Below are 57,427 nucleotides of genomic sequence, written 5' to 3'. Positions count from 1 at the left end.
CGGCGTCCATCGGCTGGTCGCGTTCGCGTGACGAGATCGCGCTCGGCCAGTACCGCGCGCTGGCGCCGCTGCCGCCGTTGGCCAGCTATCTGGACTGGCACGGGCCGGGCACGCCGGAGCCGACGTGGGCCAGCAGCAAGACCCAGGCCGATGACCTGGACAACCATCAGAGCGGTGCCTACGCGGTGGCGCGCTTGTCGCTGGCCGATCCGCTGCACGTGATCGTCGGTGCCCGCCTGAGCAACTGGGAGACCGATCAGGTCTACTTCGGCGCCAAGCGGAAGTACCGCTACCGCAACGAGTTCGTACCGTATGCAGGCGTGGTCTGGGACCTCAACGGCTACAGCAGCGTGTACGCCAGCTACACCGGCATCTTCAAGCCGCAGAACAACCGCAATGAATCCGGACAGATCCTCGACCCGGTCAGCGGCCGCAGCTACGAGCTGGGCCTCAAGGGCAGCTGGCTGCAGGAACGCTTGAATGCGTCGGCGGCATTGTTCCGCACCCAACAGGACAACCTGGCCGAAGCCACCGGTGGGTTGGTTGAAGGCAGCACACAAGCGGCCTACCGCGCGGTGAAGGGCGCAACCGTGGACGGCCTGGAGCTGGAACTGGCCGGCGAGCCGCTGCCGGGCTGGAGCCTGGGCACCAGCTTCACCACCTTCATCGCGCAGGACGCGCAGGGCCGTGCGATCAACACTGCCAAGCCGCGCAGCCTGTTCAAGCTGTTCACCACCTGGCGGCTGCCGGGTGCCTGGGACCGGCTGACGATCGGCGGTGGCGTGGACTGGCAGAACCGCATGTACCAGACCGCCACCGCGCCCGGGAATCGCCGGGTGCCGGTGGAGCAGCCCGCCTACGCGCTGGTCAACCTGATGGCGCGCTACCAGTTCAGTTCCAATGTGTCGGCGGCGGTCAACATCAACAACCTGTTTGACCGCCACTACTACTCGCAGATCGGCTTCTACAACCAGGGCTGGTACGGCGCGCCGCGAAACGTGATGTTCACGCTGAAGGTCGGCTATTGAGGCGGCAGTGGCGAGGTTCAGGGATCCAGTGGATCCATCGGGTCGATGCGAAGTGATTCGGGCGCTGGCACGAAGGTGATCGCGTACGCTGAAATGCGTGAACCGACCTTGCCGGGAACGTAGCCCAGCTCACGGCGGTTGCGGTCACTGAACCCGCTGCTGGCGACCGAATCGATATGCGACGGACTGCTCACCACCAGTGCCGGTTGCCGCGGCGGTGCCTGCAGGGCCGCCAGCAGCCGGGCTGCATTGCGCAGGTTGGTGGTGGTGTGGCGGGCATACGGTTCGATGATGATCGCATCTGCGGGAATGCCGAAGCGCGCGATCAGCGCTTCGCGCATCTGCACCGCTTCGACGCTGCGGGTGCCGCGTGGATGCACGGCGCCACCGGAGACGATGATGAAAGGTGCATCGCCCGCCGCATAGCGCTGCGCAGCGGCCTTCAGGCGCAGCTTGCTGCCAGCGCTGAGCGGGGTGGTCAGCTCGTCCGGGCCCTGCCCAAGCACGATGATCGATGTGTACGGATGCGCGGACCAATCGAGCTGCCGCGCGCGCGCGAATGGCGCGGCGTTCATTCCCGCGTTGATGGGCTCGAAGCGGATCGCGTCGAGGCGATCATTGGCATCGAGCAGGCCCACCGCCACCGCGATGCTGCGATCGAATGCGGTGTAGGCCGCGCTGGCGTCCACTTCGCTCATCTGCATGGCAATGGCAACATCGCCGGCCAGTCGCGTGCTGCCCGCCGCACCGACCGGGCCGTCGATGGCGTCGTAGCGGGGCGGCTGGCCGTGGCCGTAGACGGAGAGGATGTTGTTGAGGCCCGCAAGCTCTCTTTCGATGGCATCGGCGCGTGCCGGAACCGCGGTGGTCAGCAGGCCTGCCTGCGCCGGCGTCCAGTGTGCCGCCTCGAGTGTGCAGGCCGCCGTCCGGCAGCCAGTCATGCGCTGGGTGCGTTCGACCATGAGGGCGCGCGCAGGGGCGGGCAGTGCGTCGTGCTTCAGCTGCACCAGGGTTGGAAACAAGCGCCCGGCCAGTGCCGTGCTGTCGTGGTCGTCGGCTGCCGCCGCAAGCGGCAGCGCTGCCGTGGCAAGCAGGGCGAGGGACAAGCTCAATCGTCGATGCATCACCAGCTCCTGCTGACCATCAGGCGGACGTTGCGGCCGAACAGCGGCCGTCCATAGATTGCCTCGGCCGAACCCTGTCCGGCCAGGGCGTCGGTGCGGGTGTTGCCCTCGGTGAGCCCCTTTTCATTGGTCAGGTTGTCGCCCACCAGCTGTGCGCCCCAGTTGCCGCGCTTCCATGAAACGCCCAGGCCCAGGGTCTGGTAGGCAGGCAGCGCTGTCTGGTTGAACAGATCGACGTAGGACTTGCCGACTACGTCATAGCGCAGCCAGGTCTCGAACTGGTCCTGGCCGTGCTGGAAACTGAAAGTCGGTCGCAGGTTGCCGTAGAGCTTGGGTTCGCGAACGATCTGCTTGCCATTGACCGCCGCCGGATCGGCACCGGAATCGTTCTGCAGGCTGTCGTACTGCGGATCGCTGACCGTGATCGAACCGGCGATGCTGAACCAGTCCAGCGGTCGGAACAGGCCATCCAGTTCGATGCCCTTGGAGACGGCGGTACCGATGAAGGGCACCGACTGGTCATTGCGGCCGGTCGTCGGATTGAAGGCAACGAAGGACGCGTTGAGTGGATCGAACTTCGTATAGAACGCGGTCAGGTACAGGTAGGACCGGCCAAAAGCCGCCTTCAGGCCCAGCTCGTACTGGTCCAGCTGGGTCTGCACGATGGTCGGATCGATCGAGCGCGCCACCGACGAATTGGGAACGATCTCCATGTGCGACACGCGGGCGTAGGCGCCCACTGCAGGGGTGAAGTCGAAGTTCGCACCGACCGTCCAGTTGGTGGCGGACGGATTCAGGCGATGGTTCTGGACGACGCCGGTGAACCGGCGTGTGGTGTTGTCGGCCAGTGTGCTGCGATCGCCGAGGTCGACCTGGGCGGTCTGCTCCGCATAGCCTTCATAGCGGTAGCGTTCATGGCGGATACCGGCATCAAGCTTGAAGCGGTCCGTCAGTGCCCACGTGTCATTGGCGTAGACCGCGAACATGCGGGCATCGACCTTGCCGCGATTGAGGGTGGTGGTATAGCGCAGCGTGCCCTTGTCGGTGACATATCCCAGCGGCGTGCCATCGTTGCCGTAGGCGACCAGATCCAGCAGGCGTGGCTTGCCGCGCATCTCCATCAGCATGTCCTGGTACAGGCTGAAGGACGTGGTGCCGAAGAAGGCGGTGTACGCACCGATGTTCAGGTCGTGGCTGCCCCAGGCCGTTTCAAACAGCCGTGTCGCACTGAAGTCGGCCTGGCCGGAGTAGAAGTCCGAATCTGCGGCGCGGTACTGGGCCGAGATCACCAGGCCGGAGTCGGCGTAGGGATCGTAGGCGCTGGTGCCATTGCTGCCGGCCAGTGCGTAGCCCATCCGCGCGACGCCGGCACCGAAGGCGCTGCGGGCCGCGCCCAGATAGCCGTTGGCGAAAGTGCGTGCGTCGACCGGGTTGGTGGTCGAGTACAGCGCGTCGAAGGTATTGCGGCCCTTGGTGTAGCCGGTTTTCAGCGAGATCGTCCAATCGCTGGCGGTGTTCTCGTACTGGAAGCCGATGTTGCCGAAGCGCATGTGGCGGCCATCGGCCAGGTCGCGGTTCATGCCCTGCAGGACACCGCCGCCATCGAGGTACTTCAGGTTGACGCTGCGCAGCGACGGCGAGTTCAGCGTACCGTCGAAGTAGTCGATGTACGGATCCAGCGACACGCTGGGATTGCGAGGGTCGGCGACCGGGATCGGCAGGTAGAACGTATTGTGGTCGTCAACGAAGGTGCCGCTGACCTTGAACCAGCTGGTGTCGTCGAAGTAGTGCTTGATGTTGCCGCGGATCTGCCCGCCCTTGTCGTTCGGGAAGCCGTTGTCGCGGTAGCCATCGTGCTGGCGCAGGAAGCCACCGACGGCGTAGAAGGTGTCCTTGCCCAGCGCGCCGGACTGGTACATCTCGCCGCGGTACAGCCCGGTATCGCCGATGGTCAGCTGCGCCTTGCCGTGGGTCTCTTCCGAGCCTTCGGCCAGGATGTTGTTGACGATGGCGCCGCCGCTGCTCGCGTAGATGGGCGCCGGGCCCCCACGTACGATCTCCACCCGTTGGTTCATCACGTCGAACCGGTTCATGCCGTCGCCGGAATTGAAGAAGTGGCCATCCAGCTCCTGGTAGAGCGGCAGGCCGTCCTGCTGGAAGGCGATGAAGCCACGATCGGTGGGAATGCCGCGCAGCCGGGTGATGTTCTGCACCTCGCCGCCGGTGGCCTCGACATGGATGCCGGGAACCGAGCCGAGCAGGTCGGCGTAGCTTTTCGGTGCGAGCTTCTGCACGTCTTCGCGGCTGAGTGAATTGACGGCGAAGGACGCATCGAAGCGACGCTGGGTGCGTGCCGCACCGGTGACCACCACCGCATCCAGCGTTGCAGCGTCGGCGCTGTCCTTGTTCTGGACGGGGGCGTCCTGCGCAGACGCGCTGCCGTGCAGGGAGATCAGGGCCAGGGAGATGCCCAGGACCAGGGGGCTGATGTTCATCGGAGGGCGGCCATGCAGGGAAGGGGGACCGCTGCACGGTAGGTCCGGGCGATGACGGAATTGTTTACTTCGGCGGAAATAAACAATTAAGCGATGGCGTCGGCGCCCAGCTGATGGATCGGCAGCAGCGCCGCGCCCACCGATACCGCGGATCCTCCCAGCCGTGACACATGCACCTGCGGCAGGCGCAGGCTGTCAAGCGCACTGCTCCAGCGTGCCGGTTGCTGCAGGTGTTGCCCCAACACTTCCAGCACCTGCCTCGGCAGTGAGCCGGACAGGATCACGGCGCCAGGATCGAGCCATGCCACACCGGTATTGGCCGCCACGCCCAGCTGGTTGCCCGCGCGTTCTGCCCAGGCATTGATGATGCCGGCATGGGTGTGCAGGCAGGCCTCCAGTTCGAACAGCGATGGAATCCCAGCGCCGGCGTCGCGCAACGTGGCCAGCAGGTCGATGCCCGAGGGGCGCGGCGCGTCCATGCGGAACAGGCGACCGATATCCCCGGCATTGCCGAATTCACCGCGCATCACATCACGTCGATGGATCACGCCACCGCCCACGCCGTGGCCGACATACAGCAGCAGCGCCGACGCGCAGTCGCGGATCAGTCCGCTGTCGTAGTACTCCGCCAGCGCCGCCAGGGTCGCATCGTTCTCCACCCAGACCGGGAAGCCGAAGTAGTCTTCGAAGAACTGGTCGTTGTCGATATCGCGCCAGCCACGCAGCCAGTCCACTGCGTGCCGGCGTGCCGGACCGGTTTCGACCACGGGCCCGGGGACCGCCACGCCGAGGCCGAGGAAACGGGCGCGCATGAGCCCGGTGCGGCTGGTGAGGCTGCGCAGGCGCTGGTCCACCGCGTGCACGAAGTCGCGTGGATCCGCGCTGTCGAAGGCGGTTGCATCGCGGGCGATGACCTGGCCGGCAAAATCCACCAGCGCGATCTCCAGCCAACCGGGGTGCACCGTGGCACCGGCGGCATAGCCACCCCGCCCGGACAGTGCCAGTGGCACCGATGGACGCCCCCGTTGGCCATCGGACAGTTGTCCCTGTTCCTCGATCACTTCCAGCATCAACAGTTCACGCGCCAGGCGGGTCAATGCGCCGTTGTGCATGCCCAGCTGGTGGGCGATGGTGATGCGGGGAATCGCACCCATCGTGCGCAGCAGCCAGATGATGCGTTTGTGGTCGGCATCCAGGGCGATCAGTGGTTTGCGGCGCAGCCGCGACGTCGGGGCCAGGCTCACGGGCGCAGGCCCTCGGTGCGTGCCGCTGGCATGGGCCACGCCAATGCGGCCAGCGAAAGCAGGCTGCCGACGGCGACCAGCGAAACCAGCGCGACCGAGGTGTCCAGATCGCCTGCCTGTATGCCGGGTAGCACCTCGCCCAGCAGCAATGAAGAAGCCGCGATGGACAGTTTCATGGTTCCAGTGAGCAGCGCAAAACAACTGAGGTCATCCTCGCGCCCGCTGCGGGCGGCATGACGACGGGCGATCAGCGCGGTGCGCCGCCACAGCACCAGGCCGACACTGGCCACCGCCGCCCCATGGACAGCGGCACACGCAATCGCTACAGGCAGGGAGGGCTTGGCCTGGTAGACGCAGACGGCAGCGATGGCCAGCACCGACATCAGCGCGATCAGGCCTGTCTCGCTGCACAGCGGGGGGCGCAGGCGCAGATGGAGCCAAGGCGCGACCACCATGCCCGCGACCATGGCGAAGGTCAGCGCTGCGCCCTGGTCGGCAAAGGGAAACAGGCGCCCGGCCAGGCCCACCAGCGCCGTCTCTGCCGCTGCGGCCAGCAGAACCGGCAGCAGTGCCGTCAGCGGCAGGGCGCCGGCAACGGGCCTGCTGGTTGTGGCGGGCTGTGCGGGCGTGGCGACGCAGGTCAGGGGAAGCGCGGCGGCCGCGATCAGGATGCCGATGATCATGCAGATCAGCAGTGCGCTGCCACTGCCTGCAGATTCAGGTGCACCGACCACGCCGAACAGTGCTGCAGCGATGCACAGCTTGGAGATCGGTACCACTACCGCGCGAGCGGAAACGTAGCGCATGGCCTCGTTCTCGTCGCGGGGCAACAGCGAAGTCAATGCATTCTGGGCCACGTCGTAAACCGCGTAGCAGGTACGGAACAACAGCGAGGCGGCCAGCAGCGGCAGGAAGGCGGGCTCGGTCGCGGTGCTCGGACTGAACAGCAGGCAGGCGCTGGCCGCGGTACCGAGGCCGCCGACCAGCTGCAGGCGCAAGGCGAGGCGACGCTGGTCGTGCAGGCGGGTGAATACGGCGGCCAGCAGCAGGTCGAGAACGCTGCTGTAGGCCAGGGAGATCGCCAGCAGCTGGCCGGTGTGGGCAGCCGACAGTCCCAGCCGCGCGTGCAGGTAGAAGCCGAGTGCCAGGTCCACGAACGACCAGACCAGAGTGCGGGCGAAGTGGCCGGCGGCATAGAGGTGCCGTGGCGAGGGCTGCGCGTTCAACGCCGTGTATGGGAAGGATTGCCGGAGATCCGGCATCGTTCTACTACCCCTGTGTGACAGCGGCCTGACATGGTGCGAGGTCGGCCATTCAGCGAGTGGCTTGCAGCACACGCCGTGGGCGAGCAGCATTGACCGTGCTGCGCCCCACAACGCCTCACGCAGAGCCTTCTTCGCCGAATGGAGCAACGTATGAAGCTGTTGTCCGCTGTGTTGTTGTCTGCGCTTTCACTCCCCGCCGTTACGGCGCTGGCAGAGGAGGGGGCGCCCTCACCGCTGCTGGGGCGCTGGTCGCTGGATATCGCTACGTCTGCGTTGCCCGAGGCGCAGCGCCCGAAGCAGGTGGTGCTGGAGTTCAAGGACGCCGGTGCGGGGCGTTGGAGTTCACATGTGGACATCGTCCTGCACGACGGCAAGACCATGAAATCCGACGGCACGCTGGCCCTGGATGGCACGCCGGGCGCCCTGTCCGGCACCTATGGCGCGGACAAGGCCAACCTGAAACTGCCGGCGCCGAACACCCTGGTGATGCAGCTGGTGGACCACGGCACGCCGGCCTCCACCCGTATCTATACCGTGGCGGCTGACCGCTCGACGATGACCGAGACCAAGGCGTTCTACAGCCACGACGGTACGCCGATCCTGCAGACCAATCTGTTCAAGCGGATGCCGTAGCGATGCTGCGTTCACCACGCCCGCAGAACGGGCGTGGTGAATGCTGCAGCCTTACACCGCGGCCGGGTCGCGCTTGCCGGTGTCGATGCCGTACTTGTCGATGGCCTCCTGCACCCGCGAGCGCTCGATGCGCCCTTCGTCGGCCAGCGACTTCAGGGCGGCCAGCACGATGAAGTGACGATCCACTTCGAAGAACGTGCGCAGCGACTCACGCGTGTCGGAGCGGCCGAAGCCATCGGTACCGAGTGCGGTGAAGCGGCGGTCGTTGATGAAGGGACGGATCTGGTCGCCGACGATCTTCATGTAGTCGGTGGCCACCACCACCGGGCCTTCATGGCCCTGCAGGCACTGCTGCACGTAGGGCACGCGGGGCTCCTCGGCCGGATGCAGCAGGTTCCAGCGCTCGGCGGCCAGGCCATCGCGACGCAGTTCGATCAGGCTGGTCGCGCTCCATACATCGCTGGCGATGCCGAAGTCCTGCTGCAGCAGTTCTGCCGCGGCTTCCACTTCGCGCAGGATCGAACCGCTGCCCATCAGCTGCACGCGTGGCTGCGAGTCGCTGTCGGCGGCCGCCGGGTGCAGCAGGTACAGGCCCTTCAGGATGCCGGCCTCGGCGCCCTCGGGCAGTGCCGGCTGCGGGTAGTTCTCATTGAGTACGGTGATGTAGTAGTAGATGTCTTCCTGCTCGACGTACATGCGTCGCAGGCCGTCGTGGATGATCACCGCCAGCTCGTAGTTGTAGGTCGGGTCGTAGGACACACAGCTTGGGATCACCGATGACAGCACGTGGCTGTGGCCGTCGTCATGCTGCAGGCCTTCGCCCATCAGCGTGGTGCGGCCGGAGGTGGCACCCAGCAGGAAGCCACGGGTGCGCGCATCGGCGGCGGCCCAGGCCAGGTCACCGACGCGCTGCAGGCCGAACATCGAGTAGAAGATGTAGAACGGGATCGTCGCCAGGCCGTGGTTGCTGTAGGCGGTGCCGGCGGCGATCCACGAGCAGATCGCGCCGGATTCGTTGATGCCTTCCTGCAGGATCTGGCCGTCCTTGGCTTCCTTGTAGTAGCTCAGCTGGCCGGCATCCTGCGGGGTATACAGCTGGCCGAGGTACGAATGGATGCCGATCTGGCGGAACAGGCCTTCCATGCCGAAGGTGCGCGATTCATCGGGCACGATCGGAATGACCAGTTTTCCCAGCTCTGCGTCCTTCAGCAGGCTGGTGAGGATGCGCACGAAACCCATGGTGGTGGATTGGCCGCGGTCGCCGCTGCCCTGCAGCTGGGTGTTGAAGATCGACAGCGGCGGCAGCGGCAGCGGATCGACCTTGGCCAGGCGCGCGGGCAGTTGCCCGCCCTGGATGCGGCGGCGCTCGGCGAAGTAGATGGCTTCGGCGCTGCCCGGTTCCGGGCGCAGGTACGGCATGTCCTCCAGCTGGTCGTCGCTGACCGGCAGGTTGAAGCGGTCACGGAAGGCGCGCACCGCGTCGGCGCTCATCTTCTTCAGCTGGTGGTTGATGTTCTGGCCTTCACCGGCTTCACCCATGCCGAAACCCTTGACCGTTTTGGCCAGGATCACGGTGGGCCGGCCGCTGGTGTTCACTGCCTGCTGATAGGCAGCGAACACCTTCTGCGGATCATGGCCACCACGCGCCAGTGCCCAGATATCGTCGTCGCTCATGTGCGCGACCAGCTCCAGCAGTTCGGGGTAACGGCCGAAGAAGTGCTCGCGCACGTAGGCACCGTTCTGCGACTTGAAGGTCTGGTAGTCGCCGTCCACGCATTCCATCATGCGCTGGCGCAGCAGGCCGCTGTGGTCGCGGGCCAGCAGGTCGTCCCAGCCGCTGCCCCAGATCAGCTTGATCACGTTCCAGCCGGCCGCGCGGAAGGTGCCTTCCAGTTCCTGGATGACCTTGGCGTTGCCGCGCACCGGACCGTCCAGGCGCTGCAGGTTGCAGTTGACCACGAACACGATGTTGTCCAGCCGCTCGCGGCCGGCCAGCGAGATCGCCGCCAGCGACTCGGGCTGGTCCATCTCGCCGTCGCCGAGGAAGGCCCAGACCTTGCGGCCCTGGTGTTCTTTCAGGCCGCGGTATTCCAGGTAACGCATGTAGCGCGCCTGGTAGGCGGCGGTCAGCGGGCCCAGCCCCATCGACACGGTGGGGAACTGCCAGAACTCCGGCATCAATCGCGGGTGTGGATACGAGGACAGGCCTTCGCGACCGGCTTCGCGGCGGAAGTTGTCCATGCGCGCCGGATCGATGCGGCCTTCCACGTACGCGCGGCCATAGATGCCCGGCGCGGAGTGGCCCTGGATGTAGATCATGTCGCCGTCGAAGGTGTCGGTACGGCCACGGAAGAAATGATCGAAGCCCACGTCGTACAGCACTGCCGCCGACTGGTAGGTGGCGATGTGGCCGCCGACGTTGGAATGCTTGCCGGCACGCAGCACCATCACCATCGCGTTCCAGCGGATCATCGCATTCAGGCGGCGCTCGATGGCCAGGTCACCCGGGTAGACCGGCTGGCGCTCGGGCGGGATGGTGTTGACGTAAGCGGTCCATGCACGGGTATGCAGGTCGCCGTGCTGCTGCGCATCCAGCTCGCTGAGCTGGTCGATCAGGTAGTGCGCCCGCGGCCGGCCACCGGTCTGCATCACCGCTTCCAGTGATTCACGCCACTCGCGGGTTTCCAGGGGATCGGTATCGAAGGGAATGAGCGCTTGGTTCATGACTGTCTCCAGAGGGCGCCGGTCGGACGTCTGCCTGGGCGACAACACCGGCAGGGCGCACAGCACTGGAGCGGGGTCGCAACGGCGGGGCCGTGACGCGAAGGGCGACCGTCGCGGTCACCGAGAAGACAAGCGTAGGCCCGGCCCCCCGGCTTCGATAGGCGGGCCCGGCTTGGGTCTCTGGCAAGCAAGGGTTGGCACGGCGCGCCGTATCATGGGCGGGCGTGCTGGGTGCGGCCGCTGATCAGGCCGGTGACAGGCCCGGGAAGAACATCGGGATGACCGCCACACCAATGCCCAGCAGGCACCAGGCCACGATCGGCAGCCAGCCCGAGAGCTGCTGGCAGCGTTCCGGCAAGCGGCGTCCTCCGATCCACAGCAACAGGGTGAGCAGGCCCAGCGCGTAGGCGAGGGAGACGACCACCGGATGCACGTGGACGACCCGGCTGGGCGGCCACATCTGCTGCTGGTAGGCGGTGGTGTGTGCGACCAGCAGCAGGAACAGCAGGCTGCTGAGGGTGTTGATGGCGGTGCGTGCGTTCATTGCGGGGCACTCCTTGTGCCGGCTGCTGGAAACTGCAGGGGCGGCATTCTAGCGGCTGCGTGCCGGCAGTTGAAACGCCACTGTCATCGATGACCGTCACCCTGCGGTGCTTTCCAGCCTTGGGGTGGTTGGCCGGCCGTGAACAGCGTGAGGATCTGGGAGAAGAGCTATGCGCTGCGGCGGCGGCTGCTGCGCGGCTTCTTCCTGCGCCGGGGTTCTGCCAGCGAAGATGCCGAGGATCTGGCGCAGGAGGTTTATCTGCGGCTGCTGCGCAGCACCGGTGAGCATGCCGACGCGGTCGAGAACCCGGAAGCCTACCTGTTCACCGTGGCGGCCAACCTGGCGCGCGAGCACGCGCGCGCGCGTTCGTCGCTGCCGCCGCTGGAGGACGTCGACCTCCTGGCCGAAGTGCTGAAGAGCGAAGAAGACGTCGAAGGCGAATTCGAGCGCGCGCAGCGCTGGAACGATATCCGCACTACCATCGCACGGCTGCCGGCCACCACGCGGCGGGTGATGGAGCTGCATTACCGCGACGGGCTGGACTGCCCGGCAATCAGCCAACAGTTGCAGGTGTCGGTGCACATGGTGCGCAAGCATATCGGCAAGGGGCTGGAAGCCTGCAGGAAGGCGCTGGGCGCCAGGGAGCTCACATGAAACGGAATCCATCGGGTGCGGCCGACGACGCGATCGCCAGCGAGGCCATGGACTGGTTCCAGCGCAATCGCGAGGGCGTGCTGGGCGAAGCCGAGCGGGTTGCGTTGCTGGACTGGATGAAGCGCTCGCCGGAGCATGTGCGCGCCTATATGCACGCCCTCGCACTGCACCGGCAGGTTGGTGAGGCGCTGCAATCGGCATTGGCTGAAGAGGCGCCGGTGCCGCCACAGCAGGCCGCTGCCAAGGTCGTGCCGCTGTTCGGACACGCACAGGCCCCGCTGCGCAGTGCGCCGCACAGCCGTCGCACGCGTTGGTGGGGGGCGGCTGCCGCAGCCTGTATCGCCCTGCTCGGCGTGGGCCTGGTACCGCAACTGATGCCCACCGAGCAGCTGTACAGCGCCGACCATGGTGAACTGCGTGACCTGGTGCTGCCCGACCAGACCCGGGTGCGGCTGAACGCGGACAGCCGCCTGCGGGTGCGCATGGGCGGGTTCAGCCGCAAGGCGGAACTGCTGCAGGGCGAGGCGACGTTCGACATTGCACGCGATCGGCGCCCGTTCGAAGTGCAGGTGAACGGGTTGCAGATCCGCGATATCGGCACGGTGTTCGATGTGTCGCGACGGCTGCAGGGCACCCGCATCGGTGTGGTTTCCGGCGAGGTGGAAGTGTGGAGCCAGGGTGCGGATGCGCGGCGTCTTGCACAGCTGGGCAAAGGCCAGGTGGTGCAGGTCGACGCGCGCAGCCATGCCGTGGAGTCGTTGGATGTGCCGCTGTCGATGCTGCTGGACTGGCAGCAACGCAAGGTCTCTTTCCTGGACGAGCGGCTGGATGAGGTGGCCGCCGCCTTCAACCGCCACAACCAGGTGCAGGTGCGGGTGCTGGATGAAGGTGCGGCGTCGGCGCGGTTGTCCGGCAGCCTGGATGCGCATCGCATCGGTGCGCTGCAGGCCTTCCTCGAACGCGACCCGCGTTTCGTGGTGAGGCGCGAAGGGGACACGGTGCGGGTCGGCAGTCGCTGAGGGCGGCGCGGCCGTGCACTGTCAGAAAAGATTCATCGAATCCGCGTTCTCCACTTCGGTGGAAGCGGGCTCTTACATGGGAGAAGCCGCTGTCGAGATGCACAGCGGCACCTGCTGCTTTCTCTCTTCCAAGGACCCGTGATGCGCAACACGCTTTACCTGTCGATCATCCTCGCCCTGTCTCCGTGCAGCGTACCGTCGGCTTTCGCGGCCGGTAGCGAAGGGCTGGAGGCGCGAGTGGCTACCCCGATCGCGGCGCAGCCGCTGGCGCGCGCGCTGGAGCAGTTGTCGCGCAGTTCCGGCGTGCAGTTCCTGTACTCGGCCAGCGGCGATGCCCGCATGGCCGGGGCGGTGCCGCGCGGTGCCACCGTCAAGCAGGCGCTGGACGCGCTGCTGGCAGGGACCGGCCTGGGCTACACCGTGGTGGATGGCAATGTCATCGCCATCGATCCGGCACCGGCACGCAACGAACCGAAGCCGGCCGCGCCGAAGCCGCGCGAGGCCGAGGCGATGGTGGCGCCGACCCTGGGCACGGTGAAGGTGATTGCCGCGCACGAGGTGATCGACCAGAAGAAGACCTCGCCGGTGATCAAGGATTCGGTGGTCTACGACGAGATGGACAGCTACGGCGACGAGACGCTGGCCGAAAGCCTGATGGCCGCGCCGGGCCTGAGTGCCGTGGAGGATGCCGGTGAGCCCCGTTACGTGACGGTGCGTGGCGTGCAGGCCAACCTCAACTACACCACCATCGATGGCATAGCGATTGCCAGCGTGGGTGGAAGTGGCTCGGGTGAGCGCATGAACAACCTGCAGCTGATTCCCAGCGACATCGGCACCCGCACCGACATCTACAAGAGTTTCAGCGCCGAGCAGGCGCCGGACGCGATCGGCGGCGTGATCGACATCATCAGCCGCAGCGCCTTCGACCGTTCCGGAAAGTACGTGTTCGCCGATGTGGCCGGTATCTATTCCACGGCCGAGACCAATGTCGAGCGCAGCGCCGGTGGCAACCACGAGACCCTGGGCCACTTCGGCAAGAGCGCCAAGATGGTGTTCTCCAACCAGTTCGGTGCCGACCAGGAATTCGGCGTCGTCGCGGTGGCGCGCTATGAGCAGCGTTCGCGCAACAGCGTCAAGCGCTGGGTGGAGTCGAACTACTACTATAACGACGCTGGCAAGTACCTCACCGACGGCACCACCGGGCCGGAGGAGGCCAAGGGCTGGAACGGGCTGCGTGCGCCCGGCAATTTCAGCACCGGCACCTACACCAACTTCATTACCAACTTCGGTGGCTCGGCCAAGCTGGAATGGAAGCCATCGGACGATCCTTTCTACGCATCGTTGTTGCTGTACTCGTACCGGTTCTACGAGAACTCGACGATGAACAAGACCGATCTGTACGGCAACGCCAAGTTTCCGATCCGCAACCAGACCGAAGACAGCGGCACCACCCAGATCAACAGCATCTACATCAAGAACCGCCACGACCGCTGGGACCGCAACAACCGCGGTGCCATCGCCAGCTTCAACTGGGACCTGGGTGACCGCTCGCGGCTGACCCTGCGCGGTGGCCACACCGAAGAGACCTTCCACAACAGCCAGGTCTACTGGGGGGTACGCGCCTACCCGAGCAACCTGTTCGTCGATTACGAGAACGACAGCCACGGCTTTCCCAATGCGGTGGCGGTTTCCGATTCCAGCCTGCTGACCAGCTCGGCGTTCAAGCTCAACCCGGCACAGGCCTATGTCTCGCCGCGCGACGCCAAGGAGAGCATCGACAACCTGCGTGCCGACTTCAGCTACAACATCGACGCCGATGCGCGTGGCTTTGGCCTGGCCGCCGGTGCCGAGTACCGTCACCTGAAGATCTGGCAGGACATCGACTTCGACTACTACAAGAGCAGTGCGACGCTGAACGATTACCTGTACCCGGGTTCGACCCTGCTGGGCAGCGTGCCGGGCTTCCCGCTGATCGACAACCGCAAGTGGAACGAGGAGCTGGCACCGAGGCTGGGCAGCAACAACGCGGCCTATCCCAATGCCAACTTCACCAGCGACTACAAGTACGTGGAGGACATCACCAATGCCTATGTATCCGCGCACTACGCCTGGGACCGGCTGCTGCTGATCGGCGGCCTGCGCTACGACCACACGCGCTTCGATGCCTACAGCCCGTTCAGCGACGATGGCGGCACCACCTATACCTCTGCTTTCCGCAAGGCGAGCGGCGGCTACAACAACCTGCTGCCGTCATTGAATGCGACGTTCAAGCTCACCGAGGACCAGCGCCTGCGCTTCTCCGCCAGCCGCACGCTGGGCCGGCCGACGCCGAGCAACATCGCCCAGGCCACCAGCACCAGCTGTGGCGATGACGAGGAGGGCAGGGGCTTCTGCACGATCAAGCAGGGCAACGCCAACCTGCAGCCGCGACGTTCCACCAACATCGACCTGGCGTGGGACCTGTACTTCAATGGCAATAACGGCCTGGTCTCGATCGCGCTGTTCGACAAGGTGATCAAGGACGACATCTACACCCTGACCACCTTCGAGAACGTGGGTGACACGCGCTACCGGGTCACCCAGCCGATGAACACCGATGAGTCCAGGCTGCGCGGCGTCGAGTTCGCGGTCGCCAACCGCAACCTGCAGTGGGGCCGCCAGCGCTTCGACATGTACTTCAACGCGACGCGGCTGGAAGGCCAGACCAACTACCGCATCAGTGATGGTACCGAGCGTCGCCTGGACCGTCTGTTGTACCAGCCGGACTGGTCGCTCAACGGCTCGGTGATCTGGCGCATGCCGTGGAAGAGCGCGCAGCTGCGCCTGTCTGGCACCTACCGCAGCCGGATGCTGGTCGACTTTGGTGATACCCAATGGCTGGATTCGTACTACGACCCGTACATGACCTTCAACATGGCCTTCAGCCACAAGGTCAGCAGGCACGTGACGCTGAAGTACGAGGCCAAGAACCTGTTCAATACGCAGCCGACCTACAGCACCGGTCCGAATGGGCGCTTCCGTACCGAGATCGACGACTACGGCCGCTTCTTCTACTTCCACATCATCTACAACTGAGGGCGCAGCCGTGGATACGATCAATCGCAGGCGATTCCTGGCCCTGGCTGGCCTGTCCGCTGCCGGCGCGTGGATGGGCACGGCGCACGCGCTGGCCGCACAGACCGATGCCGCCGCGCTGAACCCGCGCAACCTGCTGGCGTCGCCGCGGTTCGCCAGCACGCCGTTCACCCTGGGCGTGGCCTCGGGTGATCCTTCGGCCGATGGCATGGTGCTGTGGACACGGCTGGCGACCGAGCCGCTGGTGTTCGGCGGTGGCATGCCGACCCGGCCGATGGTGGTCGAATGGCAGCTGGCCGCGGACGAGGGCATGCGCAAGGTGGTACGCCAGGGTTCGGCGATGGCGCATCCCGAACTCGGCCACGCCGTGCACGTGGAGCTGGGTGGGTTGGCGCCCGCACGGCCTTACTGGTACCGCTTCACCGTAGGCGGCCACGCCAGTGCGGTCGGTTGCACCCGCACGCTGCCCACAGCCACGGCCGCAGTGGATCGCGTGCGTTTTGCGGTGGCCGGTTGCCAGCACTACGAAGAAGGCCACTACACCGCGTGGCGGCGCATTGCCGAGGAACCGCTGGATTTCGTCTTCCACTACGGTGATTACATCTACGAAGGCGAAAGCCAGCCGGGCCTGCGGAAAATGAACGGCCAGCCGTTCACCAACCTGCGCAATCATGTCGGGCCGCAGACCTACACGCTGGACGACTACCGTCGCCGCTACGCCCAGTACAAGAGCGATGCCGACCTGCAGGCCGCGCATGCGTCGGCGCCGTGGTTCGCCACCTTCGATGACCATGAAGTGGACAACAACTGGGCCGGCGCCGAAGACCAGGACGATACGCCCAGCGAAGTGTTCCTGCTGCGCCGCGCACAGGCGTTCCAGGCCTACTACGAGAACATGCCACTGCGCCGTTCGGCATTCCCGCGCGATGGCCACATGCAGATGTACCGGCGCGCACGCTATGGCACGCTGATGGACCTGCACCTGCTCGACACACGCCAGTACCGCAGCAAGCAGGTAAACATGGCGCTGCGCGAGGAGGTGGAATCGCCGGAGCGCAGCATTGTGGGTGCGAAGCAGGAGCGCTGGCTGTTCGACGGCCTGGCCGATGCCGCGCCGCGCTGGCACACCATTGCCCACCAGGTGGCGTTGGGCAACTACATGCGCGAGAAGGACGGGATGGTGCAGTCGTCCGACGACCAATGGTCGGGCTATCTGGACAGCCGCCGGCGCCTGCTCGATCACATCCAGAAGGTCGGATTCGGCAACGTGGTGACGGCGTGTGGCGACGCACACCGGCATTACGCCAGCGACCTGGTGCAGGACCATCGTGATTCAGGCGTGGTCTCCAGTGAGTTCCTTGCCACTTCGATCACTTCGGGGGCCGACGGCCAGGGCGTGGATGCGTACGCAAGGAATCAGCTCGCGCACAGCCCTTATCTGAGGGCGACCACCGACAAGCGTGGCTACGTGCTGTGCGATGTCACCCGTGATGCCTGGATCGGCGACATGAAAACGCTGGATACCGTGATGCAGCCAGATGGCGCACTGCAGAGCTGGAAGCGCTATGCGGTGGAGCACGGCCGCCCGGGATTGCAGGAGGCCTGATCAGGCACGCCCCCTTGTAGAGTCGAGCCATGCTCGACTGCTTTTCGATCGTTCTTCGATCATTGACCGGAAAAAGCAGTCGAGCATGGCTCGACTCTACAAGGGCGGAGCGGCTCAATCGTGCTCAAACCGCAGTGGTTCGCCGCCCATCGCCGGGTCACTGGTGCCAGGACGCCCATCCTCGGCACGACCCGCGAGGCGCAGCACACTCTCACCTGCGCTGACCTGCAGGTCATACCAGGCGGCGGTAGGCGTTGCATCCCACGCCAACGAAGTCTCTGCATGCGCGGGCAGTGCCAGCGTCTGCTCGGGCATGTGCCCGGCATAGGCACCGGCATGCACGCGCACTTGCTGCGCGCTGTCACCCAGATTGCGCAGGTGCAGCCGCAGCTGGCTGCCAGCATGTTCAACCATGGCCTGCACGGCAGGTGCCTTGGTCGCCCCCTGGAAATGGCGGTGGAAGCCATTCGGGCCCAGCAGCCAAAGGTCGTAGCGACCGTGTACATCCAGCGGCCAGCGCTCCTGCAGTGCTGTGCCCGGTACCAGTGTATAGCGGCGTGGCACCGCACCCAGCCGCAGCCGATCGTAGACATGCAGGACCGCCGCCGCACCTTCGCAGGACAACACCAGTTCCACGCCCGTTGTGTCGATCGCGGCAATCGATGCCTGCGGCCGATAGGGCAGGGCACGCGCCGGGCGTACGCCACGTTCCTGTTGTGCCGGTTCCAGCCCCTCCGGCAACGTCGGCACGGTGCGTCCCGGCAGGGCGGCGGCACGTGCGGCCACCGCGCTCACGTCGGGCAGGCCGCGTACGAACGGACGGGTATCGCGCTGGGCGAAGTCGAAGGCGTTGCTCAGGTCTCCGCAGACCGCACGGCGCCAGGGTGAGATATCCGGTGCGGCCACGCCGAAGCGGCGTTCGATCAGCCGTATGACCGAGGTGTGGTCGTACACCTGCGAATCGACCCAGCCACCGCGGCTCCATGGCGAGATCACGTACAGCGGCACGCGCGGACCCAGCCCATAGGGGCGGCCGCGCAGCTCGGCGGCGTCGTACTTCTCGTCGCCCGGTGCCGGATGGCGGTGGTACTCGCCTTCGGTACTGACCGAAGACGCACCCGCCCAGCCACCGTTTATCGGTGACGGCGGTGCCGGTGGCGGCATGTGGTCGAAGAAGCCGTCGTTCTCGTCGAACATCAGCAGCAGGGCGGTGCGGCTCCACACCTCCGGATCGGCGGTCAGTGCATCCAGCACGCGTGCGGTATAGGCCGCGCCCTGGGCCGGGCTGGAGGGGCCGGGATGCTCGCTGCCGGCCGCGTCGGCAATGATGAAGCTGACCTGCGGCAGACGCCCATCGACCACGTCCTGGCGCAGCTGCGCCAGGCCACGGGTGCTGACGCCACGTGCGCGCAGCTGCGGGTCATGCCCCGGCGCAGCGCGGTAGGCCTGGCGGAACGCCTCGAAACCCGCCAGCGGGTTGTCGGTGAAGTTGTCGGCCATGTCCTGGTAGATCTGCCAGGACACACCCGCCTTCTGCAGGCGTTCGACATAGCTGGTCCAGCGATACGACGCCGGATGCCCGCCGTGCTCGGGGAAGTTGTCGTGCGAGTTGGCGATCACCGGGCCGCCAGCACGCGCGTGTGCATCATTGTGACCGGTCCACAGGAACACCCGGTTCGGGTTGGTTCCGGCCTGCATCGCGCAGTGGTAGGCGTCGCAGATGGTGAAGGCATCGGCCAGGGCGAACTGGAAGGGCAGGTCGCTGCGCTGGAAGTAGCCCATCGAGTGGTTCTGCTTGGCCTTCGGCCATTGCCCCATGCGTCCGTGGTCCCAGGCCCGTTGTGCATCCGGCCAGGTGTGCGGCGTGCCCTCCACCCGCATGTAGCCGAAGTGCGCAGCGGTATCCAGCGGGAATGGTGCGATCGCACGCTTGCCGCTGGCATCGGGTTGCAGCCACAGGCTGCGCGTGCGGCCGCCGGCCTGCAGTGCCGGCGCGGGAGCCACGAAGCGATCGCCGAAACCCCGTACGCCCGGCAGCGTGCCGAAGTAGTGGTCGAACGAGCGGTTCTCCTGCATGAACACCACGATGTGCTGCAGGTCTTCGAGGCTGCGCGTCTGTGCGGCGGGGGCGATCGCTGCGGCCCGGGCGATGCTGGGCAGCAGCGGGGAAAGGCCGGCGGCAACGCCGGCCTGCAACAACCGGCGTCGGCCGATATCAGTCACGGGCTCACTCACAGGTCCACACGGAAGGAGATGCCGACAGTACGCGGGGCGCCGATGAAGGCGTTGTCGCGGCCGTCCACCCCTGCAAGATACCGCTTGTCGGTGAGGTTGCTCACCACCAGGTTGGCACCCATGCCCTTCAGGCGCGGCGACAGGCCCTGCAGGTCGAAGCCGATATTGGCGTTGAACACGGTGGCCGAAGGCAGCTTGTTGACGTTGGCGGCATCGAGGTAGCGCGTGCCCAGGTAGCGACCGGACAGGCCGAAGTTCCAGTTTTCGCCCTGCCAGTCGGCCGACAGCACCAGGGTCTGCTCGGGCTGGCCGATCACCTTGGCACCGTCGACGATGCCCAGCTGGGTATCACGTGCGGCATCGCCACTGCCCAGGTACTTGGAGCGGTTGTAGGTATAGGCGGCGTTGAGGCGCCAGCCGTTGTCCCAGCCATAGCCGAACGCCGCCTCCAGGCCGTTGCTTTCCACGCCGCCGAAGTTCTCGTAAACGCCGTCGGTCTCGCCGAGGTAGTCGATGCCGCTGACGAAGCCGGCCGGCAGGTAGACGATGCGGTTATCGAACTTGATGTTGTACAGGGTGACCGAGGCGGTCAGCGGCCAGCGGCTGATGCGCATGCCCACTTCGATGTTGTCGGCGGTCTCCGGCTCGACGTTGCGGAAGCGCTGCGGGTCGGTCTCGCCGAGCACGCCGGAGGGAATGGCGGCGAAGTTCTGCGAGAAGCCAGCGAACAGCTCCATGCCTTCCACGCCGGGCGCCCAGGTGAAGCCGGTGGACAGCAGCGGATCGGACTTGGAATCGGATTTGACGTGCTCGCTGGCACCGATCACGCGGCGGCGCGACTGGTCGACGAAGAACTGCTTCACGCCCAGGCGTGCGCTGAACGGCCCGAAGCGGGCCACGTCCTCGACGTAGTACATCTGCTCGTCAACCTTGTACTTGTCCTCGAACTGCACCCAGTACGGCTGGTGATCGAAGGCGATGTCCTGGCCGACATTGAGCAGGCGGTGCCAGTCGCGGCGCGCCGAGCGGTCCAGCTTCTCCACCCACAGGCCGCCGCGGATCGTGTTGTCGACCGCACCGAAGTTCTGCCGCCATTCGACGTCGGCGGTCACGCCCATGCGGTCGTTGTCGTAGTGGGTGTGGCGATACGACTGCGCGCCCAGTACGTTGCCGGCATAGCAGTTCGGATCGTACTCGGCAGTGAAGCCCAGCCGCGGGCTGCAGCTGGCAAGGCGCTGCGCGGCACTGCCATCGGGATTGACGAAGAAGATCTGGCCGCGGTTGCTGCCGCCGTACACGGTCTTTCCACCGATGTACTCCGACTCCGGGCGACCGGCACCATCATCGCTGACCTGCGCCAGGTACGGTGGCAGCCAGTCGCCACGACCTTCCATGCGGTGCCCGTAAGCCGCCACCGAGGCCTTGAAGCCGTTGCCGCCGTCGAAGGCCGCGCGCAGGTAGCCGAAGGTGTTCTCGCGCAGCGCACGCGAACCGGAGCGGTAGTTCTGGTCCAGGTAGGGGATGCCGGTGAGGGTGCCGACCAGGTTGTCGCGGTCCGGATTGGTGGCGAAGCCCTTCGGCGAGACGCTGGTGTACTCCGGCTCGTCGGCATCGTTGTAGGACAGGTAGCCGGTCAGGGTCCAGCGATCCAGCTCGGTGATGAACTTGCCGGCGATGTGGTCATTGCTGGTCTTGCCGCTGCCGTCGATCCAGTCGTGCACGCGTGCCGATGAGGCGCTGACCCAGGCGCGGGTGTGGCCGCCGAGCAGGCCGGTGTCATAGCGCACGTAGTACTTGCGCGCCTCGTTGTCACCGGCACCGACGACGAAGCGCAGGCGGCTGTCCTGCAGTGGGTCGCTGGTGAGGAAGTTGAGCGTGCCACCCAGCGCCTCGTTCGAGCGCGAGGAGATGTCGGCGGTGCCCTGGCTGACTTCCACCGTCTCCAGGTCCAGGGTGTCGATGTAGCGGTTGGCGAGCGAGCCGCCGCCGTAGCCGGAGCCGCCATTGGGCAGGCCGTCGATGGTGGTGCCGATCTGCTGGGTGTCACGGTTGGTCACGAAGCCGCGCATGCTGATCTGCGTACCCCACACCGACGAACCGGTGGCATCGGCCTCGCTGACCACCACGCCGGGCACTTCGTTGAGCGCGTCGTTGACGCTGCTCATCACGGTCTGCCGGTTCAGCGTCTCTGCGCGTACCGAGGTCTTGGCGTAGCTGGTGGCCTGGCCGATCACCTGGACCTGGTCGAGGGTGCGTGCATCGCTGCTGCGCGCTTCGCCCGTATCGCCCTGCGGTGCGTCGGCCAGGGCGTCCAGTGCGGGGGCGATCAGCAGGGCAAGCAGCGAGACACGGGGAAAGCGCGCAATCGTTCGCATCGAAACCGGACCTTCAAAAGGGGGAAGCTCTGGAGTGTCGGCAGCGGCAATGACATCGGCATGACGTGGCGGCGCACGAACGATGGCACTGTGGGGGCGGTCACGGCCTTCGGGTATGCTCGGCGCTTCAATGGAGCTGAGGTGGTGGCGATGCAGAAGCGGTCGAGGATCTGGCTGGGGGGCGCAGCACTGGTGCTGCTGGCAGGGTGCAACCGGACGCCGGCAGGCGAACAGGCGGCCGCACCGCCGCCACCGGCTGCAGGCGAGAGCGCCGCCGCGGCGGCAGCGCCGGCGGGTTCATTGGCAGCGGCCGATGGCACCGCACTCACCGACCGCGATGGCAAGCCGGTGCCGCTGGTGCCGTTCGACACCAGCAGCGTGCCGCTGAGCGATACCGCGCTGGGCGGACTGCCGTTCTTCAGCCTGCCGCAGGGCTACGCGCCGCAGAACGCCCCGCACCCGCGCGCCTGGGCGCGCTTCCCGTTCCGGATGGGCGAGGGTGTGCATTGGGTGGAAGGTCCGAGCTGGTCGGCACGCATCGTGACCGACAGTGAGGCGGCCCCCGACAAGGCGTTCTCCGCGCTGGAAGTGCAGCGCAACTTCGACGGTGTGATCACCGCCGCTGGCGGCCGGAAGGTCTTTGAAGGCAAGCTGCTGCGCGACATCTACTACGGCCGGCAACTGGAAGGCGAGATCGGTGGTGGCTTCATCGATGCGGTGAACGGTGAACAGGACGCACCCACCACCGTCTACGTGCTGCGCCAGGCCAACCGCACCGTGTGGGTGCAGCTGGCGGTGGACAGCAACGGCGCCGGTCTGGTGGTCGTGGATGAGGTTCCGTTCAAGGCCACCGCGCAGTGGTCGGACAGTTTCCCGCACCTGTCCCTGCCGGCCGGCTATCGTGAGCGCAACACGCCCGAGCAGCGTGATTTCGATGCCTTCCCGTTCTGGACCGGAGATCACTTCGAACCGGTCGAGGGCCGCACCTTCGCTGCCGATTTCGACAAGGGCGAGCGCGAATACTCGATGCATGAAGTACGCCGCAACCTTGAGGCGATGATGGCCCAGGTCAACGGCACCAAGGTGTTCGAGGGGCGCATCCCGCACGAGGCGGCCGAGGGCGTGTCGAAGCAGGTGCAGTCGTCCTACGGCAACGCGGCCAGCTACAGCTGGGATGACTACGACACCGTGGTCTATCGCGTCGATCTGGCTGATGGCCGCCAGGTGTGGGTGCATGCTCGCCTGGAATACCTCAGCGCAGGCTGGGTCGTGGTCGAGCGCAAAGGCTTCACCCAGACGGCGGCGCTGCTGCCGGCCGATGCGTTGAAGAAGAAGCTGGACAGCGACGGCCGCGTGGCGATCCAGGTCAACTTCGCCACCGACAAGGCGCAGATCCTGCCGACGTCCGAACCGCAACTGGCGCAGGTGCTGGACCTGCTGCGTGCCGACCCGTCGCTGAAACTGTCGATTGAAGGCCACACCGACAACAGTGGCGCGGCCGCGCACAACCGCAGCTTGTCCGAGGATCGGGCCCGGTCGGTGGTGGCGGCGTTGACCGCCAAGGGCATCGCCGCCGACCGCCTGCAGGCGGCCGGCTTCGGTGCCGACAGGCCGGTAGCCGACAATGGCAGCGAGGAAGGCAAAGCGCGCAATCGCCGGGTCGAGCTGGTCAAGCGCTGAACCACGCCCTCCTCAGTACCGCGCGTCCTTGGGTTTCGGGTCGCGCGGCCAGTCCTTGCTCTTGTTGGCGAAGTCCGGCCGCGGCTGGTTGATGAAGTAGCTGGCGATGTCCACCGCATCCTGGTCGGGCATCACCTGCTGGCCCAGTGGTGGCTCGCGGGTCACCGCCGGCGGCATGTTGTGCTTGACGAAACCGGCCGCCTTGTACAGGCGCGCCATGCCGGCGCCGATGTTGAAGCTGTGGTCGCCCCACAGTGGCGGGAAGGCGATATCACCGCTGGCATCGCGCCGGCCTTCGCCGTTGTCGCCATGGCAGGCGGCACACTGCACGGCGTACAGCGCCTGGCCACGGATCGGGTCCGGGGTCAGCGTGCTGTCGATGGGGCCCTCGCTGGGGGCGGCCACCTTTGCACCGTCTGGCACGGGACTGCTCAGCCACGCCATGTAGTCGAGCATCGCGCGCATCTGCGGTGAGTCCTTCGGTAGCGGCTTGCCGTTCATTGAGCGCTGCAGGCAGCCATTGATGCGCTCGGTCAGCCCGATCACCTTGCCCGGACGCGGCATGTAACGCGGATAGGCGCCGCCGCCGGTGTTGAAGTAGTGGTTGCCGAACGGTCGCTTGCCCTCGGCCATGTGGCACGAATTGCAGTTCAGATCGTTGCCGACGTTGTCCGGCAGCAGGCGCGCGGTCTCGTTGAGGATGCGGCGTCCAAGCATCACCGATTCTGCATTGCCCAGCCCGGCGATTTCTTCGGCGCTGGGCGCGTGGTAGTGCCCGACCACCTTGCCCTGCGCATCGAGGATATCGATCGTGCTGGCTACGGCAGCATCCAGGTCCGGGTACAGATGGCGATAGGCGAGGGTGCCGGCACCGGCCAGCAGCATGAGGGTGACCACGCTGCCGACCAGCAGGCGGGAGCGTTTGCGCGAACGTTTCATCGTGCGGCCTCCTGCGGAACGTAGTGCACCGGCTTGTCACGCACCACCCTGCGCATGCGCGCCACGTCGACCTCGCTCACCGCACTGGCCTGGTTGCCCCAGCTGCTGCGGATGAAGGTCAGGATCTGTGCCAGCTGCGCATTCGGCAGCTGCTCGAAGCCGGGCATGGTGAAGGCCATGCGGTCGTGCGGGGTATGCGGCGTGCGGCCGCCGATCAGGGTTACCTGTACCAGCGAGCTGGGATCATCGGCGAACACGATCGAGTTGCCGGCCAGGGCCGGATAGACGCGTGGCATGCCGCGGCCGTCGGCGCGATGGCAGGCCTGGCAGTGCTCGGCATAGGCCAGCGAGCCGGCCACGCGATAGTCGCCACTGCGCAGTGCGGCGGTGGTGGTGTCGGTACCCGGTGACCACTGTGCGTTGCGGCCCTCGCGTGCCGGCAGCTGTTTCAGGTAGCGGGCCATCGCCAGCAGGTCGGCGTCGGACAGGTACTGGGTGCTGTGCTCGACCACATCGGCCATGCCACCGAAGGCCGCGGAGCGATCGGTGCGTCCGGTGCGCAGGAAGTCGACGATCTCGCCCTCGCTCCAGCTGGCGAGGCCGGTCGACTCGTTGCGCAGGTTCTTCGCGTACCAGCCTTCGAGCACCGAGCCGGACAGGAACTGGCGGCTGCCATCATCGGCCATCGCCTTTTCCTGGAACGCCAGGCCACGTGGCGTGTGGCAGGCACCGCAGTGGGCCAGGCCTTCCACCAGTTCGGCGCCGCGCTGCTGGCCTGCATCCAACGACGGATCCGGGTTGAACGTGCGCGGGCGTGCGAACAGCAGCTGCCACCAGGCCAGTGGCCAGCGCATGTTGGCCGGCCATGGAATCGTACTGTCGGCGTTGTCCTGCTTCACCGGCTGCACCGAGCCCATGAAATAGGCGTACAGCGCCTTGATCTCGGCATCGCTGGCGATCACGTACGAGGCATACGGCATCGCCGGATACAGCGGCTGGCCATCGTGACGGATGCCGCGGCGCACCGCGCGCTCGAAGTCGGCGTAGTCGTAGGCACCAATGCCGGTGTCCGGATCGGGCGTGATGTTGGTCGAATAGATCGTGCCCATCGGCGTCTGCATGCCGAGGCCACCGGCGAACGGCTTGCCGCCGGGCGCGGTGTGGCAGGCGGCGCAGTCGGCGGCGCGCGACAGGTACTGCCCCTGCGCGATCAGTGCCGGGTCGTGGGTGTCGACCTGCGCCGTCTGTCGCGGTGCGAACCAGTAGGGCGTGGTGCGGGCGATGCCGTAGGCGGCGGCCAGCATGGCGGCCAGGGCAATGGCGAGCTTGAACGAGGTGCGCATGGCGGCACTGTGGGCAATGCCGCGCGCGCGTTCATTGATCCGGATCAATGACTGAACGGATACAGCTTGTACACCAAGCTGAATCGTTCCTGCGCTGTCATCAAGCCGTCATTCGCGCGCGATAGATGACCGGTCTATCGGGGCGTTAACGTCCCAGCCTGTCTGATTCACCCCTATGACGTGATATGAAGCGCCTGCTGCTGCTGTTGCTGGCGTGCGCCGGCCTGTGGTTGGCTGCATGCTCCTCCTCCATCAATGCCTCGTCCACCTCACTCGCCGATCGGCTGATCGCACCGGGTGGCGTATCGACCCTGCTCGATCGCCCGCGCATTGCCGCGGCCATCGCCGAACTGCCCAACCGCCATGGCTTCGCGCCGGGCCGCGATGGCGTGCCGATATTCTGGCGTGTGTTCGATCCCGGCGATTACGGCGCGCGTTACCACTACCTGCCGCAGCGCCATGAGAACGGCCTGCCGCTGGATACCGGCCTGAGCCTGGCGGTGCCGCAGCCGTTCCGCGCGCAGACGCCGCGCGGCACCGTAGTGCTGCTGCACGGCTGGATGATGAACGGTGATTCGATGCTGCCGTGGTCGCTGCAGCTGGCCGAGTCCGGCTACCGCGTGATCACCCTGGACCTGCGCAACCATGGCCAGTCCGGTGCCGGTCCGTCCGGATACGGCACCTACGAATCCGATGACGTGGTTGATGTGATCGGTGAGCTGCGTGCACGCGGTGAAGTGACCGGTCCGTTGTACCTGTTCGGTGTGTCCTACGGCGCGGCCACGGCGGTGTTCACCGCCGACAAGCTGGGCGACCAGGTGGAAGGCGTGGTGGCGATGGAATCGTTCGCCAATGCCGGTGTGGCGATCCGCACCATGATCCCGCACCTGATGGGACTGCAGCCGGAAGGCCTGAAGGCGCAGGCGGTGGCGTCGTACGCGCGCTGGCGCTACGGCGGCCAGGACATCAACCAGGTGATCGCCGCCGCCAGCCGCCGCATCGATGTTGACCTGGACCGCGTGGACGTGGCGCGCGCGCTGGCCGATACCCGCGCCTGCGTACTGCTGCTGCACGGGCAGGGCGACCAGCACATTCCGGTCAGCCAGGGCCGCGAACTGGCCCAGGCCAATCCGCGCGCGCACTACATCGAGATGCGCGGCGAGGACCACATCACCCTGCCGCTGCGACTGGACCTGCTGGCGGGCGTGGTCGATGACTGGATGGCGCGCGACGAGCACCATCCGCAGAGCGCGTGCCCGGCACCACAGCTGCCGGCCCAGGCCGAGTGGCTGGTGCACGACACCAACCTGCCGGTGAAGGCTCCAACGCGCGGTTGAACAAAAAGGGGACGGAGGGGATTAAGTCGTTTCCCGCACACCTGGGCCAGAAACGACTTAATCCCCTCCGTCCCCTTTTTCTGTCAGGGCAGGCGTCGTGCCAGTGAGCGCGCCGACGCGGCGACGCCCAGCAGCAACGCGGCCACGCACAGGAAGGCGAAGCCGAGGCTGGTGGCGTGTGCGAGTGCGCCGATCGCGGCCGGACCGGCCAGGATGCCGGCATACCCCAGCGTGGTGACCGCGGTGATGGCGATGCTCTCCGGCATCACCCGCTGTTGGCCCGCCATCGAGAACAGCGCCGGCACGATGTTGGCGCAGCCCAGCCCGACCAGTACGTAGCCGGCCAGCGCCACCGGGAACGATGGGACCAGCGTCGCCAGGGTGAATCCCGCAGCCGCGGTGATGCCGCCGAAGACCAGGGTGCGGGTCCGGCCGAGGCGCTCGACGATGCCGTCGCCGAACAGGCGCATCGCGGTCATCGCCAGGGTGAACAGTGCGAAGCCGGCACCGGCCTGGTCACGTGGCACCTGCCGCACTTCGGCGAGGAACACCGCGCTCCAGTCCAGCATCGAGCCCTCGGCGAGGAACACCACGAAGGCCAGCACGCCGATGAACAGCACCACGCCATGCGGCAGTGCCAGCAGGGGGCCTTCATGCAGGATCCGTTGTGGGCGCCAGTGCGGTGCCGACAGCACTGCCACCAGCAGCAGTGCCGCCACCGACACCAGCGCGGCCAGCCAGAGTGGAGTGCCGAGGATCAGCAGGCCCGTCATGCAACCGGCACCGACGAAACCACCGATGCTGTAGAAGGCGTGGAAGCCGGACATCATCGCGCGCCCGGCGTCGCGTTCGACCGCCACCGCCTGCATGTTCACCGTGCAGTCCATCGCACCCACGCCGGCACCGAACACGAACAGGGCAGCACCCAGCGCGAAAGGCGAGGGGGCAAGCGCCAGCAGTGGCAGTGCCAGCAGCACCATCGCGCAGGTGGCCACCAGCAGCCGGCGGCACCCCAGCCGCCCGGTCAGCGCACCCGCCAGCGGCATCGCCAGCAACGAGCCCAGGCCGAGGCACAGCAGTACCGCGCCGAGGCTGGCATCGGACAACCCCGCCTTGGCTTTGGCATAGGGCACCATCGGCGCCCACGCGGCGGTGGCGAATCCGGGAATGAAGAAGGCAGCACGGGTGGCGTGCTGCTGGGCACGTGGGGATGAAGGCGTCATGCGCGGTGCGAAGCTCCAAGGATCACTCATGGAAACGTTTTCAGGCCGAATCGGCAAGTGCCATGCGTGACATCGGGTGACGCATACGAATGCAGTGACCCGATCGCGTCACTGGCGATTAACGCCGCCCACGGACAGTGGCTGCACGGTCGGCATCCCGCCGGCCGCTGCCGGAGATCTGTACATGAGCACGACACCGACCATCCTCCTCGTCCATGGATTCTGGGGCGGGGCCGCACACTGGGCCAAGGTGATCCTGGAACTGCATCGCAATGGCCACGATCGTGTGCAGGCGGTGGAGCTGCCGCTCACGTCGTTGGCTGATGATGCAGGACGCACCCGGAAAATGATCCGGCAGATCGGCGGGCCGGTGCTGCTGGTCGGTCACTCCTATGGCGGCGCGGTGATCAGCCAGGCTGGCAACGAGGACAACGTGAAGGGCCTGGTCTACATCGCCGCTTTCGCGCCTGATGCCGGCGAGAGCCCTGGTGGCATTACCCAGCAGCACCTGCCGGAGGCGGCGCCGAACCTGGCACCGGACAGCGATGGCTACCTGTGGCTGCGTGCGGACAAGTTCCATGAGAGCTTCTGCCAGGATCTGAGCGAAGACGAGGGCCGGGTGATGGCGGTGACCCAGAAGGCACCGCTGGCCAGCACCTTCGGTGATGCGGTGAGCGACCCGGCGTGGAAGCACAGGCCGAGCTGGTACCAGCTGTCCCGCCACGACCGCATGATCGCGCCGGAGAACCAGAGGGCCATGGCCACGCGCATGCAGCCCAAACGACTGCTGGAGCTGGATGCCAGCCATGCCTCGCTGGCCTCGCAGCCGAAGGACGTGACCGCGCTGATCCTGGAGGCCTGCGCCGCCATCGGCGGCTGAGCCTGCGGCAGCGCGCCGCACCACAGCACATCGCACGACAGCCGGGGCGCAGGGGAGTACACTCCTGCGCCTGCGGCCATCCGGCCGCGTCCCCGTCTTCCCTCCAGCCGCCGCCAGAGGATCCCACCCGATCGTGGAGGTCCCGTCGTGCTGTCTGTGCCTGATGCCCGTATTCCGTCCCCCTTGCCGCGTCGCCGTGCGTTGCCGCAGGCGCTTGCCCAGGGCCTGCTGATCACTGCACTGGCCAGCAGCGGCATCGCAGCCGCGCAGTCCGCCACCGAGCCGGACAAGGCTGCCGAGGCCCCGGCATCGCAGACCCTGCAGACCGTGCAGGTCACCGCCAATCTGCTCGGCACCATCACCGAGGGCAGCGGCGCGTACACGCCCGGCACCATCGCCACCGCCACCCGCCTGGTGCTGACGCCACGGCAGACCCCACAGACCATCAGCGTCATTACCCGCGCTCAGATGGACGACTTTGGCCTGAACGGCATTGATGACGTGATGCGGGTGACCCCGGGCATCAGCATCGTCACCTACGACAGCGAGCGCACCGAGTACTACGCACGTGGATTCGCCGTGCAGAACTTCCAGTACGACGGCATCCCGATGTCGCGTGACTCGGCCTATTCGGCGGGTAACACGCTCAGCGATACCGCGATCTATGACCGCATCGAAGTGCTCAAGGGCGCGACCGGCCTGCTGACCGGCATGGGCGATCCGGGCGCGACCATCAACCTGGTGCGCAAGAAGCCGGGCAAGGACTTCGCCGGCAGTGCGACGCTGGGTGTCGGCCGCTGGGATGACTATCGTGCCGAGATCGATGTGGGTGGCCCGTTGACCGCCGATGGGCGTGTGCGCGGACGCGCGGTCGGTGCGTGGCAGGACAAGCATTCCAATCTCGACTTCTACCAGCGCACCAGCAAGGTGGGCTACGCGGTGCTGGAAGCCGATCTGGGCGAACGCACCCTGCTGACCGTGGGTGGCGATGCGATGGACAGCGACCCGAAGGGCTCGACCTGGGGTGGCATCCCGCTGCTGGACAGCCAGGGCAACTTCAACGACATGCCGCGTTCGTTCAACAACGGCACCCATTGGAGTGGCTGGCGCCAGTACGTGCGAACCGGTTTCGCCACACTGGAACATACGTTCAGCAATGACTGGATTGCCAAGCTGCAGCTCAACCATCAGGTCAACGGCTACGACGCGGCGCTGGCGGGGGCGGCCGGTGGCAATCCCGATCCGATCACTGGTGAAGGGGTTTCGTTGTGGCTGGGCAAGTACGTTGGCAAGACCGTCAGCAACGCGGCCGACTTCTACCTGAGCGGTCATGTCGGCCTGTTCGGCCGCGAGCATGAGTTGGTGGTCGGTGGCAGTGCCTCGCGCAAGCGCTGGACCAATACCGGCTACTCGCCGCAGCCGGGCTACCCGACAGAAGTACCCGACTACCGCGCATGGCAGGGCGACATTCCCGAGCCGGAGTGGCAGCGCAGCTACAGCAACAACGAAGTGACGCGTGAGAACGGCCTGTACGTGGTCGGCCGTTTCGACGTGGCCGATCCACTGAAGGTGATCGTGGGCAGCCGCCTGGCCAGCTACCGCTCGCCGGACACGCGCGAGACCGGCGTGTTCGTGCCGTATGCCGGTGTGGTCTACGACCTCGGTGAGCACTATTCGGTGTACGCCAGCTACAGCACCATCTTCAAACCGCATAGCGAACGCGACGAGCAGGGCAAGGCACTGGATCCGCTGGAAGGCCGCAGCTACGAGATGGGCCTGAAGGCCGAGTTCCTCGATGGGCGCTTCAACGCCAGTGCGGCGCTGTTCCAGCTCGACCAGGACAACTTTGCCCAGCCCACCGGCGGCAAGACACCGGACGGTCAGGATGCCTATCGCGCGCTGATGGGCGTGCGTACCAAGGGCTACGAGCTGGAAATGTCTGGCCAGCTGGCGGAAGGCTGGCAGGTGCAGGGTGGGTTCTCGCACAAGATCGCCCGCCAGGCCGGTGCCAAGGTCACCACGCTGGAACCGGAAAACCAGTTCAGCCTGCACACCAGCTATCGCCTGCGTGGCGACTGGAAAGGCCTGACGCTGGGCGGTGGTGCGCGCTGGCAGGATTCCACTTTCGGCGAGATCACCAACCCGGCCACGCAGGCCAAGGTGGTGCATCGGACCCAACCCTACTGGCTGCTCGATGCAATGGCGCGCTATGAATTCAACGATCGCCTGTCGGCCACGCTCAACGTCAACAACCTGCTGGACAAGCGGTACTACACGATCTTCAGCTGGTACAGCACCTATACCTGGGGTGAGCCGCGCAACGTGCGGTTGAGCTTGAATTACAGGTTCTGACGCGGCTCTACACATACGCCCGCGATGCTTTTCGGCATCGCGGGCGTTGTCGTTACAGCGGCAGGTCGAACACCAGCACTTCGGCGTCGTTGCCGTTTTCCAGGGTCAGCTGCGCTTCGTCGCTGACCTGCAGCGCATCACCGGCTTCCAGAGTGATGCCATTGACCTGCAGCTGGCCACGCGCCACCTGCACATAGGCGCCACGGCCGTTGCCGAGGGCGTGGTGCAGCTTCTGGCCGCCATCGAGGATGGTGGCGAAGATGCGGGCATCCTGGTGGATGCGCAGCGAACCGTCGGCACCGTCCGGCGAGGCGATCAGGCGCAGCTGGCCGCGCTTGGTTTCCGGGGCGAAGTGGGTCTCCTCGTAGGACGGCGTGATGTTCTCCGCGTCCGGGAAGATCCAGATCTGCAGGAAGTGCACGGTCTCGTCGGCCGAGTGGTTGAATTCACTATGGCTGACACCGCTGCCGGCGCTCATGCGCTGCACGTCGCCGTAGCGCAGCACCGAGCCGGTGCCCATCGAGTCCTTGTGCTCCAGCGCGCCGCCCAGCACATAGGAAACGATCTCCATGTTGCTGTGGCTGTGGGTGCCGAAGCCCTGGCCGCCGATCACCTTGTCTTCGTTGATCACCCGCAGCGGTCCGAAGCTGACGTAGCGGGGGTCGTAGTAGTTGGCGAAGGAGAAGGTATGGCGCGAGGACAGCCAGCCATGCTCGGCCAGGCCACGGGTAGCGCTCTTGCGGATCTGCAGCATGATGGAATCTCCTTGTTCGATGGTTTCGATGGGGCGGGGTGGGCCGGTAGCCGCTGTTTTTCCCCGTTGGAGAGAAGTATCCGCTTGCGCCCGGGGTTTGAAAAACGGATAGTTTTGACAGTCATCATCGAAAAATTCGAATGCTCAAGCTCAGCCTCGATGCCCTGCAGATCCTGGACGCCATCGACCGCCGCGGCTCGTTCGCCGGTGCCGGCAAGGCCCTGCACAAGGTGCCTTCGACCATCTCCTACACCGTGGCCAAGCTGGAGGAGGACCTGGGCGTACAGCTGTTCGACCGGGTCGGCCCGCGCGCCGAGCCGACCGAGGCTGGCCGCGCGCTGCTGGACGAAGGACGGCACCTGCTGCGCGCGGCCCGGGAGCTGGAACTGCGGGTGCGCCGGGTGGCGTCGGGCTGGGAGACCGAACTGACCCTGGCGGTGGACTCGGTGTTCCCGACCTGGCTGCTCGGCCCGGACATCGCCGCGTTTCGTGAGGCCGAGGCACCGACCCGGCTGCGGTTGATCGGCGAAGCCCTGTCCGGTACCTGGGAGGCCTTGCTGGACCGCCGTGCCGACCTGCTGGTCGGTGCGCCGGGCGAGGGTCCCAGCGGCGGCGGTTACGTGGTCGAGCCGCTGGGCACGGTGGAGTTCGTGTTCGCGGTCGCCCCCGACCATCCGTTGGCTGCAGTGCCGGGTGTGCTCGGTCGCGAGCAGCTGGTCGAACACTGCGCGATCGCGGTCTCCGATTCGGCGCGACGGCTGCTGCCGCGCACGGTCGGCCTGTTGATGGGGCAGGAGATGCTGACGGTGCCGGACATGGCCAGCAAGCTGAAGCTGCAGTGCGAAGGCGTGGGCTTCGGTTTCCTGCCCGAGCCGTGCGCGCGCGCGGCGGTGGCGCGTGGCCAGCTGGTGATCCGTGAGGTGGAGGAGCACAAGCCGGAAGAGACCTTCTGGCTGGCCTGGCGCACCGGCGAGGATGGTGCCGCACTGCGCTGGTGGCGAGAGCGCCTGCGCAGGCCGGAGCTGCTGTCGCAGTGGTGGCAGGCAATGGCCAAAGGGTAGGGGTTTGGCAGGGCTGCGCCCTGCACCCGCTACGATCCAGAACAACAGCAACAGCAACAGCAACAGCAGAAGCTGGTTTCCTGTGGGATGGCGGGGTGGGTCCGGTTGCGGGGGCCGCTGCAAGTACGTCCATGTAAGCTCGGTCGCCGCATCCATGCGGCTCGCGCCCCCGCAACCGGACCCACCCCGCCTTCGACAGTTTTCCGCGATCTGTCGGAACGGCATGGACCGCTGTTGGTAGGTGTCGACCTTGGTCGACACAGTAGATCCACGCCATGCGTGGATGCTTTTCGATCAATTGTCGAAATATTCGATTCCGATGGAGTCATCCACGCATGGCGTGGATCTACCAGATCGCGGAAATCTGTCAGAGGTGGGGCGGCATGGGCAGGCAGGACCGTTGGCGGCATGGATGCCGCCATCGAGCCCCCATGGATGGGTTTACGGCGTGTCCTGCCTGTCCATGCCGCCCCGCCAACCCACGGAATGCCAACTTTTGCTGTTGCTGTTGCCGTTGCCTTGGCTTGAAGCATCTGCAGGTGCAGGGCGCAGCCCTGCCGAAAAACACACATAAAAAAACAGCAGGCCGAGGCCTGCTGTTTCGGTGTAATGGTGCGCCCGGAGAGATTCGAACTCCCGACCGCCTGGTTCGTAGCCAGGTACTCTATCCAACTGAGCTACGGGCGCCAATTACATAAACTTGTTGTGCTGACTGTGTATGGTGCGCCCGGAGAGATTCGAACTCCCGACCGCCTGGTTCGTAGCCAGGTACTCTATCCAACTGAGCTACGGGCGCGCGGTACACAATCAACTTACTGCTTAATTTTACTGCATTTCCAGCGGCGGATGCTGAAAACCTGTCGAGTGGTGCGCCCGGAGAGATTCGAACTCCCGACCGCCTGGTTCGTAGCCAGGTACTCTATCCAACTGAGCTACGGGCGCCCTGCGACAGGAGCGGAATTATGCGGATGTCGGCGCGTACCGTCAACAGTTTTGTGAAAATTTTCATCCAACTGAATGAAAAAGCTGTCAGCCACGGCGTTCGGGGCCTTCAGCCAAGCGAAGTGGTCGGCGCGCGTGCCCAGTTCCTGCGCGGACAGCACGCGCAGCTGCGCGGTCACATTCGGCAGTTTCGCCAGCAACGTCTGCATCGAACCGATCGGTGCCAGCCAGTCCTGTTCCATCAGCACCGCCTGCGCGCTGCCATGCACGCGCGCCATCTGCGCATCGAGGTCTTCGTCCATGCCGGCCGCGGCGTAGTGGTTGTTCAGGCCCACGCGCGCCCAGTCGGCGATCAGTCCGCGTGCTTCGGTGCCACCGAAGCCGAGGCGGCGACCATGCAGCACGCCCTGGCGCTGCGCGATCCACGGCAGGAAGCGGTAGACCAGCGGCAGCAGCCAGCCGCGCGGTGGTGGGAAGCCACGCCAGAACGGTGAGCCGCTGGCCGCCAGCCACAGCCGGTTGAAGTGCTGCGGGTTGCGGCCGGCATGCACGCAGGCCAGCTGCCCACCGAGGCTGTGTCCACCGATGATCCAGGGCAGGGCGTCGGCTTCGTCATCCGCTGCGGCCAGGACGGCCTGGCTGGCTGGCAGATCCTGCTCGAGTACTTCGCGATAGCCCCAGTCCTGCGTGCGCGACGGGCGCAGCGAGCTGCTGCCGTTGCCGCGCCACTCATGCAGGTACACCGCCACGCCCTTCGCAGCCAGCGCCTGCACCAGCGGCAGGTAGTGGCGCGCGGCCACGCCCAGCGCCGGCAGCCACAGCAGGCGCGCGATGGGCCGTGCGGGCACGCAGGCGATCACTTCGTAGCGATGGCCATCAGTGCACTGCACGGCAACGACGTCCGGTGCGAGACTCATGCGTGCGGTGCCGCGCCGAAGTGATCGAGTACCAGCACCTCGCTGCGGCCAGGCGCGTAGCCCTGCTGCAGGCCGCGCGCAACGTAGTCGATGCCGGCTTCGCAGGCATTGGCCAGGCTCAGGCCGTTGCACAGCTGCGCGGCGATGGCCGAGGCCAGCGTGCAGCCTGTGCCATGTGCGTCCAGCGGCAGGCGGGCGTGAATGAATTCTTCGCTGCTGACGCCGTCGAAGTAGCGATCGATCACGCGGTTGCCTTCCTGCAGGTGGCCGCCTTTCAGCAGCACCGCACCGGCACCGAGATCGAGCAGGGCGGAGGCAGCCTGTTCGGCGTCATCGCCGTTGCCGATCTTCCGGCCGATCAGGAGTTCTGCTTCCGGGGTATTGGGCGTAACCAGCGTCGCCAACGGCAGCAGGCGTTCGCGCATGGCCTTGAGCGCATTCTCCTCCAGCAGGCGGGCGCCGCTGGTGGCGACCATCACCGGGTCCAGCACCACGTGCGGCGGGCGATGCTTTTCCAGGGCGTCGGCGACCGCATGGATCACCTCGGCGTTGGCCAGCATGCCGAGTTTCACGGCATGGATGTCGAAGTCATCGAAGCAGGCTTCGATCTGCGCCTGCAGGAATGCGATTGGTGGCACGTGCACGGCGGTGACACCACGGGTGTTCTGTGCGGTCAGTGCAGCGAACACGGCCAGGCCATGCACGCGGTGCGCGGCGAAGGCCTTGAGATCGGCGGGGACGCCGGCGCCACCGCCGGAGTCGGATCCGGCGATGGTGAGGGCGGAAACGGGAGTGGTCGGGCTCATCCGGCGATTGTGCCGTGGTCACCGCAAAGACGGTAGCGTCGATGCGGGAGATGGGGTCAGATCCCTTTTCCGCAGGAAAAGGGATCTGACCCCTGGAGTGCGGCCCTCAATGCCGCCAGCGCGCCCACTGCTGGTACAGCACATAACCCAGCCCGGTCAGGCCGGTCAGCAGGGCGGGGGCGAGCAGGGCGTCGTATTGCCAGCGCATGAACAACCAGGCGCCGATGATGCCGCCGCCGAGGAAGCCGCTGATGATCAGGCCGCTGAGGGTCAGCCGCCGTACCTGCAGCGGCAGTCCGCGCAGCAGGTGGCCCAGGCCGATGCCGAGGTCGGTGAACATGCCGCTGAGGTGGGTGGTGCGCACCACCGCGCCACTGAAGGTGGTGGCCATCGCGTTCTGCAGGCCGCAGGCCATGGCGGCGGCCAGTGCGCCCCAGATCTGATGCTGCTCGAACAGAGGAATGGCCACCAGCAGCAGTGCCGATTCCAGCGCCAGCGCGACACCGTAGCGCCGGCCCAGCTGCAATGCGCTGTCCTGGATCAGCAGGCCGCTGAGCATCGCGCCCAGCGAAAACGCGATCAGCAATCCCCACAGGTGGCCGACTGCGCGCCAGTCGCCCTGGGCCAGCGCCATGCCGAGCTGGCTGGTGCTGCCGGTCATGTGGCTGACCGCCTGGTGCTCGAAACCGAGGAAGCCGACCACGTTGACCATGCCGGCCACGCACGAGAGCGCGACCGCGCCGATCCAGACCCAGGTGGGCAGGCGTATTCCCATCGGCGGGGCCCCTCAGGGCCCGCCGAAGCCGCCGTTGAACTGCAGCTCGCGGAAGGTGTTGCTGGCCGGGTCGAATACCGCGCCCCAGAACTGCGTGCCGCCGTCACAGACGCGGATCGCTTCCCGTGCCGGGTTGATGCCGCTGTCGTCGGGCAGATGGAAGGCGTTGATGTAGATCAGACGCTTGCCGGCGCTTTCGATGCCGACGTACTGGCGGTCGAAGTCCAGCACCTTCGGTACCTGTGATTCCAGCGACGACAGCTGCGCTTCCAGCTGGTCGATCTGCTGCCGGCTGGGTGCCCAGTAGCCGCTGACCCGCCCGGCCTCGCGGCCGGGACTGGGGCGCGAGCAGGTGTCGAGCACCTGCGCGGCGATGATCGGGCGGGTGACCACCCAGGACTGGCCGGTACGCTCGGCGGTCGGCACGCTGGCCGGGCCGCGCGTCGTGGTGCAGGCACCCAGGGCGGCTGCGAGGGCGATCGCAGCCGTGGGCAGCAGCAGGCGGGTGCAGCGGTTCACAACACCTCCGAAGCGTAATCGGCCAGGCGCGAGCGTTCGCCTCGGCGCAGGGTGATGTGCGCACTATGCGGCCAGTTCTTGAAGCGATCCACCGCGTAGGTCAGGCCCGAGGTGGTCTCGGTCAGGTACGGGGTGTCGATCTGCTCGACGTTGCCCAGGCAGACGATCTTGGTACCGGGGCCGGCACGGGTGATCAGCGTCTTCATCTGCTTGGGGGTGAGGTTCTGCGCCTCGTCCAGGATCAGGTAGCGCGACAGGAAGGTGCGGCCGCGCATGAAGTTCATCGAGCGGATCTTGATGCGGCTGGCCAGCAGGTCGTTGGTCGCCTGGCGCCCCCAGGTGCCGCCTTCCTGGTTGTGCGTGAGCACTTCCAGGTTGTCGGTCAGTGCGCCCATCCATGGCGTCATCTTCTCTTCCTCGGTGCCGGGCAGGAAGCCGATGTCCTCGCCGACGCTGACCGTGGCGCGGGTCATGATGATCTCGCGGTAGCGCTGCTGGTCCATCGTCTGCGCCAGGCCGGCGGCCAGCGCCAGCAGGGTCTTGCCGGTGCCGGCGGTACCCAGCAGCGTCACGAAGTCGATCTCCGGATCCATCAGTGCGTTGAGCGCGAAGTTCTGCTCGCGGTTGCGTGCGCTGATGCCCCACACGGCGTGGCTGCCGTGGCGGAAATCATCGACCAGCGACAGCACCACCTTGCCGTCGCCGACCACGCGGCTGACGCGCAGCTCGACTTCATCTTCGCCAGGCAGGTAGACGTACTGGTTCGGGTACCACTCCTCGCCATCCTGCGCCAGGATTTCGTAATGCGTGCGGCCCTTGTCGCTCCAGCTGCGCAGGTCATCGCCGTGGCGCTTCCAGAAGTCTTCCGGCAGCTCGGTGGCGCCGGTGTAGAGCAGGCTGAAATCGTCCAGCGCACGGTCGTTCTCGTAGTCCTCGGACACGATGCCGGCGATCGCGGCCTTGATCCGCAGGTTGATGTCCTTGGAAACGAACACCACCGGCAGGTCCGGGGTTTCTTCCTTCAGCGCCAGGATCGCGCCGAGGATGGCGTTGTCCGGGATGACCTTGCCGAAGCTCTTGCCGGCGTCGAAATGGCTGGTCTGGAAGCGCAGCTTGCCGGCGCTCTGCTTGCCGCGCAGCTGCAGGCCATTGGGACGCTGCAGCGGAATGCCGTCGGCCAGGTTGTCCAGGCCGGATTCCTGCACCAGCTCGTTGAGGAAGCGGCTCACCTGGCGGGCGTTGCGGCTCGCTTCGGAGGTGCCCTTCTTGCCGTTGTCCAGCTCCTCGATCACCTGCATGGGCAGGTAGACGTCGTGCTCCTCGAATTTGAACAGCGCGGTGGGATCGTGCATCAGCACGTTGGTATCCAGCACGTAGATGCGCTTGCCTCGGGTCATCGTCGATTCCTGGTTACGGACAGGGAAAAACCACCACGGCCTGCCGCGGGGCAGGGTGATGGCAGACACAGTAGGCAGTGGGACTCACTTGGACTGGGAGGCCTTCAGTTCGGCGAGAACGGCATCGGCATGGCCGGCAACCTTGACCTTGCGCCAGGACTGCACGATGCGGCTGTCGGGGGAAATCAGGAAGGTGCTGCGTTCGATGCCACGTACCTGCTTGCCGTACATGTTCTTCATCCTGATCACGTCGAAGGCGCTGCACAGCGCTTCGTCGCCATCGCTGACCAGCGGGAAGTTGAAGCCCTGCTTGGCGCAGAAGTTGTCGTGCGACTTCACCGAGTCGCGCGAGACACCGAGTACCACCGCGCCTGCCTTCTTGAATTTCGGCAGCAGTGCGTTGAAGTCGATGCCTTCGGTGGTGCAGCCGGGGGTGCTGTCCTTGGGATAGAAGTACAGCACCAGCCAGTGGCCGGCGTAGTCGCCGAGGGTGGCCTGTTCGCCACCGGACAGCGCCAGCGGCAGGGAGAGGGTGGTGCTGTCCAGGGTATCGCCGTTGTTCATGAGGTCCTTCTGTCGAGCCTGGGTTCTTTCTACGACAATTGCATGAAACGCCACGCGCCCGTGAGAGGCGCGCGAAGAATCAGAATTTCATCGGGTCCATGATCGCGTCCAGGTTCAGGTGGTCGCAGAATTCAAGGAAGTCGTCGCGCAGTGCGGCGATGTGCATGTTGGCCGGGACGCCAATGGTGACCTGCGCGCTGAACATCTCCGCACCGGTCTGCATGGCGCGGTAGCGCGTGCTCTGCAGGTTCTCGATGGTGATGCCCTGGCGGTCGAAGAAATCGGCCAGCTGGAACAGGATGCCGGGTTTGTCGGCGGCGATCACTTCGACGATGTACGGCAGCAGGTTGGACTGCGCCTGCTTGGCGGCGGTGCGGTACCAGACCAGTTTCAGGCCCTCTTCGCGCTCCAGCCGGGTCAGCATCGCTTCCAGCTTGGCTACCGAGTCCCAGGAGCCGGTGGCCAGGGCGGTGACCGAGACATCGCGGCCGACCGTGGCCAGGCGTGCGTCCACCAGATTGCAGCCGCTGTCGGCAATGCGGCGGGTGACGGACAGCAGAGGGGACTCCGGATGCGTCGTGTAGGCGTTGATCAGGAGGTGGTTTTCGCTCGGCGCGGGGCGCGGGGTGGTGTCGGTCAAGGCGATTCCGGGTAATGCATGCGTTAGTCTGAATGCCCGCCTGAGGCGGGGATCCACCGGTGTCCAGCATACTTGCCCGTGCTTTCGCGCCGCAAGTAACATTCAGGTCGCCCCCGGCCTTTCGTGGCGGGCGTTTTCCCTTCCCAGCCAAGAGCAGCACGTCCTTGTCCCTTTCCGGCCTCATCACCGCGCTGGCGACCCCGTTCCGGGCCGACGGTGCCCTCGATCCCGACGGTTGGCAGCGCCTGCTGCATCTGCAACTGGAAGGTGGCGTCCATGGCGTTGTCGTAGCCGGCTCGACCGGTGAAGCAGCGACCCTCACCGATGCCGAGTACGACCTGCTGCTGGCCAGCGCGGTCGAGCGCATCGGCGGCCGCATCCCGGTCATGGCCGGTACCGGCCTGTCGGGCACCGCCAAGACCATCGAACAGACCCGCCGTGCCGCCGCGCTTGGCGCCAGCCACGCGCTGGTGGTCACCCCGCCGTACGTGCGGCCGACCCAGGCTGGCCTGATCGCGCACTACCGCGCAGTTGCCGACCAGGGCGGGCTGCCGGTCGTGCTGTACAACGTGCCCGGCCGTACCGGGTGCGACATGCAGCCGGAGACCGTGGCCGAGCTGGCCAGCCATCCCAACATCGTCGGCATCAAGGAAGCGGTGGGTGACACCGGCCGGGTGCAGGCGCTGCTGGCATTGCGCAGCCCGAAGTTCGCGGTGCTCAGTGGCGATGACGGCACGGCCGCGCGCTCGATCCGGGCCGGTATCGATGGCCTGATCTCGGTCGGCTCCAACGTGCTGCCCGGCGCCTACCGCCGGATGTGCGAGCTGGCTGCCGCCCACGATCACGAAGCCACCGAGTCCTGGGATGCGCGCCTGCATCCGTTCCATGATTTCTGCGGCGTTGAGCCGAACCCGATTCCGGTCAAGGCGCTGCTGCGTCGCATCGGCATCGGTCACGACCTGCGTCTGCCGCTGCTGCCGCTGTCGGCGGCGCACCATCCGGCGGCCGACCATCTTGCCGGCGACATCGCCGCCCTCGAAGCCCTTTCCAGCCACTGACCTTCCGTCTTGGTCTGACCCAGGAGATTCACATGCGTCAATCCGTTTCCACCGTCCGCGTGCTGTCCTACGCGCTGCTTGCCGTGGCCGTCGCCGCCGGCACCACCGGCTGCTTCAAGCGTGGCGTCAAGGGCGACTACGCCCTGGCCCCGGAAATGCGTCCGCTGGAAGTGCCGCCGGACCTGAACCTGCCGGCCACCACCGGTGACAACAAGGTGCCGGCGCTGGTCTCGGCAACCAAGCCGGCCGCGCCTGCGGCTGCGGCTCCGGCCGTGGGCAACACCGGTTTCACCATTGCCGGCGGCAAGGATGAAGCCTTCGCCAAGGTCGGTACCGCACTGGAAGGCGTGGCGGGTGTGACCATCGCCAGCCGCGCGCAGCTGCTCGGCTCGTACGATGTGGCCTACGAAGGCAGCAACTTCCTGGTTCGCGTGGTTGCCGTCGATGCCGGCGCCTACATCTCCGCGGTCGACCCGCGTGGCCTGCCGGCCACCGCCGAAGCACCGGTGAAGCTGATCGCCGCGCTGAAGGCAAAGCTGGCCCAGTAAGGGCTGCCTCTGGTAGAGGCCGACCTTGGTCGGCGCTTCTGTGCCAACCAAGGTTGGCACCTACCGGATCTTGCTGTTGGCACCTACCGGATCTTGCAGTTGGCACCTGCCGGATCGCGCGGTTGGTATCTGCCGAGCAACGAAAAAGGGCGCCATGGGCGCCCTTTTTCGTTGCCGCAGCAGGCGCTTCTCAGCGCTCCAGCAGCTTCAGCTTGTCCGGCTTGCCGTCCCATTCGCCGGCATCGGCGGGCGGGTCCTTGCGCACGGTCAGCACCGGCCACTCCTTCGCCAGCTCGGCGTTGAGGGCAACGAAGCCTTCCTGGCCGGCGGGGACGTCGTCCTCGGGGAAAATCGCGTTGACCGGGCACTCCGGCTCGCAGAGGGTGCAGTCGATGCACTCATCCGGGTCGATCACCAGGAAGTTCGGGCCTTCGTGGAAGCAATCCACGGGGCACACTTCCACGCAATCGGTGTGTTTGCACTTGATGCAGTTTTCGGTGACGACAAAGGGCATGGGCTGGGGGTGGATCGATTCCTGAACCCGACAATTCTAGAACAGGTTGGCCCCCGGTGTCGGCGCGGGGCCGAAAACGGGCGTCTGGCAGGCGCGGCCGTGGCGGATATTGGCGGCATGGCGCGGCCTGTGCGACGCTGCGGGAGCACAGGCTACCCTGGCAGCCGAAACCCCTTCCCAGCAGGATTGCCCATGCCCCAAGCCCAGTCCGGCGCCGCCTCCCACGGCGGCGAGAACACTGCGTTCATTGTCCTGATCAGTTGCGTGGCCACCCTCGGCGGTTTCCTGTTCGGCTTCGACAGTGGTGTCATCAATGGCACGGTCGATGGCCTGCGCCAGGCCTTCAACTCCAGCGAGGCCGCGCTGGGCTTCGAGGTGGCTTCGATGCTGCTGGGCTGCGCGATCGGTGCCTTCCTGGCGGGCTGGCTGGGCGACCGCCTGGGGCGTCGCGGTGTACTGATCGTCTCGGCGCTGATGTTCCTGGTTTCGGCGCTGGGCGCCGGTGCCGCCCATGCTTCCTGGCTGTTCATCGCCGCCCGCGTGCTCGGCGGCTTCGCCGTAGGCGCGGCCAGCGTGATGTCACCGGCCTACATCGCCGAGGTGGCCTCGGCGCGCTATCGCGGTCGCCTGGCCACGGTGCAGCAGATGGCGATCATCTGTGGCCTGTTCGCGGCCTTTCTCAGCAACTACCTGCTGGCCCGCGCCGCCGGCGCCTCGACCGAGCCGTTGTGGCTGGGCCATGAGGCCTGGCGCTGGATGTTCTGGATGCAGGCGCTGCCGTCGGGGCTGTTCCTGCTGTTGTTGCTGGTGATTCCGGAGAGTCCGCGCTTCCTGGTGCTGAGGGGGCGGCAGGCGCAGGCGAGGGCGGTGCTGGCCCGGCTGTATGGCGAGGACGCCGCAACGGCCAAGCAGGCCGAGATCGAGGCGAGCCTGGCCCAGGACCAGCACAAGCCGCGCTTCAGCGACCTGCGCAGCAAGGCCACCGGCAGACTGCGCCCGATCCTCTGGGTAGGCATTGGCCTGGCCATGTTCCAGCAGCTGGTCGGCATCAACGTGGTGTTCTATTACGGCGCAGTGCTGTGGCAGGCGGTGGGCTTCTCGGAAAGCGACGCGCTGCTGATCAACGTGCTGTCCGGCGCGCTGAGCATCGGCGCCTGCCTGCTGACGGTGCTGCTGATCGACCGCATCGGGCGCAAGCCGCTGCTGTGGATCGGCTCGGTTGGCATGTCGGTGGCGCTGGTGCTGATGGTGGTGGCGTTTGCCAGCGGCAGCCTGGCCGATGGTCGCCTGCAGCTGTCCGATGGCATGGGCCGGCTGGCGCTGGTCGCCGCCAATGTCTACGTGGTGTTCTTCAACATGTCCTGGGGCCCGGTGATGTGGGTGATGCTGGGCGAGATGTTCCCGAACCAGATCCGCGGCCCGGCGTTGGCCGTTGCCGGCGCGGCGCAGTGGACCTCGAACTTCGCGATCACCGTGACCTTCCCGATGCTGCTGGCCGGCATCGGCCTGGCCGGGGCCTACGGCATCTACGCTGTCGTTGCGATCCTCTCGATCTTCTTCGTGGTCCGCTGCGTGCGCGAGACCAAGGGCAAGGAGCTGGAGCAGATGGAAGGCTGACGCTGCCTGGCTTCGGTTGCATCCTGTTGGCGCCTGGTTGTCCCGAGTTTGAGGGGGCAGGCCGCCCTCTCCAGGACACGCAAAAGCCCATCCATGGTGCTCGATGGCGCCTTGCTCGCGTGCGCTGTCCTGCGCACTCGGCAAGACCAGGGTTGGGCTCCTTGCCCAACCCGTCGGGCGCATGCGCCCAACCCATGGCGCCAACGGTCCTGGAGAGGGCGGCCTGCCCCCTCCTGACAGTTTCATGGTGCGTGCGGACGCGGCGAAGCGCTGGTCGGTTGTTGCCGGGGGTCGCGGGAAACCGTCCAGAGCCGGTGGGGTCACCCAGGGCGGGACCGTTGGCGCCATGGATGGCGCCATCGAGCCCCCATGGATGGGTTCACGGCGTGTCCTGCCCTGGGTGACCCCACCGGCTCAAGCCGATTGCAGGGAGGCGCCGATGCGACCAACTCGACCGCAGTCACTGCAATCCCGGAAAACAGAAAAGCCCGCACAAAGGCGGGCTTTTTCGGTTCCTGCTGCGGCGACTGGCGCTCCCTAGGGGACTCGAACCCCTGTTTTAGCCTTGAGAGGGCCACGTCCTAACCACTAGACGAAGGGAGCGTAACTGTGTCGCTGCCGAGGCAGGAGCGCTAGTATATGCACCTCGATGCCATTGGGCAATCCCGAAACTTCAACCGGAAGCGCCAACATCATTTCCCCTGCTACATCACCGTTCAGCCTGCGCGTCATCCCGCGCGACCAGCACACGATCTCCCGCAAGGACATCAGCCCGAACGCCCTGCGCGTGCTTTATCGCCTGCGCGATGCCGGCTTCGGCGCCTACCTTGTCGGCGGCGCGGTGCGCGATCTGCTGGTCAATGGCCAACCCAAGGATTTCGACGTGGCCACCGACGCCACGCCCGAACAGGTCAAGCAGTTGTTCCGCAACTGCCGCCTGATCGGTCGCCGGTTCCGCCTCGCCCATGTGGTGTTCGGCCGCGAGATCATCGAAGTCGCCACCTTCCGTGCCAACAGCGATGACGGCAGCGGCGACCGTGAGATGGAAAACGGCATGCTCGTGCGCGACAACGTGTACGGCACCATCGAAGACGACGCCGTCCGCCGCGACTTCACCTGCAACGCTCTGTACTACGCCATCGAGGACTTCTCGGTGCGCGACTACACCGGCGGCTTCGAGGACGTCCAGGCGCGCCTGATGAAGCTGATCGGCGACCCCGAACAGCGCTACCGCGAGGATCCGGTACGCATGCTGCGTGCGGTGCGCCTGGCGGCCAAGCTCGGCTTCCAGATCGAAGAGGGCACCGCCGCGCCGATCCCGCGCCTGGCCGACCTGCTCAATGAAGCCGCGCCGGCACGCCTGTTCGAGGAAGTGCTCAAGCTGTTCCTGTCCGGGCACGGCGTGGCCAGCTTCGAAGGCCTGGAGCGCTACGGCCTGCTGGATGTGCTGTTCCCGGAAAGCGCCAAGGCGCTCAAGTCCAACCGCACCGGCGCGCTGCGCCGCATGCTGGTCGAAGGTCTGGCCAACACCGATGCGCGCGTGGCCAACGACGAGCCTGTCTCGCCCGCGTTCCTGTTCGCGCTGCTGCTGTGGCCGGCCTACTGTCGCGCGCAGGCGACCCTGCTCAAGCAGGGCGTGGCGCCGGAAGAAGCGCAGCGTCGTGCCGCTGACCGCGTCACGGTGCAGCAGCTGAGCACCATCGCGCTGCCGCGCCGCTTCTCGCTGCCGATGCAGGAGATCTGGCTGCTGCAGTCGCGCTTCGGCTCGCGCCAGCGCAAGCGCGTGTTCCGCACCCTGACCCATCCGCGTTTCCGTGCTGCATTCGACTTCCTCAGCCTGCGCCAGGTAGCCTCGGCCGAACACGCCGCCGATGTTGAATTCTGGCGCGAGGCACAGGCACAGTCCGGTCGCGAACTGGAATCGTCGCTGGATGCGATGCACAGCGAAGAGGGGGACGACGAGAACGGGGCGCCGCGCAAGCGTCGCCGTCGCCGTCGTCGTCCGGGTGCCCCGGCCGGTGCAACGGGCGAGTAAGCGATGACCCTTGCCTGGATCGGCCTCGGCGCCAACCTCGGCGACGCGGCCGCCACCGTCGGCGCGGCGATTGCCGCGCTCGACGACCTGCCCGGTACCCGCCTGCGCCAGGCCTCACGCCTCTACGCCACCCCGGCCTGGGGCAATGAAGACCAGCCACCGTTCGTCAACGCGGTGGCTGCGGTCGACACTACGTTGCCGGCCGATGAGCTGCTGCAGGCGATGCTGGCGCTGGAGCAGCGCTTCGGCCGCGTGCGCGACCCGTCGGTGCACTGGGGCCCGCGCGCGCTGGACCTGGACCTGCTGCTGTATGGCGCGCAGGAACTCGACCAGCCCGGGTTGAAGGTGCCGCACCCGTACATGCACGAGCGCGCCTTCGTGTTGGTGCCGCTGGCCGAAATCGCGCCGGATCTGGCCATTCCCGGCCACGGTCGCGTGCAGGATGCAGTGATGCGGGTGGATGCCTGCGGGATCGCGCCGTTAGGGTGATAATGGCCGGGTTATCTCCCCCGGTTATCAGCACATGAGCACCCACGCAGACAGCAAGCCCTGGACCGTTCCCGCCCTGGCCGAAGCCAAGCGCAATGGCCAGAAGCTGGTCATGTTGACCGCCTACGACGCCGGCTTCGCCCGCACCTTCGATGCCAACGGCGTCGACCTGATCCTGATCGGCGATTCGCTGGGCATGGTGGTGCAGGGCCATGATTCGACCCTGCCGGTAACCGTGGCGGACATGGTCTACCACACCCGCGCCGTGGCCCGCGTGCTGCAGCGTGCACTGCTGGTGGCCGACCTGCCGTTCGGCGCCGATGCCACCCCGGAGCGCGCGCTGGATGCCTCGTTGCAGCTGCTGCAGGCCGGCGCTGAGATGGTCAAGATCGAAGGTGCCGGCTTCAAGGTCGACATCATCCGCTACCTGGTCGAGCGCGAGATTCCGGTCTGTGCGCATCTGGGCCTGACCCCGCAGTCGGTGCTGCGACTGGGTGGCTTCAAGATCCAGGGGCGTGGCGATGCCGCTCGCCAGCTGGTGGAAGATGCCAAGGCTGTGGCCGCTGCCGGCGCCAGCATCATGGTGCTCGAATGCGTGCCGACCCCGGTCGCCGCGGACGTGACCGCTGCGGTGGATGTGCCGACCATCGGTATCGGTGCCGGCCCGCAGTGCGACGGCCAGGTGTTGGTGCTGCACGATTTCCTTGGCCTGGACAGTGGCCATCGCCGTCCCAAGTTCGTCAAGGATTTCCTTGCCGAAGGCGGTTCGGTGGCCGGTGCCACCCGCGCCTATGCTGACGCCGTGCGCGACGGCAGCTTCCCCGACGAACAGCACGCCTACGCCCAATGATCCAGACCTTCAACGAGCTCGGCGCTCTGCGCGGGCAGATCGCCCAGTGGAAGCGCGAGGGCCTGCGCGTGGCGCTGGTGCCGACCATGGGCAACCTGCATGGGGGCCACCATTCGCTGGTGACCCTGGCCCGCCAGTATGCCGACAGGGTGGTGGCGAGCATCTTCGTCAACCCGACCCAGTTCGGGCCGAACGAGGACTTCAGCCGCTACCCGCGCACGCCCGAGGCCGACGTGGCCGGGCTGGAGCAGGTCGGCTGCGATGCGGTGTGGCTGCCCAGCGTCGAGGCGATGTACCCGCTGGGCGTGGACAAGACCACGCAGATGCACGCGCCCGGCGTCAGTGAAGTGCTGGAAGGCGCCAGCCGACCGGGTCACTTCGACGGTGTCTGCACCGTGGTCGCACGCCTGTTCCTGCAGGTACAGCCCGACGTGGCCGTGTTCGGCCGCAAGGACTACCAGCAGCTTGCCGTGATCAAGCAGATGGTGGCCGAGCTGTCGTTCCCGATCCAGATCGTTGGTGCGGAGATCGTGCGTGACGAGGATGGCCTGGCCAAGAGTTCGCGCAACCAGTACCTGAGCGCCGAACAACGCCCGGTCGCGACCACCATCCACCGCACCCTGATGGGCATGCGCGAGGGTTATGTCGCCGGGCAGGCACGCGAGCGCATCGAGGCCGATGCCACCGCTGCGCTGCAGGCCGCCGGTTTCCAGGTCGACTACGCCGTGTTGCGCACTCCGGAACTGGCCGAGCCGACCTTCGACGGCGGTGGCCGCGTGGCGCTGATTGCCGCGCGGCTGGGCACCACCCGCCTGATCGACAACCTGGAGTTCTGAGCCGCATGCGGCTCCGGGGCGCCCGCAATGGGCGCCTCTCGCCATCCCACGGACGGGAGACCGGAAATGAACACCCCCACCACTGATACCGGCCGCCTTGCCCAGGCTTCGATCCTGGCGGTGCTGGCCGCCGGCATGCTGCCGGCGCAGCTGTTCGGCGGCCTGCTGTTCGCATTGGACCTCGGGCGTACACCGGTGCCGGCCCTGAGCGGTGGCGGGCTGATGTTCGTACTGGCGGTCTGCAATGCCATTGCCGTGCTGTTGCCGATGGCGCTGATCCTGCAGTCTCAGCAGCGCCTGCGCCGGGTCGGTTTCGTCCTTGTGGGGTTTGGCCTGGGCGCGCTGGCCATGGCCACCTGTGCCTGGCCGGGCGACGACAGCGGCCCGCTGCTGCAGCGCCTGCGCTATGTCGACACCTTCGATGTGATCAGCTATGGCCTGTCAGTGCTGGCTGCCGGGGGCTTCGGTGCGGTGGCCGGCTGGGCGTTCCATGCGGTGTTTCGCCTGTCGCTGGCAGCTAGCGTTGGCCCCATGCCGCCAGCGTTGCCGGGCGAGGGCGCCTGAACAGCCTTCAGCGTCCTGCTGCAGCCCCCTGACGATGGCCAAGCGGGTGCTAGAATCCGCTCTTTCCTTTGCCGTTGCAGCGCCCCATGCACCTGTCCCTGCTCAAGACCAAGATCCACCGCGCCACCGTCACCCATTCCGAGCTGAACTACGAAGGCTCCATCGCCATCGATGACAACCTGCTGGCTGCCACCGGCATCCGCGAGTTCGAGCAGGTGCACATCTGGGACGTGACCAACGGTGCGCGCTTCTCGACCTATGCCATCCGCGCCAAAGCAGGCAGCGGCGTTGTCTCGCTCAACGGTGGCGCCGCGCGCCACGTGCAGGTCGGTGACATCATCATCATCGCCGCGTTCGCCAGCATGACCGAGCAGGAAGCTGACAGCTTCAAGCCGAAGCTGGTGTACGTTGATGGCAACAACCAGATCTCCCACACCAACGACACGATCCCGACACAGGCCGCATGACAACGAACAACGGATTCGACTCGCTGCATTCCCACGCCCAGCGCCTGAAGGGCGCAAGCATTCCCAGCCTGCTCGCCGCCGAACCCGGCCGTGTACAGGACCTGGCGCTGCGGGTCGGTCCGTTGTATGTCAATTTCGCCCGGCAGAAATACGATGCCGCGGCGTTGCAGGCGCTGTTGGCGCTGGCGGCCGAGCGTGATGTCGGTGGTGCGATCACGCGCCTGTTCCGTGGCGAGCAGGTCAACCTGACCGAAGGCCGCGCCGCGCTGCACACCGCGCTGCGTGGCGATGTGGTCGATGCGCCGGTGGCGGCCGAGGCCTATGCCACCGCGCGCGGGATCCGCCAGCGCATGGGCGTGCTGGTGCGCGCGCTGGAAGACAGTGGCGTGACCGATGTGGTCAGCGTCGGCATCGGTGGATCCGACCTCGGTCCGCGCCTGGTCGCCGATGCGCTGCGCCCGGTCACCGGTGCGCGCCTGCGCGTGCATTTCGTGTCGAACGTGGACGGCGCCGCCATGCAGCGCACGCTGGCCACGCTGGATCCGGCGAAGACCGCCGGCATCCTCATCTCCAAGACCTTCGGTACGCAGGAAACCCTGCTCAACGGCCAGATCCTGCACGACTGGCTGGGCGGCAGCGAGCGCCTGTATGCCGTCAGCGCCAATCCGGAGCGTGCCGCCAGGGCCTTCGCGATCGCCGCCGATCGTGTACTGCCGATGTGGGACTGGGTCGGTGGCCGTTATTCGCTATGGTCGGCGGTCGGTTTCCCGATCGCGCTGGCGATCGGCTTCGAGCGCTTTGAGCAGCTGCTGGAAGGCGCCGCGCAGATGGATGCGCATGCGCTGGATGCACCGCTGGAGCGCAACCTGCCGGTGCTGCACGGCCTGACCGATATCTGGAACCGCAACCTGCTGGGCCATGCCACGCATGCGGTGATGACCTACGACCAGCGCCTGGCGCTGCTGCCGGCCTATCTGCAGCAACTGGTGATGGAAAGCCTGGGCAAGCGCGTGCAGCGTGATGGCCTGCCGGTCACCACTGACACCGTGCCGGTGTGGTGGGGCGGGGCGGGCACCGATGTGCAGCACAGCTTCTTCCAGGCGCTGCACCAGGGCACCAGCATCGTTCCGGCCGACTTCATCGGCTGCGTGCACAACGATGATCCCTACACGATCAATCACCAGGCCCTGCTGGCCAACCTGCTTGCACAGACCGAGGCGCTGGCCAATGGCCAGAGCAGCGACGATCCGCACCGCGATTACCCGGGCGGCCGCCCGAGCACGCTGATCCTGCTCGACGCGCTGACCCCGCAGGCGCTGGGTGCGCTGATCGCCATGTACGAACACGCCGTGTACGTGCAGTCGGTGATCTGGAACATCAACGCGTTCGACCAGTTCGGTGTCGAGCTGGGCAAGCAGTTGGCCAGTGGCCTGTTGCCGGCGCTGCAGGGCGAGGATGTGGCCGTTGCCGATCCGATGACCCGCGAGATCCTGGCGCAGCTCAAGCGCTGAGGTTCTGGTGCCGGCCAGCGGCCGGCACTACAGGTGGTCCTGCCTTCTGGTAGTGCCGGCCGCTGGCCGGCATTCTGGCGATGCCTTCACCGTTCACGAGGTTGCCGGCCAGCGGCCGGCACTACCACGTCATCGGCTCGGGTCGCGCTCCGGGCTCGGCCGCTTGGCCAGCTTGCGCTGTAGTGAGCGCCGGTGCATGCCGAGCAGGCGCGCGGCCGCCGACACATTGCCACCGGTCTCGTGCATCGCCTGCTGGATGTGTTCCCATTGCAGGCGGCTGATCGGCGTCATCGCATCGGGCACTTCCATTTCGCCATCGTCGGCCGGGCCGTCGTCTTCCTCGCCGAGGGCGCGCAGGATCATCGGCACCGTGGCCGGCTTCGGCAGGTAGTCATCGGCGCCGAGCTTGATCGCCTCCACGGCGGTGGCGATGCTGGCGTAGCCGGTCACCAGCAGGATCCGCATGTCCGCGCGCAGGGCGCGCAATGGCTGGATCAGGGACAGGCCGGAATCGCTGCCCAGCTTCAGGTCGATCAGGGCGAACGCCGGCGGATGCTGCCGGGCCAGCGCCAGTGCGCTGGCGGCATCCTGTGCGGTCTGGGTTTCAAGTCCCTTGCGCGCCAGGCTGCGCTGCAGGGTACGCAGGTACAGCTCGTCGTCGTCGACCAGCAGGCCAAGGGTGGAGTGATGCAGGCTCATGGGGTGTCCTCGCGTGGGGCCAGCGGCAGGCGGAAGCCGACGCGGCTGCCGGCCCCCTGGGCCGGGCGCATCCACATCTCGCCGTCGAGGCGTTCGATGGTGGCATGGGACAGGGCCAGGCCGACGCCCATGCCCTCGCTCTTGCTGCTGCCGAACAGCTTGCCCGGCAGCACGGCGGCACGGGCGTCGAAGCCATGGCCGTAGTCGCGGACTTCGCCGATCAGGTCGTCGCCTTCGATGCGCAGGTCCAGGTCCACGCGTGGCCGGCCGGCCTTCTCGCCGGCATCGGCGGCATTGTTGAGCAGGACCATCAGCAGATGGCCCACGCCCGGGTCGAGTGGCAGCCGCAGCGGCGCATCGTCGTTGCGGTGCAGGTCGATGGTCGGCCGCACCAGGCGCCATTGCTCCAGCACCTGCTGGGCGCTGGAGTGGCTGCGGCCCGGTGCGTCGGCCGAGGCCGGAGCAGCCAGCGCCAGCACGCGCTCCCGGCACTGCACCAGCAGCTCGCGCAGGGTTTCCATGTCCTCGCGCACTTCCGGCTCTTCGCTGCGCTCGGCGACATCGTCGGCGAGCAGGGTCATGGTCGCCAGCGGCGTGTTCAGTTCATGCGCCACCGAGGCGGCATGGGTGGCCAGCGCGACGATGCCCTCGTTGCGGGCGAAGCGCTCGCGCAGGGCCGACAATTCCAGTTCGCGCTCCCGCAGGGCCAGCGCCAGCCGGGTGGAGAAGGCCAGTACCACCGCGGCGGAAATCAGGAAATTGGCGACCACGCCCCAGCGGTTGAGGTCCTGCGCGCGGAAATAACCGTCCGGCAATGGCTGCCCGAAGATGCCGCTGGCGGCGTAGCCGAGCAGGCAGGCCAGCGCCACCGCCAGTGCCCAGCGCAGGGGCAGGGCGAACGCGGCCAGCGCGATCAGGATCAGGAACAGCGAGCTGAACGGGTTGGCCATGCCGCCGCTCCAGCCGACCATCCAGGTCAGGATGATCACGTCCACCAGGATGTGGCCGAACGCAGTCAGCGGTGCGGTATCGGCCGCTTCCGGACGCAACTGGGTATAGATGTTGAACAGGGTCAGCACCGCCACGCCGGCCCACAGCGGCAGCTGCGGCAACGGCAGGCCCAGCACCCAGGTGGCAACCAGGATGGTGGCGGCCTGGCCGCCTACGGCAAGCCAGCGCAGGCTGCACAGGGTACGGAGAAACGGGGCGTCGGGACCGGTCATTCACGCTCATCGTATGCGTTCACGGGCGGGCGTGCCTGCGACAATAGGCCGCAGCCGTGCCGCCGGCTGAATGCGAGTCACCCGGAATGCGGGGGCGGGCGGTAGAATGCGCCCATGCACGACGCCGTCACCCGCCCGACTCCTCCCTCCGATGCCACCTCCTGGCCCCGCCGCCAGACCCATGCCGTCCAGATCGGCGGGGTCACCGTAGGCGGAGGCAAGCCGGTGGTGGTGCAGTCGATGACCAACACTGACACGTCCGACGTGGCCTCCAGCGTGAAGCAGGTGGCCGAGCTGTGGCGGGCCGGTTCGGAAATGGTGCGCTTGACCGTCAACACCGTTGAAGCCGCTGCGGCGATCCCGCGCATCGTCGACAAGCTGGCGATGATGGGCATCGACGTGCCGCTGATCGGCGACTTCCATTACAACGGCCACCAGCTGCTGACCGCCGAACCGGCGTGTGCTGAAGCGCTGGCCAAGTACCGCATCAATCCGGGCAATGTCGGCTTCGGCAAGAAGAAGGACCTGCAGTTCGCGCAGTTGATCGAGTTCGCGATCCGCTACAACAAGCCGGTACGCATCGGCGCCAACTGGGGCTCGCTGGACCAGGCCCTGGCCGCGAAGCTGATGGACGAGAACAACCTGCGCGAACAGCCCTGGGATGCCGGTCGCGTGCTGCGCGAGGCGCTGATCCGTTCGGCGCTGGATTCGGCCGAGCAGGCGGTGGAGCTCGGCCTGCCGCGTGATCGCATCGTGCTGTCGGCCAAGGTCAGTGGCGTGCAGGAACTGATCGCGGTGTACCGCGACCTGGCCCAGCGTTCGGACTTCGCCCTGCACCTGGGCCTGACCGAGGCCGGTATCGGCAGCAAGGGCATCGTTGCCTCGTCGGCGGCACTGAGCGTGCTGCTGCAGGAAGGCATCGGTGACACTATCCGCATCTCGCTGACCCCGGAACCGGGCCAGTCGCGCACGCAGGAAGTGATCGTCGCCCAGGAACTGCTGCAGACCACCGGCCAGCGCGCCTTCACGCCGCTGGTCACGGCCTGCCCGGGCTGCGGTCGCACCACCTCCGAGTTCTTCCAGGAGCTGGCCAAGGTGGTACAGAACCATGTGCGCGAGAAGATGCCGCTGTGGAAGATCCACCACCCGGGTGCGGAGAACATGACCCTGGCGGTGATGGGCTGCATCGTCAATGGGCCGGGTGAGTCGCGGCACGCCAACATCGGTATTTCGTTGCCGGGCACCGGTGAAACCCCGGCCGCGCCCGTGTTCGTCGATGGCGAGAAGAAGGTGACCCTGCGTGGCGAGAACATCGCCCAGGAGTTCGTCGCCCTGATCGACGATTACGTCGAACACAAATATGTCCGAAGCGCCGGATAAGCCCGCGATTCTCGCTGCGCCGGAGTCCGCCTCCGGTTTCCGCCACTGGATGGCGCGCAATGCCTGGCGCCTGCTGCTGCTGTTCGGTGGCGTGCTGCTGCCGCTGGCCGGTTTCGTCGCCCTGGCCGACGAAGTGCACGAGTTTGAATCGTTCCATTTCGACGCGCCCCTGCTGTGGCAGATGCATGGCCTGCATTCGCCGCTGCTCGACCGCTTCTTCGTGCTCATTTCCAGACTGGGCTACGAGTGGTTCCTCATCCCGGCCGATGTGCTGATCATCGGCGCGCTGCTGGGCTACCGGCGTTGGCGCGAGGCGACCTTCGTGGCGGTCAGCTTCGTCGGCTCGGCGCTGTTGAACATGGGCAGCAAGCATGTCTTCCAGCGCCAGCGCCCCAGCCTGTGGGAATCGATCGCGCCGGAGTCGACGTTCAGCTTCCCGAGCGGCCATGCGATGGGCTCGATGACCCTGGCGGTGACCCTGGTGCTGCTGGCCTGGAACACCCGCTGGCGCTGGCCGGTGCTGCTGCTGGCACCGGCGTTCAGCCTGCTGGTCAGCGTGTCCCGGGTCTACCTGGGGGTGCATTACCCCTCCGATATCCTGGCCGGATGGTGTGCTGCGCTGGTTTGGGTGGTAGGGTGCTATCTGGTCATGTTCAGTCGCCGGCACCCTTGGCGACGTCACGGCTCGCCGCCAGCGAAGGCCAGCGAAGCATCATCACAGGGGGTTTGACGTGGATGGCCCTTCGGGGACGTCTACGTGATAGATCAGTTGTTTCGTTGCAGCAGGTTCTGCAAGACAGGGGGCAAGCACAACGCGTCGTACTGTGATGCGCAAGGCAGATCGCCGGCGCTGCATTACGGGCGCGCTTGCAGGGTATCGGCACCCTGCCTAGCTTGACCTGCAATGGCCGCATTCAAAGAGGTACATGAATGACGATTCGAGTCTACCTGGTGGATGACCACGCACTGGTCCGCACCGGGATGAAGATGATTCTGTCGGGGGAAACCGACATCGAGGTGGTGGGCGAAGCCGAGACCGGTGAAGATGCGCTGCGCGAAGTGCGCCAGCTGCTGCCGGACGTGGTGCTGTGCGATCTGCACCTGCCGGGCGTGAGCGGCATGGAAGTGACCGAGCGCATCGTCCGCAGCCACCGCAATACCCGCGTGGTGATCGTGTCGGTGCTGGAAGATGGCCCGCTGCCGAAGCGGCTGCTCGAGGCTGGCGCCGCCGGTTACATCGGCAAGGGCTGCGATGCGCAGGAGTTGTTGCGCGCGGTGCGTGACGTGGCCGGTGGCCGTCGCTACCTGGGCACCAGCATCGCGCAGAACCTGGCGCTGTCGACGGTGGAAGGCAACGGTTCGCCGTTCGACAGCCTGTCCCCGCGCGAGCTGGAAGTGGCGTTGCTGCTGGCCCAGGGCCTGCGCCAGGAAGACATCGCGCGGCGGCTGAGCCTGAGTGCGAAGACGGTGAACACGCACAAGGCGCGGTTGTTCGAGAAGATGGGGATCCACGACAACATCGCGCTGGCGCGGATGGCGAGCCAGTACGGGCTGGTGGATCCGGCGCGGCCGCTGTAAGGGTTTCGGCCAACGGCTGAGCCCCTCGCGGTGGTGGTGCGGTTGGATTGTGGTGGTTGGCCGGGCGGATGGGTTGAGCAGGGGACGCTGCAAGTACGTCCTTGTAAGCTCGGTCGCCGCATCCATGCGGCTCACGCCCCTGCACAACCCATCCGCCCGGCCACGGACAGTTTCCGTGCGCCGCCACCGCGGAATGAAGAAGGAAGAGCAGGAGCGGGTCGCGCGCTTTGCGCGCTCGTCGCCCGGGGTCGGATCCCTTTCCCGGTGGGAAAGGGCTCTGACCCTTGATGATGCCGGAGCCGAGCGTGGGCTCGGCTCTACACCTTTGTCGGGCTCAGTGGCCGCGCACGCGCTTGATGATCTTCGCGGCGTCAGCGGCGCTGGCGCGCACCTTGTCCCATGCGCCGTCGGCGATCCAGTTGCCCGGCACCATCCACGAACCGCCGATGCAGACCACGTTCTTCTGCTCGAGGTACTCAGCGGCGGTGTTTTCGGTGATGCCACCGGTCGGGCACAGCTTGAGGTCGGCGACCGGGCCGGCCAGGCCCTTGATCATCGCCAGCCCACCCACGGCCGTGGCCGGGAACAGCTTGCACACGCGGAAGCCACGCGCATACAGCGACAGCAGCTCGGTCGGCGTTGCTGCACCCGGCACCACCGGCAGCGGCGCAGCGGCCAATGCATCGGCCAGCGCCGGCGGCGTGCCCGGTGTCACCAGGAAGTCCGCGCCCGCATCGATCGACTGCTGCATCTGCTCCACGGTCAGCACCGTGCCCGCACCCACCACCACGTCCGGCAGCTCGCGCTTGAGCATCGCCAGCGCTTCCATCGCCACCGGCGTACGCAGCGTCAGCTCGATCGCCGGCAAACCACCTTCCAGCAGCGCCGCGCTGACCGCACGCGCCTGGTCCAGCGTATGAATCGTCACCACCGGCAGGATGCCCGCCGCACGCAACAGCTCCGCCGCCTTCACCTGATGTTGTTCGATACCCATAGCTCTGCTTCTGCCTTTGCTTCTGCGTTTGAATTTGATTTTCAGTGATCACTTCGCGGCGCGAGGGCGCCGGGAAACTGTCCTGAGGCGGCGGGTAGCCCCCACCAGGACCGTGAGCGCCATGGATGGCGCGACCGAGCCCCCATGGATGGGTTTACGGCGTGTCCTGGTGGGGGCTACCCGCCGCCTCAACCAGGACACTCACCGCCAACGCACACCCGCAACGCTCTTCAACCCTCAGGCGTCCTTCGCCTCATGCGGCGCCGCCGCAGCCGCAGCATCGTGCCCCAGCTCATACTCCGCGTCGTACTCCCACGGCCCACCATCAGCCGCCGCCGGCCCGCACGAAATCGAAATCGCCCCCTGGTCGGCCGGGCCCACCACGCGACGGTTGATCGCGAACAGGTTGCGGCCCAGATCATGCGCGGCTGGCGCGGTGTTCGGCGCCAGCGGGCGCGCGGCCCATTCGGCCGCGTCCACCAGCACTTCCAGCGTGCCGGCCTCGCCATCGAGGCGGATCATGTCGCCCTCGCGCACCTTGGCCAGTGGACCGCCGCGCGCCGCTTCCGGCGTCACATGGATCGCCGCCGGAATCTTGCCCGAGGCACCGGACAGGCGGCCATCGGTGACCAGTGCCACGCGCCGGCCCTGGTTCTGCAGCAGGCCCAGCAGCGGCGCCAGCGAATGCAGTTCCGGCATGCCGTTCGCACGTGGGCCCTGGTAACGCACCACCGCCACGAAATGCTCGGGCAGCAGGCCACCGGCGTGCAGCTTGTTCAGCACCTGCGGCGCGTCGACCACCACCGCCGGTGCCTCGATCGTGCGGTACTGCGGCTTCACCGCCGACAGCTTGATCAGCGACTTGCCGAGGTTGCCGCGCAGCAGGCGCAGGCCGCCCTGGTGTTCGAACGGAT

Annotated in this window: 48 protein-coding genes and 4 tRNA genes (2 of these 52 cut by a window edge); 24 read left to right on the top strand and 28 right to left on the bottom strand. The window is 66.6% G+C overall.

Going from position 1 to position 57,427, the window contains the following annotated elements; all coding sequences use genetic code 11:
- A protein-coding gene (locus D5301_RS06230; RefSeq protein ID WP_153855151.1) for a TonB-dependent siderophore receptor crosses the window boundary here: on the top strand, positions 1-1,028 show its 3' portion. 1,144 nt of this gene lie to the left of the window's left edge; 1,028 of the gene's 2,172 nt are visible here — the last part of the coding sequence; its start codon lies off the left edge, out of view; the stop codon is at positions 1,026-1,028.
- 17 nt (positions 1,029-1,045) lie between these two features.
- On the opposite strand, the gene D5301_RS06225 is transcribed toward D5301_RS06230, so the two are convergent.
- The 4 genes from D5301_RS06225 to D5301_RS06210 form a co-directional block, all read right to left on the bottom strand.
- Positions 1,046-2,152 carry a YdcF family protein gene (locus D5301_RS06225; protein ID WP_110711889.1) on the bottom strand — a complete coding sequence of 369 codons (1,107 nt, stop codon included), beginning with the start codon at positions 2,150-2,152 and terminating at the stop codon, positions 1,046-1,048.
- A complete protein-coding gene (locus D5301_RS06220; protein ID WP_153855150.1) occupies positions 2,152-4,647 on the bottom strand; it encodes a TonB-dependent receptor in 2,496 nt (831 codons plus the stop codon). The genes D5301_RS06225 and D5301_RS06220 overlap by 1 nt, the downstream gene beginning before the upstream one ends.
- An 86-nt stretch (positions 4,648-4,733) precedes the next feature.
- The gene (locus tag D5301_RS06215) at positions 4,734-5,891 is read right to left on the bottom strand and encodes an ROK family protein (RefSeq protein ID WP_164162089.1); all 1,158 of its coding nucleotides are present in this window, start codon (positions 5,889-5,891) and stop codon (positions 4,734-4,736) included.
- Positions 5,888-7,117, bottom strand: coding sequence for an MFS transporter (locus tag D5301_RS06210; RefSeq protein ID WP_110711892.1), 1,230 nt, complete (start codon positions 7,115-7,117; stop codon positions 5,888-5,890). Before D5301_RS06210 ends, D5301_RS06215 begins: the two co-directional genes overlap by 4 nt.
- A gap of 189 nt (positions 7,118-7,306) precedes the next feature.
- On the opposite strand from D5301_RS06210, the gene D5301_RS06205 reads away from it, so the two are divergent.
- On the top strand, positions 7,307-7,789 hold the full coding sequence (locus tag D5301_RS06205) for a LuxR family transcriptional regulator (protein WP_153855149.1): 483 nt from the start codon (positions 7,307-7,309) through the stop codon (positions 7,787-7,789).
- A 51-nt stretch (positions 7,790-7,840) separates the two neighbouring features.
- On the opposite strand, the gene aceE is transcribed toward D5301_RS06205, so the two are convergent.
- Positions 7,841-10,513: a pyruvate dehydrogenase (acetyl-transferring), homodimeric type gene (aceE, locus tag D5301_RS06200; RefSeq protein ID WP_153855148.1), complete on the bottom strand. Its 2,673-nt coding sequence runs from the start codon at positions 10,511-10,513 to the stop codon at positions 7,841-7,843.
- A 244-nt stretch (positions 10,514-10,757) separates the two neighbouring features.
- Positions 10,758-11,057 (bottom strand): hypothetical protein, encoded by a 300-nt coding sequence (locus tag D5301_RS06195; protein ID WP_153855147.1) that lies wholly within the window; start codon positions 11,055-11,057, stop codon positions 10,758-10,760.
- 138 nt (positions 11,058-11,195) lie between these two features.
- On the opposite strand from D5301_RS06195, the gene D5301_RS06190 reads away from it, so the two are divergent.
- The 4 genes from D5301_RS06190 (at position 11,196) to D5301_RS06175 (ending at position 17,411) form a co-directional block, all read left to right on the top strand.
- Complete coding sequence (locus D5301_RS06190; RefSeq protein WP_094000044.1) at positions 11,196-11,711, top strand: sigma-70 family RNA polymerase sigma factor; 516 nt, start codon at positions 11,196-11,198, stop codon at positions 11,709-11,711.
- The gene (locus D5301_RS06185; RefSeq protein ID WP_094000043.1) at positions 11,708-12,730 is read left to right on the top strand and encodes a FecR domain-containing protein; all 1,023 of its coding nucleotides are present in this window, start codon (positions 11,708-11,710) and stop codon (positions 12,728-12,730) included. The genes D5301_RS06190 and D5301_RS06185 overlap by 4 nt, the downstream gene beginning before the upstream one ends.
- A 141-nt stretch (positions 12,731-12,871) precedes the next feature.
- Positions 12,872-15,805, top strand: coding sequence for a TonB-dependent receptor (locus D5301_RS06180; RefSeq protein WP_153855146.1), 2,934 nt, complete (start codon positions 12,872-12,874; stop codon positions 15,803-15,805).
- A 10-nt stretch (positions 15,806-15,815) separates the two neighbouring features.
- Positions 15,816-17,411 (top strand): alkaline phosphatase D family protein, encoded by a 1,596-nt coding sequence (locus D5301_RS06175; RefSeq protein ID WP_324187279.1) that lies wholly within the window; start codon positions 15,816-15,818, stop codon positions 17,409-17,411.
- A 114-nt stretch (positions 17,412-17,525) separates the two neighbouring features.
- Here D5301_RS06175 and D5301_RS06170 read toward each other — a convergent pair whose 3' ends face one another.
- Together D5301_RS06170 and D5301_RS06165 are read right to left on the bottom strand one after the other, a co-directional pair.
- Entirely contained in the window at positions 17,526-19,634 is a 2,109-nt protein-coding gene (locus tag D5301_RS06170) for a phospholipase C, phosphocholine-specific (protein ID WP_324187278.1), read from the bottom strand.
- A gap of 8 nt (positions 19,635-19,642) precedes the next feature.
- Positions 19,643-22,021 carry a TonB-dependent receptor gene (locus D5301_RS06165; RefSeq protein WP_110711898.1) on the bottom strand — a complete coding sequence of 793 codons (2,379 nt, stop codon included), beginning with the start codon at positions 22,019-22,021 and terminating at the stop codon, positions 19,643-19,645.
- A gap of 150 nt (positions 22,022-22,171) precedes the next feature.
- On the opposite strand from D5301_RS06165, the gene D5301_RS06160 reads away from it, so the two are divergent.
- On the top strand, positions 22,172-23,701 hold the full coding sequence (locus D5301_RS06160) for an OmpA family protein (RefSeq protein WP_110714297.1): 1,530 nt from the start codon (positions 22,172-22,174) through the stop codon (positions 23,699-23,701).
- A gap of 12 nt (positions 23,702-23,713) precedes the next feature.
- On the opposite strand, the gene D5301_RS06155 is transcribed toward D5301_RS06160, so the two are convergent.
- On the bottom strand, positions 23,714-24,640 hold the full coding sequence (locus D5301_RS06155) for a c-type cytochrome (protein WP_153855145.1): 927 nt from the start codon (positions 24,638-24,640) through the stop codon (positions 23,714-23,716).
- The gene (locus D5301_RS06150) at positions 24,637-25,983 is read right to left on the bottom strand and encodes a cytochrome c (RefSeq protein ID WP_153855144.1); all 1,347 of its coding nucleotides are present in this window, start codon (positions 25,981-25,983) and stop codon (positions 24,637-24,639) included. The genes D5301_RS06155 and D5301_RS06150 overlap by 4 nt, the downstream gene beginning before the upstream one ends.
- 185 nt (positions 25,984-26,168) lie before the next feature.
- Here D5301_RS06150 and D5301_RS06145 point away from each other — a divergent pair, with 185 nt between their 5' ends.
- On the top strand, positions 26,169-27,320 hold the full coding sequence (locus D5301_RS06145) for an alpha/beta fold hydrolase (RefSeq protein WP_110711901.1): 1,152 nt from the start codon (positions 26,169-26,171) through the stop codon (positions 27,318-27,320).
- A gap of 83 nt (positions 27,321-27,403) precedes the next feature.
- Here the strand turns inward: D5301_RS06145 and D5301_RS06140 are convergent, their stop codons facing one another.
- Entirely contained in the window at positions 27,404-28,543 is a 1,140-nt protein-coding gene (locus tag D5301_RS06140) for an MFS transporter (protein WP_110711902.1), read from the bottom strand.
- 184 nt (positions 28,544-28,727) lie between these two features.
- Between D5301_RS06140 and D5301_RS06135 the strand changes: the two genes are divergently transcribed.
- Both D5301_RS06135 and D5301_RS06130 read left to right on the top strand, forming a co-directional pair.
- A complete protein-coding gene (locus D5301_RS06135; RefSeq protein WP_153855143.1) occupies positions 28,728-29,423 on the top strand; it encodes an alpha/beta hydrolase in 696 nt (231 codons plus the stop codon).
- Between the two features lie 147 nt (positions 29,424-29,570).
- Complete coding sequence (locus D5301_RS06130; RefSeq protein WP_324187277.1) at positions 29,571-31,775, top strand: TonB-dependent siderophore receptor; 2,205 nt, start codon at positions 29,571-29,573, stop codon at positions 31,773-31,775.
- Between the two features lie 52 nt (positions 31,776-31,827).
- On the opposite strand, the gene D5301_RS06125 is transcribed toward D5301_RS06130, so the two are convergent.
- Positions 31,828-32,529, bottom strand: coding sequence for a pirin family protein (locus D5301_RS06125; protein WP_012510689.1), 702 nt, complete (start codon positions 32,527-32,529; stop codon positions 31,828-31,830).
- Between the two features lie 140 nt (positions 32,530-32,669).
- Here D5301_RS06125 and D5301_RS06120 point away from each other — a divergent pair, with 140 nt between their 5' ends.
- On the top strand, positions 32,670-33,590 hold the full coding sequence (locus D5301_RS06120) for a LysR family transcriptional regulator (protein WP_153855142.1): 921 nt from the start codon (positions 32,670-32,672) through the stop codon (positions 33,588-33,590).
- A gap of 610 nt (positions 33,591-34,200) precedes the next feature.
- On the opposite strand, the gene D5301_RS06115 is transcribed toward D5301_RS06120, so the two are convergent.
- From D5301_RS06115 to D5301_RS06070, 10 genes are all read right to left on the bottom strand, one after another.
- Positions 34,201-34,277, bottom strand: a tRNA-Arg gene (locus D5301_RS06115).
- A 32-nt stretch (positions 34,278-34,309) separates the two neighbouring features.
- Positions 34,310-34,386: transfer RNA gene (locus tag D5301_RS06110), tRNA-Arg, on the bottom strand.
- A 69-nt stretch (positions 34,387-34,455) separates the two neighbouring features.
- A tRNA-Arg gene (locus D5301_RS06105) sits at positions 34,456-34,532 on the bottom strand.
- The gene (locus D5301_RS06100) at positions 34,523-35,449 is read right to left on the bottom strand and encodes an alpha/beta fold hydrolase (protein ID WP_153855141.1); all 927 of its coding nucleotides are present in this window, start codon (positions 35,447-35,449) and stop codon (positions 34,523-34,525) included. Before D5301_RS06100 ends, D5301_RS06105 begins: the two co-directional genes overlap by 10 nt.
- On the bottom strand, positions 35,446-36,255 hold the full coding sequence (gene thiD, locus D5301_RS06095; protein WP_110711906.1) for a bifunctional hydroxymethylpyrimidine kinase/phosphomethylpyrimidine kinase: 810 nt from the start codon (positions 36,253-36,255) through the stop codon (positions 35,446-35,448). The genes D5301_RS06100 and thiD overlap by 4 nt, the downstream gene beginning before the upstream one ends.
- A gap of 106 nt (positions 36,256-36,361) precedes the next feature.
- A complete protein-coding gene (locus D5301_RS06090; protein ID WP_153855140.1) occupies positions 36,362-37,030 on the bottom strand; it encodes a YoaK family protein in 669 nt (222 codons plus the stop codon).
- Positions 37,031-37,042: 12 nt separating this feature from the next.
- Entirely contained in the window at positions 37,043-37,549 is a 507-nt protein-coding gene (locus D5301_RS06085; protein WP_324187276.1) for a hypothetical protein, read from the bottom strand.
- On the bottom strand, positions 37,546-38,946 hold the full coding sequence (locus D5301_RS06080) for a PhoH family protein (protein WP_010484287.1): 1,401 nt from the start codon (positions 38,944-38,946) through the stop codon (positions 37,546-37,548). Before D5301_RS06080 ends, D5301_RS06085 begins: the two co-directional genes overlap by 4 nt.
- 84 nt (positions 38,947-39,030) lie before the next feature.
- Positions 39,031-39,510, bottom strand: a complete 480-nt coding sequence (locus D5301_RS06075) for a peroxiredoxin (protein WP_049434212.1) — start codon at positions 39,508-39,510, stop codon at positions 39,031-39,033.
- 79 nt (positions 39,511-39,589) lie between these two features.
- Entirely contained in the window at positions 39,590-40,150 is a 561-nt protein-coding gene (locus D5301_RS06070) for a glycine cleavage system protein R (protein ID WP_005409051.1), read from the bottom strand.
- A 164-nt stretch (positions 40,151-40,314) separates the two neighbouring features.
- Between D5301_RS06070 and dapA the strand changes: the two genes are divergently transcribed.
- Entirely contained in the window at positions 40,315-41,208 is an 894-nt protein-coding gene (dapA, locus tag D5301_RS06065; protein WP_110711908.1) for a 4-hydroxy-tetrahydrodipicolinate synthase, read from the top strand.
- A gap of 32 nt (positions 41,209-41,240) precedes the next feature.
- Entirely contained in the window at positions 41,241-41,756 is a 516-nt protein-coding gene (locus D5301_RS06060) for a hypothetical protein (RefSeq protein WP_110711909.1), read from the top strand.
- 190 nt (positions 41,757-41,946) lie between these two features.
- Here D5301_RS06060 and fdxA read toward each other — a convergent pair whose 3' ends face one another.
- Positions 41,947-42,270, bottom strand: a complete 324-nt coding sequence (fdxA, locus tag D5301_RS06055) for a ferredoxin FdxA (protein ID WP_005409054.1) — start codon at positions 42,268-42,270, stop codon at positions 41,947-41,949.
- Between the two features lie 192 nt (positions 42,271-42,462).
- On the opposite strand from fdxA, the gene D5301_RS06050 reads away from it, so the two are divergent.
- Positions 42,463-43,887, top strand: a complete 1,425-nt coding sequence (locus D5301_RS06050; protein ID WP_153855139.1) for a sugar porter family MFS transporter — start codon at positions 42,463-42,465, stop codon at positions 43,885-43,887.
- Between the two features lie 528 nt (positions 43,888-44,415).
- On the opposite strand, the gene D5301_RS06045 is transcribed toward D5301_RS06050, so the two are convergent.
- Positions 44,416-44,490, bottom strand: a tRNA-Glu gene (locus D5301_RS06045).
- Positions 44,491-44,536: 46 nt separating this feature from the next.
- On the opposite strand from D5301_RS06045, the gene pcnB reads away from it, so the two are divergent.
- From pcnB to pgi, 7 genes are all read left to right on the top strand, one after another.
- Positions 44,537-45,922, top strand: coding sequence for a polynucleotide adenylyltransferase PcnB (gene pcnB / locus D5301_RS06040; RefSeq protein WP_162622022.1), 1,386 nt, complete (start codon positions 44,537-44,539; stop codon positions 45,920-45,922).
- A 3-nt stretch (positions 45,923-45,925) separates the two neighbouring features.
- Positions 45,926-46,411 (top strand): 2-amino-4-hydroxy-6-hydroxymethyldihydropteridine diphosphokinase, encoded by a 486-nt coding sequence (gene folK, locus D5301_RS06035; RefSeq protein WP_110711912.1) that lies wholly within the window; start codon positions 45,926-45,928, stop codon positions 46,409-46,411.
- Between the two features lie 34 nt (positions 46,412-46,445).
- Positions 46,446-47,261: a 3-methyl-2-oxobutanoate hydroxymethyltransferase gene (gene panB / locus D5301_RS06030; RefSeq protein ID WP_153855138.1), complete on the top strand. Its 816-nt coding sequence runs from the start codon at positions 46,446-46,448 to the stop codon at positions 47,259-47,261.
- Positions 47,258-48,097, top strand: a complete 840-nt coding sequence (panC, locus tag D5301_RS06025) for a pantoate--beta-alanine ligase (RefSeq protein ID WP_153855137.1) — start codon at positions 47,258-47,260, stop codon at positions 48,095-48,097. Before panB ends, panC begins: the two co-directional genes overlap by 4 nt.
- A gap of 66 nt (positions 48,098-48,163) precedes the next feature.
- On the top strand, positions 48,164-48,661 hold the full coding sequence (locus tag D5301_RS06020; RefSeq protein ID WP_153855136.1) for a hypothetical protein: 498 nt from the start codon (positions 48,164-48,166) through the stop codon (positions 48,659-48,661).
- An 86-nt stretch (positions 48,662-48,747) separates the two neighbouring features.
- Positions 48,748-49,128, top strand: a complete 381-nt coding sequence (panD, locus tag D5301_RS06015; protein WP_153855135.1) for an aspartate 1-decarboxylase — start codon at positions 48,748-48,750, stop codon at positions 49,126-49,128.
- Entirely contained in the window at positions 49,125-50,639 is a 1,515-nt protein-coding gene (gene pgi, locus D5301_RS06010) for a glucose-6-phosphate isomerase (RefSeq protein WP_153855134.1), read from the top strand. Before panD ends, pgi begins: the two co-directional genes overlap by 4 nt.
- A gap of 129 nt (positions 50,640-50,768) precedes the next feature.
- Here the strand turns inward: pgi and D5301_RS06005 are convergent, their stop codons facing one another.
- Both D5301_RS06005 and D5301_RS06000 read right to left on the bottom strand, forming a co-directional pair.
- A complete protein-coding gene (locus D5301_RS06005; protein ID WP_110711917.1) occupies positions 50,769-51,338 on the bottom strand; it encodes a response regulator transcription factor in 570 nt (189 codons plus the stop codon).
- A complete protein-coding gene (locus D5301_RS06000) occupies positions 51,335-52,561 on the bottom strand; it encodes an ATP-binding protein (protein WP_119007669.1) in 1,227 nt (408 codons plus the stop codon). Before D5301_RS06000 ends, D5301_RS06005 begins: the two co-directional genes overlap by 4 nt.
- A 114-nt stretch (positions 52,562-52,675) precedes the next feature.
- Here D5301_RS06000 and ispG point away from each other — a divergent pair, with 114 nt between their 5' ends.
- The 3 genes from ispG (at position 52,676) to D5301_RS05985 (ending at position 55,519) form a co-directional block, all read left to right on the top strand.
- Positions 52,676-53,941: a flavodoxin-dependent (E)-4-hydroxy-3-methylbut-2-enyl-diphosphate synthase gene (ispG, locus tag D5301_RS05995; RefSeq protein WP_087922229.1), complete on the top strand. Its 1,266-nt coding sequence runs from the start codon at positions 52,676-52,678 to the stop codon at positions 53,939-53,941.
- Complete coding sequence (locus D5301_RS05990) at positions 53,922-54,671, top strand: phosphatase PAP2 family protein (RefSeq protein ID WP_153855133.1); 750 nt, start codon at positions 53,922-53,924, stop codon at positions 54,669-54,671. Before ispG ends, D5301_RS05990 begins: the two co-directional genes overlap by 20 nt.
- Positions 54,672-54,871: 200 nt before the next feature.
- Positions 54,872-55,519, top strand: coding sequence for a response regulator (locus D5301_RS05985; protein WP_153855132.1), 648 nt, complete (start codon positions 54,872-54,874; stop codon positions 55,517-55,519).
- 334 nt (positions 55,520-55,853) lie between these two features.
- On the opposite strand, the gene eda is transcribed toward D5301_RS05985, so the two are convergent.
- Both eda and edd read right to left on the bottom strand, forming a co-directional pair.
- Positions 55,854-56,513, bottom strand: coding sequence for a bifunctional 4-hydroxy-2-oxoglutarate aldolase/2-dehydro-3-deoxy-phosphogluconate aldolase (gene eda, locus D5301_RS05980; RefSeq protein WP_110711920.1), 660 nt, complete (start codon positions 56,511-56,513; stop codon positions 55,854-55,856).
- A 237-nt stretch (positions 56,514-56,750) separates the two neighbouring features.
- Positions 56,751-57,427, bottom strand: the final stretch of a protein-coding gene (edd, locus tag D5301_RS05975) for a phosphogluconate dehydratase (protein WP_014036797.1). It continues 1,240 nt past the right edge of the window; only the last 677 of its 1,917 coding nucleotides appear in the window; its start codon lies off the right edge, out of view; it ends in the stop codon at positions 56,751-56,753.

Origin of the sequence: Stenotrophomonas sp. MH181796, assembly GCF_009659995.1 — a bacterium.
Taxonomy (GTDB): Bacteria; Pseudomonadota; Gammaproteobacteria; order Xanthomonadales; family Xanthomonadaceae; genus Stenotrophomonas; species Stenotrophomonas riyadhensis.
The sequence above is the reverse complement of the archived record's forward strand: the minus strand, read 5'-3'. Positions and strand labels throughout refer to the sequence as shown.

Excerpts from the sequence above, each read along its gene's own strand:
- D5301_RS06225 (WP_110711889.1), bottom strand. The coding sequence starts at position 2,152 with ATGCATCGACGATTGAGCTTGTCCCTCGCCCTGCTTGCCACGGCAGCG.
- D5301_RS06220 (WP_153855150.1), bottom strand. The coding sequence starts at position 4,647 with ATGAACATCAGCCCCCTGGTCCTGGGCATCTCCCTGGCCCTGATCTCC.
- D5301_RS06205 (WP_153855149.1), top strand. The coding sequence starts at position 7,307 with ATGAAGCTGTTGTCCGCTGTGTTGTTGTCTGCGCTTTCACTCCCCGCC.
- aceE (WP_153855148.1), bottom strand. The coding sequence starts at position 10,513 with ATGAACCAAGCGCTCATTCCCTTCGATACCGATCCCCTGGAAACCCGC.
- D5301_RS06195 (WP_153855147.1), bottom strand. The coding sequence starts at position 11,057 with ATGAACGCACGCACCGCCATCAACACCCTCAGCAGCCTGCTGTTCCTG.
- D5301_RS06185 (WP_094000043.1), top strand. The coding sequence starts at position 11,708 with ATGAAACGGAATCCATCGGGTGCGGCCGACGACGCGATCGCCAGCGAG.
- D5301_RS06180 (WP_153855146.1), top strand. The coding sequence starts at position 12,872 with ATGCGCAACACGCTTTACCTGTCGATCATCCTCGCCCTGTCTCCGTGC.
- D5301_RS06165 (WP_110711898.1), bottom strand. The coding sequence starts at position 22,021 with ATGCGAACGATTGCGCGCTTTCCCCGTGTCTCGCTGCTTGCCCTGCTG.
- D5301_RS06160 (WP_110714297.1), top strand. The coding sequence starts at position 22,172 with ATGCAGAAGCGGTCGAGGATCTGGCTGGGGGGCGCAGCACTGGTGCTG.
- D5301_RS06155 (WP_153855145.1), bottom strand. The coding sequence starts at position 24,640 with ATGAAACGTTCGCGCAAACGCTCCCGCCTGCTGGTCGGCAGCGTGGTC.
- D5301_RS06150 (WP_153855144.1), bottom strand. The coding sequence starts at position 25,983 with ATGCGCACCTCGTTCAAGCTCGCCATTGCCCTGGCCGCCATGCTGGCC.
- D5301_RS06145 (WP_110711901.1), top strand. The coding sequence starts at position 26,169 with ATGAAGCGCCTGCTGCTGCTGTTGCTGGCGTGCGCCGGCCTGTGGTTG.
- D5301_RS06140 (WP_110711902.1), bottom strand. The coding sequence starts at position 28,543 with ATGACGCCTTCATCCCCACGTGCCCAGCAGCACGCCACCCGTGCTGCC.
- D5301_RS06135 (WP_153855143.1), top strand. The coding sequence starts at position 28,728 with ATGAGCACGACACCGACCATCCTCCTCGTCCATGGATTCTGGGGCGGG.
- D5301_RS06125 (WP_012510689.1), bottom strand. The coding sequence starts at position 32,529 with ATGCTGCAGATCCGCAAGAGCGCTACCCGTGGCCTGGCCGAGCATGGC.
- D5301_RS06120 (WP_153855142.1), top strand. The coding sequence starts at position 32,670 with ATGCTCAAGCTCAGCCTCGATGCCCTGCAGATCCTGGACGCCATCGAC.
- D5301_RS06100 (WP_153855141.1), bottom strand. The coding sequence starts at position 35,449 with ATGAGTCTCGCACCGGACGTCGTTGCCGTGCAGTGCACTGATGGCCAT.
- thiD (WP_110711906.1), bottom strand. The coding sequence starts at position 36,255 with ATGAGCCCGACCACTCCCGTTTCCGCCCTCACCATCGCCGGATCCGAC.
- D5301_RS06090 (WP_153855140.1), bottom strand. The coding sequence starts at position 37,030 with ATGGGAATACGCCTGCCCACCTGGGTCTGGATCGGCGCGGTCGCGCTC.
- D5301_RS06080 (WP_010484287.1), bottom strand. The coding sequence starts at position 38,946 with ATGACCCGAGGCAAGCGCATCTACGTGCTGGATACCAACGTGCTGATG.
- D5301_RS06075 (WP_049434212.1), bottom strand. The coding sequence starts at position 39,510 with ATGAACAACGGCGATACCCTGGACAGCACCACCCTCTCCCTGCCGCTG.
- D5301_RS06060 (WP_110711909.1), top strand. The coding sequence starts at position 41,241 with ATGCGTCAATCCGTTTCCACCGTCCGCGTGCTGTCCTACGCGCTGCTT.
- fdxA (WP_005409054.1), bottom strand. The coding sequence starts at position 42,270 with ATGCCCTTTGTCGTCACCGAAAACTGCATCAAGTGCAAACACACCGAT.
- D5301_RS06050 (WP_153855139.1), top strand. The coding sequence starts at position 42,463 with ATGCCCCAAGCCCAGTCCGGCGCCGCCTCCCACGGCGGCGAGAACACT.
- pcnB (WP_162622022.1), top strand. The coding sequence starts at position 44,537 with ATGCCATTGGGCAATCCCGAAACTTCAACCGGAAGCGCCAACATCATT.
- folK (WP_110711912.1), top strand. The coding sequence starts at position 45,926 with ATGACCCTTGCCTGGATCGGCCTCGGCGCCAACCTCGGCGACGCGGCC.
- panB (WP_153855138.1), top strand. The coding sequence starts at position 46,446 with ATGAGCACCCACGCAGACAGCAAGCCCTGGACCGTTCCCGCCCTGGCC.
- panC (WP_153855137.1), top strand. The coding sequence starts at position 47,258 with ATGATCCAGACCTTCAACGAGCTCGGCGCTCTGCGCGGGCAGATCGCC.
- D5301_RS06020 (WP_153855136.1), top strand. The coding sequence starts at position 48,164 with ATGAACACCCCCACCACTGATACCGGCCGCCTTGCCCAGGCTTCGATC.
- panD (WP_153855135.1), top strand. The coding sequence starts at position 48,748 with ATGCACCTGTCCCTGCTCAAGACCAAGATCCACCGCGCCACCGTCACC.
- pgi (WP_153855134.1), top strand. The coding sequence starts at position 49,125 with ATGACAACGAACAACGGATTCGACTCGCTGCATTCCCACGCCCAGCGC.
- D5301_RS06005 (WP_110711917.1), bottom strand. The coding sequence starts at position 51,338 with ATGAGCCTGCATCACTCCACCCTTGGCCTGCTGGTCGACGACGACGAG.
- D5301_RS06000 (WP_119007669.1), bottom strand. The coding sequence starts at position 52,561 with ATGACCGGTCCCGACGCCCCGTTTCTCCGTACCCTGTGCAGCCTGCGC.
- ispG (WP_087922229.1), top strand. The coding sequence starts at position 52,676 with ATGCACGACGCCGTCACCCGCCCGACTCCTCCCTCCGATGCCACCTCC.
- D5301_RS05990 (WP_153855133.1), top strand. The coding sequence starts at position 53,922 with ATGTCCGAAGCGCCGGATAAGCCCGCGATTCTCGCTGCGCCGGAGTCC.
- D5301_RS05985 (WP_153855132.1), top strand. The coding sequence starts at position 54,872 with ATGACGATTCGAGTCTACCTGGTGGATGACCACGCACTGGTCCGCACC.
- eda (WP_110711920.1), bottom strand. The coding sequence starts at position 56,513 with ATGGGTATCGAACAACATCAGGTGAAGGCGGCGGAGCTGTTGCGTGCG.